This window comes from Acetatifactor aquisgranensis (assembly GCF_943193215.1).
GTDB lineage: Bacteria > Bacillota > Clostridia > Lachnospirales > Lachnospiraceae > Acetatifactor > Acetatifactor aquisgranensis.
Map to the genome: position 1 here is coordinate 1 of NZ_CALPDH010000004.1, position 57455 is coordinate 57455.

General features: G+C 49.5%; 59 protein-coding genes and 2 pseudogenes (1 of these 61 running past the window's edge). 40 read left to right on the plus strand and 21 right to left on the minus strand.

Annotated elements, in window-relative coordinates:
- Window positions 1-77 precede the first annotated feature (77 nt).
- The 18 genes from NFS35_RS04385 to NFS35_RS04470 all read left to right on the plus strand — a co-directional run bounded on the left by NFS35_RS04385 (window position 78) and on the right by NFS35_RS04470 (window position 16668).
- Window positions 78-764 carry a phage tail sheath C-terminal domain-containing protein gene (locus NFS35_RS04385; RefSeq protein WP_330640033.1) on the plus strand — a complete coding sequence of 229 codons (687 nt, stop codon included), beginning with the start codon at window positions 78-80 and terminating at the stop codon, window positions 762-764.
- 18 nt (window positions 765-782) lie between these two features.
- The gene (locus tag NFS35_RS04390; RefSeq protein WP_251206153.1) at window positions 783-1265 is read left to right on the plus strand and encodes a phage tail tube protein; all 483 of its coding nucleotides are present in this window, start codon (window positions 783-785) and stop codon (window positions 1263-1265) included.
- An 89-nt stretch (window positions 1266-1354) separates the two neighbouring features.
- Window positions 1355-1786 (plus strand): phage tail assembly chaperone, encoded by a 432-nt coding sequence (locus NFS35_RS04395; protein WP_251205935.1) that lies wholly within the window; start codon window positions 1355-1357, stop codon window positions 1784-1786.
- Between the two features lie 202 nt (window positions 1787-1988).
- Window positions 1989-4745, plus strand: a complete 2757-nt coding sequence (locus NFS35_RS04400) for a tape measure protein (protein WP_251205936.1) — start codon at window positions 1989-1991, stop codon at window positions 4743-4745.
- Window positions 4746-5435 (plus strand): LysM peptidoglycan-binding domain-containing protein, encoded by a 690-nt coding sequence (locus NFS35_RS04405; RefSeq protein WP_251205937.1) that lies wholly within the window; start codon window positions 4746-4748, stop codon window positions 5433-5435.
- A 19-nt stretch (window positions 5436-5454) separates the two neighbouring features.
- The gene (locus NFS35_RS04410; RefSeq protein ID WP_251205938.1) at window positions 5455-6435 is read left to right on the plus strand and encodes an XkdQ/YqbQ family protein; all 981 of its coding nucleotides are present in this window, start codon (window positions 5455-5457) and stop codon (window positions 6433-6435) included.
- Window positions 6419-6826, plus strand: coding sequence for a DUF2577 domain-containing protein (locus tag NFS35_RS04415; RefSeq protein ID WP_251205939.1), 408 nt, complete (start codon window positions 6419-6421; stop codon window positions 6824-6826). Before NFS35_RS04410 ends, NFS35_RS04415 begins: the two co-directional genes overlap by 17 nt.
- The gene (locus NFS35_RS04420) at window positions 6823-7227 is read left to right on the plus strand and encodes a DUF2634 domain-containing protein (protein WP_251205940.1); all 405 of its coding nucleotides are present in this window, start codon (window positions 6823-6825) and stop codon (window positions 7225-7227) included. The genes NFS35_RS04415 and NFS35_RS04420 overlap by 4 nt, the downstream gene beginning before the upstream one ends.
- Window positions 7228-8430, plus strand: coding sequence for a baseplate J/gp47 family protein (locus tag NFS35_RS04425; protein WP_251205941.1), 1203 nt, complete (start codon window positions 7228-7230; stop codon window positions 8428-8430).
- Window positions 8427-9119 (plus strand): putative phage tail protein, encoded by a 693-nt coding sequence (locus tag NFS35_RS04430; RefSeq protein ID WP_251205942.1) that lies wholly within the window; start codon window positions 8427-8429, stop codon window positions 9117-9119. The genes NFS35_RS04425 and NFS35_RS04430 overlap by 4 nt, the downstream gene beginning before the upstream one ends.
- Before the next feature lie 117 nt (window positions 9120-9236).
- A complete protein-coding gene (locus NFS35_RS04435) occupies window positions 9237-11042 on the plus strand; it encodes a phage tail protein (RefSeq protein ID WP_251205943.1) in 1806 nt (601 codons plus the stop codon).
- 218 nt (window positions 11043-11260) lie between these two features.
- Window positions 11261-12208, plus strand: a complete 948-nt coding sequence (locus NFS35_RS04440) for an RNA-directed DNA polymerase (RefSeq protein ID WP_251205944.1) — start codon at window positions 11261-11263, stop codon at window positions 12206-12208.
- 355 nt (window positions 12209-12563) lie between these two features.
- Window positions 12564-12830 (plus strand): hypothetical protein, encoded by a 267-nt coding sequence (locus tag NFS35_RS04445; RefSeq protein WP_251205945.1) that lies wholly within the window; start codon window positions 12564-12566, stop codon window positions 12828-12830.
- Between the two features lie 11 nt (window positions 12831-12841).
- Entirely contained in the window at window positions 12842-12982 is a 141-nt protein-coding gene (locus tag NFS35_RS04450; RefSeq protein ID WP_251205946.1) for a CD1375 family protein, read from the plus strand.
- 50 nt (window positions 12983-13032) lie between these two features.
- Window positions 13033-13158 (plus strand): CD1375 family protein, encoded by a 126-nt coding sequence (locus NFS35_RS04455; RefSeq protein WP_330640015.1) that lies wholly within the window; start codon window positions 13033-13035, stop codon window positions 13156-13158.
- 106 nt (window positions 13159-13264) lie between these two features.
- On the plus strand, window positions 13265-13699 hold the full coding sequence (locus tag NFS35_RS04460) for a phage holin family protein (RefSeq protein WP_251205948.1): 435 nt from the start codon (window positions 13265-13267) through the stop codon (window positions 13697-13699).
- The gene (locus NFS35_RS04465; RefSeq protein WP_251205949.1) at window positions 13692-15251 is read left to right on the plus strand and encodes a glucosaminidase domain-containing protein; all 1560 of its coding nucleotides are present in this window, start codon (window positions 13692-13694) and stop codon (window positions 15249-15251) included. Before NFS35_RS04460 ends, NFS35_RS04465 begins: the two co-directional genes overlap by 8 nt.
- Window positions 15252-15456: 205 nt before the next feature.
- Window positions 15457-16668, plus strand: a complete 1212-nt coding sequence (locus NFS35_RS04470; RefSeq protein ID WP_330640016.1) for an AAA family ATPase — start codon at window positions 15457-15459, stop codon at window positions 16666-16668.
- Here the strand turns inward: NFS35_RS04470 and NFS35_RS30030 are convergent.
- The 6 genes and pseudogenes from NFS35_RS30030 to NFS35_RS04500 all read right to left on the minus strand — a co-directional run.
- Window positions 16592-17014, minus strand: a pseudogene (locus NFS35_RS30030) (ATP-binding cassette domain-containing protein); the annotation flags it as partial. The gene NFS35_RS04470 and the pseudogene NFS35_RS30030 sit on opposite strands and share 77 nt — an antisense overlap.
- Before the next feature lie 12 nt (window positions 17015-17026).
- Window positions 17027-17887 (minus strand): hypothetical protein, encoded by an 861-nt coding sequence (locus NFS35_RS04480; RefSeq protein WP_251205950.1) that lies wholly within the window; start codon window positions 17885-17887, stop codon window positions 17027-17029.
- 2 nt (window positions 17888-17889) lie between these two features.
- Window positions 17890-18669 carry a hypothetical protein gene (locus NFS35_RS04485; RefSeq protein WP_251205951.1) on the minus strand — a complete coding sequence of 260 codons (780 nt, stop codon included), beginning with the start codon at window positions 18667-18669 and terminating at the stop codon, window positions 17890-17892.
- The gene (locus NFS35_RS04490; protein WP_251205952.1) at window positions 18669-19829 is read right to left on the minus strand and encodes a hypothetical protein; all 1161 of its coding nucleotides are present in this window, start codon (window positions 19827-19829) and stop codon (window positions 18669-18671) included. The genes NFS35_RS04485 and NFS35_RS04490 overlap by 1 nt, the downstream gene beginning before the upstream one ends.
- Window positions 19830-19995: 166 nt before the next feature.
- A complete protein-coding gene (locus NFS35_RS04495; protein ID WP_251205953.1) occupies window positions 19996-21291 on the minus strand; it encodes a sensor histidine kinase in 1296 nt (431 codons plus the stop codon).
- The gene (locus NFS35_RS04500; RefSeq protein WP_251205954.1) at window positions 21288-22007 is read right to left on the minus strand and encodes a LytR/AlgR family response regulator transcription factor; all 720 of its coding nucleotides are present in this window, start codon (window positions 22005-22007) and stop codon (window positions 21288-21290) included. Before NFS35_RS04500 ends, NFS35_RS04495 begins: the two co-directional genes overlap by 4 nt.
- Window positions 22008-22309: 302 nt before the next feature.
- Here NFS35_RS04500 and NFS35_RS04505 point away from each other — a divergent pair, with 302 nt between their 5' ends.
- From NFS35_RS04505 to NFS35_RS04525, 5 genes are all read left to right on the plus strand, one after another.
- Window positions 22310-23530, plus strand: coding sequence for a GNAT family N-acetyltransferase (locus NFS35_RS04505; protein ID WP_251205955.1), 1221 nt, complete (start codon window positions 22310-22312; stop codon window positions 23528-23530).
- 162 nt (window positions 23531-23692) lie between these two features.
- A complete protein-coding gene (locus tag NFS35_RS04510) occupies window positions 23693-24412 on the plus strand; it encodes a LytR/AlgR family response regulator transcription factor (RefSeq protein WP_251205956.1) in 720 nt (239 codons plus the stop codon).
- Window positions 24400-25803 (plus strand): ATP-binding protein, encoded by a 1404-nt coding sequence (locus tag NFS35_RS04515; protein WP_251205957.1) that lies wholly within the window; start codon window positions 24400-24402, stop codon window positions 25801-25803. Before NFS35_RS04510 ends, NFS35_RS04515 begins: the two co-directional genes overlap by 13 nt.
- Before the next feature lie 258 nt (window positions 25804-26061).
- The gene (locus tag NFS35_RS04520; protein WP_251205958.1) at window positions 26062-26793 is read left to right on the plus strand and encodes a YhfC family intramembrane metalloprotease; all 732 of its coding nucleotides are present in this window, start codon (window positions 26062-26064) and stop codon (window positions 26791-26793) included.
- A 72-nt stretch (window positions 26794-26865) separates the two neighbouring features.
- Window positions 26866-27357 carry a DUF3887 domain-containing protein gene (locus NFS35_RS04525; protein ID WP_251205959.1) on the plus strand — a complete coding sequence of 164 codons (492 nt, stop codon included), beginning with the start codon at window positions 26866-26868 and terminating at the stop codon, window positions 27355-27357.
- A gap of 229 nt (window positions 27358-27586) precedes the next feature.
- On the opposite strand, the gene NFS35_RS04530 is transcribed toward NFS35_RS04525, so the two are convergent.
- Window positions 27587-28033 (minus strand): NUDIX hydrolase, encoded by a 447-nt coding sequence (locus tag NFS35_RS04530; protein WP_251205960.1) that lies wholly within the window; start codon window positions 28031-28033, stop codon window positions 27587-27589.
- Between the two features lie 24 nt (window positions 28034-28057).
- Entirely contained in the window at window positions 28058-28582 is a 525-nt protein-coding gene (locus NFS35_RS04535) for a hypothetical protein (protein WP_251205961.1), read from the minus strand.
- A gap of 221 nt (window positions 28583-28803) precedes the next feature.
- Here NFS35_RS04535 and NFS35_RS04540 point away from each other — a divergent pair, with 221 nt between their 5' ends.
- Entirely contained in the window at window positions 28804-29181 is a 378-nt protein-coding gene (locus NFS35_RS04540; RefSeq protein ID WP_251206163.1) for a pyridoxal phosphate-dependent aminotransferase, read from the plus strand.
- Window positions 29182-29200: 19 nt separating this feature from the next.
- Here NFS35_RS04540 and NFS35_RS29610 read toward each other — a convergent pair.
- A pseudogene (locus NFS35_RS29610) lies at window positions 29201-29356 on the minus strand (M56 family metallopeptidase); the annotation flags it as partial.
- Window positions 29349-29759 carry a BlaI/MecI/CopY family transcriptional regulator gene (locus NFS35_RS04550; protein WP_251205962.1) on the minus strand — a complete coding sequence of 137 codons (411 nt, stop codon included), beginning with the start codon at window positions 29757-29759 and terminating at the stop codon, window positions 29349-29351. The pseudogene NFS35_RS29610 and the gene NFS35_RS04550, both read right to left, overlap by 8 nt.
- A 181-nt stretch (window positions 29760-29940) precedes the next feature.
- Here NFS35_RS04550 and NFS35_RS04555 point away from each other — a divergent pair, with 181 nt between their 5' ends.
- Both NFS35_RS04555 and NFS35_RS04560 read left to right on the plus strand, forming a co-directional pair.
- The gene (locus tag NFS35_RS04555; protein WP_251205963.1) at window positions 29941-30792 is read left to right on the plus strand and encodes a DUF2971 domain-containing protein; all 852 of its coding nucleotides are present in this window, start codon (window positions 29941-29943) and stop codon (window positions 30790-30792) included.
- Between the two features lie 237 nt (window positions 30793-31029).
- Window positions 31030-32616 carry an AAA family ATPase gene (locus NFS35_RS04560; RefSeq protein ID WP_251205964.1) on the plus strand — a complete coding sequence of 529 codons (1587 nt, stop codon included), beginning with the start codon at window positions 31030-31032 and terminating at the stop codon, window positions 32614-32616.
- Here NFS35_RS04560 and NFS35_RS04565 read toward each other — a convergent pair.
- Window positions 32613-34688 carry an ABC transporter permease gene (locus NFS35_RS04565; RefSeq protein ID WP_251205965.1) on the minus strand — a complete coding sequence of 692 codons (2076 nt, stop codon included), beginning with the start codon at window positions 34686-34688 and terminating at the stop codon, window positions 32613-32615. The genes NFS35_RS04560 and NFS35_RS04565 overlap by 4 nt on opposite strands.
- Window positions 34675-35451, minus strand: coding sequence for an ABC transporter ATP-binding protein (locus NFS35_RS04570; protein WP_330640018.1), 777 nt, complete (start codon window positions 35449-35451; stop codon window positions 34675-34677). Before NFS35_RS04570 ends, NFS35_RS04565 begins: the two co-directional genes overlap by 14 nt.
- Before the next feature lie 397 nt (window positions 35452-35848).
- Here NFS35_RS04570 and NFS35_RS04575 point away from each other — a divergent pair, with 397 nt between their 5' ends.
- The 5 genes from NFS35_RS04575 to NFS35_RS04595 all read left to right on the plus strand — a co-directional run bounded on the left by NFS35_RS04575 (window position 35849) and on the right by NFS35_RS04595 (window position 39020).
- Window positions 35849-36283, plus strand: a complete 435-nt coding sequence (locus NFS35_RS04575) for a GNAT family N-acetyltransferase (protein WP_251205966.1) — start codon at window positions 35849-35851, stop codon at window positions 36281-36283.
- Between the two features lie 49 nt (window positions 36284-36332).
- Window positions 36333-36899, plus strand: a complete 567-nt coding sequence (locus NFS35_RS04580; RefSeq protein WP_251205967.1) for an RNA 2'-phosphotransferase — start codon at window positions 36333-36335, stop codon at window positions 36897-36899.
- A 132-nt stretch (window positions 36900-37031) separates the two neighbouring features.
- Window positions 37032-37487: a thioredoxin-dependent thiol peroxidase gene (bcp, locus tag NFS35_RS04585; protein ID WP_251205968.1), complete on the plus strand. Its 456-nt coding sequence runs from the start codon at window positions 37032-37034 to the stop codon at window positions 37485-37487.
- Window positions 37484-37822, plus strand: coding sequence for a hypothetical protein (locus NFS35_RS04590; RefSeq protein ID WP_251205969.1), 339 nt, complete (start codon window positions 37484-37486; stop codon window positions 37820-37822). The genes bcp and NFS35_RS04590 overlap by 4 nt, the downstream gene beginning before the upstream one ends.
- Window positions 37779-39020: a leucine-rich repeat domain-containing protein gene (locus tag NFS35_RS04595; RefSeq protein WP_251205970.1), complete on the plus strand. Its 1242-nt coding sequence runs from the start codon at window positions 37779-37781 to the stop codon at window positions 39018-39020. Before NFS35_RS04590 ends, NFS35_RS04595 begins: the two co-directional genes overlap by 44 nt.
- Here NFS35_RS04595 and NFS35_RS04600 read toward each other — a convergent pair.
- The 3 genes from NFS35_RS04600 to NFS35_RS04610 form a co-directional block, all read right to left on the minus strand.
- Entirely contained in the window at window positions 39006-40025 is a 1020-nt protein-coding gene (locus NFS35_RS04600; protein WP_251205971.1) for a sensor histidine kinase, read from the minus strand. The two genes, NFS35_RS04595 and NFS35_RS04600, sit on opposite strands and share 15 nt — an antisense overlap.
- A gap of 63 nt (window positions 40026-40088) precedes the next feature.
- Window positions 40089-40766 (minus strand): response regulator transcription factor, encoded by a 678-nt coding sequence (locus tag NFS35_RS04605; RefSeq protein ID WP_251205972.1) that lies wholly within the window; start codon window positions 40764-40766, stop codon window positions 40089-40091.
- A gap of 20 nt (window positions 40767-40786) precedes the next feature.
- Complete coding sequence (locus tag NFS35_RS04610; RefSeq protein ID WP_251205973.1) at window positions 40787-41425, minus strand: methyltransferase domain-containing protein; 639 nt, start codon at window positions 41423-41425, stop codon at window positions 40787-40789.
- Window positions 41426-41771: 346 nt separating this feature from the next.
- Between NFS35_RS04610 and NFS35_RS04615 the strand changes: the two genes are divergently transcribed.
- The 4 genes from NFS35_RS04615 to NFS35_RS04630 all read left to right on the plus strand — a co-directional run bounded on the left by NFS35_RS04615 (window position 41772) and on the right by NFS35_RS04630 (window position 45558).
- Window positions 41772-42602 carry a PHP domain-containing protein gene (locus NFS35_RS04615; RefSeq protein ID WP_251205974.1) on the plus strand — a complete coding sequence of 277 codons (831 nt, stop codon included), beginning with the start codon at window positions 41772-41774 and terminating at the stop codon, window positions 42600-42602.
- A 167-nt stretch (window positions 42603-42769) separates the two neighbouring features.
- Window positions 42770-44572 carry a helix-turn-helix transcriptional regulator gene (locus tag NFS35_RS04620; protein ID WP_251205975.1) on the plus strand — a complete coding sequence of 601 codons (1803 nt, stop codon included), beginning with the start codon at window positions 42770-42772 and terminating at the stop codon, window positions 44570-44572.
- A gap of 280 nt (window positions 44573-44852) precedes the next feature.
- Window positions 44853-45125, plus strand: coding sequence for a UDP-N-acetylenolpyruvoylglucosamine reductase (locus NFS35_RS04625; protein WP_251205976.1), 273 nt, complete (start codon window positions 44853-44855; stop codon window positions 45123-45125).
- On the plus strand, window positions 45115-45558 hold the full coding sequence (locus NFS35_RS04630) for a type II toxin-antitoxin system VapC family toxin (protein ID WP_251205977.1): 444 nt from the start codon (window positions 45115-45117) through the stop codon (window positions 45556-45558). The genes NFS35_RS04625 and NFS35_RS04630 overlap by 11 nt, the downstream gene beginning before the upstream one ends.
- A 32-nt stretch (window positions 45559-45590) precedes the next feature.
- Here NFS35_RS04630 and NFS35_RS04635 read toward each other — a convergent pair whose 3' ends face one another.
- The 4 genes from NFS35_RS04635 to NFS35_RS04650 all read right to left on the minus strand — a co-directional run bounded on the left by NFS35_RS04635 (window position 45591) and on the right by NFS35_RS04650 (window position 50736).
- Complete coding sequence (locus NFS35_RS04635) at window positions 45591-46928, minus strand: GDSL-type esterase/lipase family protein (protein WP_251205978.1); 1338 nt, start codon at window positions 46926-46928, stop codon at window positions 45591-45593.
- 53 nt (window positions 46929-46981) lie between these two features.
- Entirely contained in the window at window positions 46982-48319 is a 1338-nt protein-coding gene (locus NFS35_RS04640) for an MBOAT family O-acyltransferase (RefSeq protein WP_251205979.1), read from the minus strand.
- Between the two features lie 367 nt (window positions 48320-48686).
- Complete coding sequence (locus tag NFS35_RS04645; protein ID WP_251205980.1) at window positions 48687-49463, minus strand: HNH endonuclease family protein; 777 nt, start codon at window positions 49461-49463, stop codon at window positions 48687-48689.
- Window positions 49464-49467: 4 nt separating this feature from the next.
- Complete coding sequence (locus NFS35_RS04650) at window positions 49468-50736, minus strand: AAA family ATPase (RefSeq protein ID WP_251205981.1); 1269 nt, start codon at window positions 50734-50736, stop codon at window positions 49468-49470.
- A gap of 321 nt (window positions 50737-51057) precedes the next feature.
- On the opposite strand from NFS35_RS04650, the gene NFS35_RS04655 reads away from it, so the two are divergent.
- Genes NFS35_RS04655 through NFS35_RS04665 form a run of 3 tightly spaced genes read left to right on the plus strand, consistent with a single transcriptional unit; the run spans window position 51058 to window position 54367 of the window.
- On the plus strand, window positions 51058-52245 hold the full coding sequence (locus NFS35_RS04655) for a COG1470 family protein (protein WP_251205982.1): 1188 nt from the start codon (window positions 51058-51060) through the stop codon (window positions 52243-52245).
- 3 nt (window positions 52246-52248) lie between these two features.
- Entirely contained in the window at window positions 52249-53334 is a 1086-nt protein-coding gene (locus NFS35_RS04660; protein ID WP_251205983.1) for an ABC transporter ATP-binding protein, read from the plus strand.
- Window positions 53306-54367 carry an ABC transporter permease gene (locus NFS35_RS04665; RefSeq protein ID WP_251205984.1) on the plus strand — a complete coding sequence of 354 codons (1062 nt, stop codon included), beginning with the start codon at window positions 53306-53308 and terminating at the stop codon, window positions 54365-54367. The genes NFS35_RS04660 and NFS35_RS04665 overlap by 29 nt, the downstream gene beginning before the upstream one ends.
- 18 nt (window positions 54368-54385) lie before the next feature.
- On the opposite strand, the gene NFS35_RS29210 is transcribed toward NFS35_RS04665, so the two are convergent.
- Together NFS35_RS29210 and NFS35_RS29215 are read right to left on the minus strand one after the other, a co-directional pair.
- The gene (locus NFS35_RS29210) at window positions 54386-55429 is read right to left on the minus strand and encodes a PD-(D/E)XK nuclease domain-containing protein (RefSeq protein WP_456298424.1); all 1044 of its coding nucleotides are present in this window, start codon (window positions 55427-55429) and stop codon (window positions 54386-54388) included.
- Between the two features lie 74 nt (window positions 55430-55503).
- Window positions 55504-56151 carry an AAA family ATPase gene (locus NFS35_RS29215; RefSeq protein ID WP_330640021.1) on the minus strand — a complete coding sequence of 216 codons (648 nt, stop codon included), beginning with the start codon at window positions 56149-56151 and terminating at the stop codon, window positions 55504-55506.
- A 463-nt stretch (window positions 56152-56614) separates the two neighbouring features.
- On the opposite strand from NFS35_RS29215, the gene NFS35_RS04675 reads away from it, so the two are divergent.
- Window positions 56615-56890: a CD3324 family protein gene (locus NFS35_RS04675; RefSeq protein WP_251205985.1), complete on the plus strand. Its 276-nt coding sequence runs from the start codon at window positions 56615-56617 to the stop codon at window positions 56888-56890.
- A gap of 304 nt (window positions 56891-57194) precedes the next feature.
- Window positions 57195-57455 carry the 5' portion of an ABC transporter ATP-binding protein gene (locus NFS35_RS04680; protein ID WP_251205986.1) on the plus strand. It continues 1359 nt past the right edge of the window, so 261 of the gene's 1620 nt are visible here — the first part of the coding sequence; the start codon lies at window positions 57195-57197; its stop codon lies off the right edge, out of view.

The window sequence follows — 57455 nt, forward strand, 5'->3', positions numbered from 1 at the left end:
CAGCACTGCGCAGTCAATTGGATAAAGGTTGGAAAAATAATTCGTCATTTGCGTCTCCCTCAATTCGCCGTCCGACAGTGACGGATGAAACCACAAAGAAACTGTACACTGCTTTCAACAGGCGGTTGCGGGAAGAAATGGGTGTCAAGTTCCAGTTGGTGCTTTACCGGGCAACATCCGCTGACTTCATGGGTGTCATCAGCGTGAAGAACAAGGTCATTGATGAAGGTGTCAGTGAAGCAAGCCTTGTGTACTGGGTGACTGGTGCTGAATGTGGTTGTGAGGTCAACAAGTCCTGTCAGAACAAGAAATATGACGGGTCTTTCACGGTTGACACCGACTATAAACAGTCTGAACTGAAACAGGCGATAAAGGACGGTGAATTTGTGCTGCACCGGGTCAATGCTGACATCCGGGTACTTGAAGATATTAACAGCATGGTCACGACAACGGACACTTGCGGGGATGTTTTCAAGGACAACCAGACCATCAGGGTCATTGACCAAATCGGCAATGATATAGCGGTGCTGTTCAATACAAAGTACCTTGGTGTCGTGCCGAATGATGCGTCAGGACGGATTTCACTATGGTCTGATATTGTCAAGTATCATCAGCAGTTGCAGGAAATCCGGGCTATTGAGGATTTCACTGACAAGGATGTGACGGTATCGCAGGGCAACACGAAGAAATCCGTTGTTGTGGGAAATGCTGTTACCGTGGTGAACGCTATGGATAAACTGTATATGACCGTAACAGTGCGATAAGAAGGGGGGTGAAAAATGATGGGAAACAATGTGACCATGCACGCAAAAGACACGATTTCCGCAGCCTTGGCAGAGTGCTTTGTTACAATCGGGTCACGCCGATACAACTTCATGCAGGCGATTGACCTTGAAGCGAAGTTTGAAAAGGTCAAGACGGAAGTCCCGATTCTTGGCAAGCCCGGAAGGGGCAACAAGGCAGCGGGTTGGAAGGGGACGGGTTCAGCAACCTTCCATTACAACACTTCCATATTCCGGCAGATGATGTTGGACTACAAGAACACTGGTGAGGACACCTACTTTGAGATTCAGATTACCAATGAAGACCCCACAAGCAGGGTAGGCAGACAGACCATGATTCTGATTGACTGCAACATTGACGGCGGTATCTTGGCAAAGTTTGATGCCGATGCTGATTATTTGGATGAAGAAATGGACTTCACCTTTGAAGATTTCTCCATGCCTGAATCCTTTGCGAACCTTGACGGGTTCCTGACCAACTAAGCAACGGAAAACCCCTTGTGTGGCTTCATATAAAGCCCATATGAGGGGTTTTTTCAATTCAGTGATAAACAGAAAGGGGACAGATAAAAATGTCAAAATTTAGCCGATTCATGAAAGCGAACAAAATCGCAAAACCCAATGAGAAATACGCACCCACTGCAACCTTGCAGGATGAAAACGGTGAACCGCTGAACTGGGAGTTCAGACCGCTGACATCCAAGGAGAATGAAGCCTTGCGGGATTCCTGCACCATCGAAGTTCAGGTCAAGGGGAAACCCAACCTTTACAGACCGAAGGTGAAAACCGCTGAATACCTTGCAAAGATGATTGTTGCATCTACTGTGTACCCTGACCTGTATGATAAGGAATTGCAGGATTCCTATGGGGTCATGACCCCGGAAGATTTGCTTTATGCACTGGTTGACAATGCCGGGGAATATCAGGACTTCACGGTTTGGATGCAGAAATATCAGGGGTTCAGCAAAAGTCTTGATGACAAGGTGGAAGAAGCAAAAAACTAATTGAGGAAGGGGATGGTGAAGCGAACTATGCTTACTATGCCCTTCACAAGCTGCATATTTTACCTTCTGTATTCCTTGAAATGGAAGAACAGGAAAAAGCCTTTGTCATAGCTGCAATCAAAATCAAGGTGGAGAATGACAAGAAGGAAAAGAAGAAAGCGGAAAGCAAAGCAAAGAAACATTAGAAAGGCGGGTGATAAGGATGTCAGGTATTCAGACCGGGATTGAACTGAATGACCAGTTTAGCGGGATATTGAGCAACATCATCAATTCAGTGAACCTTGCGGTGTCTGCTATGTACGATATGCAGGAGAGCATGAACGCCGATATTGACACAAGCAGCATCGAAGGGGCAAGGGAAGAAATAAACCGTGCAACCGCTGCAATCAATGAAATGAGTGAAGCAATGAACGCAGCACTGAACAATCAGGCTGCACCTGATGCTGCACCCCCGGTTGTGGATGAAAGCGGTGAACCTATCCCTGTACCGCTTGACCCAATACCCCCTGACCCGCTTGTTGAAAACCCTGACCCTGTACCCTTGCCGATTCAGCCAAACGCACCCCCTGAACCCGTTGAAGTCCCTGTCCACTGGGAAACTGACGGTTTGGAAGTGTTCACAAGTACGGGTGTTGACCGTTTCCGGCAGGAAGTGCAGAGTGCAAACAGTATGTTGGAGCAGTTGAGCAGTACACAGGATGCTATTGCAAGACAGGCATACAACACAAACCTGTTCCCGCCTGAATCATTTCAGGATTTGAACAGGTTGGCGGTCAGGGTTGACCATATGCGGGAACGGATTCAGCAGATTGAAAACAACCCCGTGAACCTTGGCACAGACACCGCAAATGCAGAGTTGGAACAGTTGCGGGCACAGTTGAACAGGATGGTTCAGGAACAAAATGAACTGAATGAAGCGATGCAGAACATGGATGTTTCCGCTGCAAATGATGCTTACTTGCGTTTATCCCAGTTGGTCAGCGGAACAGAACGGTACATCAGGGACAATGTTGACGAACAGGGGCGGTTCAATCGGGAGATTGAGGAAGGGACACATCAGGCAAGCGAACTGACCGACACGATAAAGAACGCTGTCTTAGCATATGTCAGTATTCAGAGTATCGGGAACGCCCTGAACATATCTGATGAACTTATGCAGACCATTTCCCGCCTGAACATGATGAACGATGGTGTTCAGAGTACACAGGAACTTGTGAACATGGTCTATGCAGCAGCACAGGATGCCCGTGGTTCATTTTCTGAAATGGCAGATGTGGTTGCCCGGTTCGGAAACAATGCAAAGGATGCGTTTAGCAGTTCGGAAGAAGTTGTTGCCTTTGCTGACTTGGTTCAAAAGCAGATGACTATTGCCGGGGCAAGCACACAAGAAGCATCCAATGCTATGTTGCAGTTGTCACAGGCACTTGGTTCAGGAGTGTTGCGGGGGGATGAACTGAACAGTATCTTTGAACAAGCCCCGAACCTGATTCAGTCCATTGCTGACTATTTGGATGTTCCTATTGGTCAGATTCGTGAAATGGCATCAGAAGGGGAACTTTCAGCGGATGTTGTAAAGGCTGCAATCTTTGCAAGTGCCGATGAAATCAATGCAAAGTTTGAACAGATGCCTATGACTTGGGGGCAGATTTGGCAGTCGATGCAGAATACAGCCCTGATTGCATTTCAGCCTGTACTTCAAAGGCTGAACGACATTGCAAACAGTCAAGCGTTTCAGACTTTCGTGAATGGTGCGATTGAAGCAATGGCAACCCTTGCAAATATCCTATTGAACATTTTTGATTTGGTTGCAACAGTAGGCGGTTTCATAGCTGATAACTGGTCAATCATCAGCCCTATTATTTATGGGGTTATCGGTGCATTGATGACATATGCAGCCTATCTTGGGATTGTAAAGGGTATTGAGTTGGCAACCGCAGCAGCAAGTGCAGTGATGGCAGTTGGGAAAGGATTGGTTGCAGCAGCTACAATGATAGCAACTGGTGCTACTTGGGCACAAACAACCGCACAAATGGGGTTGAACGGTGCAATGTATGCCTGTCCTATAGTGTGGATAATCATGCTTATTATCGCACTGATTGCAATTATTTTTGCAGTATGTAATGCGATTGCAAAACTGACAGGTATCGCAAATTCAGGGTTCGGTGTCATTACTGGCGGGGTCAATGTGGTCATTCAATTTTTCAAGAATTTGGGCTTGACCGTGGCGAACATTGCACTGGGTATTGGTAACGCAATAGCAGCCTTGGCAAGTAACATGATGACCGCTTTCCACAATGCAATATGTTCAGTGCAGTCATGGTTTTACAACCTTCTTTCAACTGCACTGTCAGTCATAGCCGGGATTTGTGAAGCCCTGAACAAGCTGCCTTTTGTCGAATTTGATTATTCCGGCATCACATCGGCAGCAGATGACTATGCAGCCAAGGCAGCAGAAGCAGCCGGGAACAAGGAAGATTACAAGTCAATTTCCGATGCGTTCAATGACGGGTTCAACACGTTTGATGCGTTTCAGGATGGTTGGGCTTCTGATGCGTTCAATGCGGGTGCTGCTTGGGGTGACGGTGTTGCGGATGCAGTCAGCAATTTCAGCCTGTCAGACCTGTTTGGCAGTACGGACATACCAAATGTAGATGACTACACATCAGGGTTCAGCGATGCAATAGCAAGTTCAGGTATGGGTGACAACATCGGCAGCATTGCCGGGGACACTGGTGCAATCAAGGATGCAATGGACATCACGCAGGAAGAATTGAAGTATATGCGGGACATTGCAGAGCAAGAAGCAATCAACAGGTACACAACAGCGGAAATCAAGGTTGATATGTCAGGGATGCAGAACACGGTCAACAGCGGTGACGATATTGACGGGTTTATGACAAAACTGACTGATTCCGTGAATGAAGCGGTTGACAACATGACGGAAGGGGTGCATGAGTAAATGGCAAAAAGCGGATATGATGTATATTTGAAGAACTGCCTGTTGCCCGTCACCCCTGAAAAGATTCAGATAAAAATAAACAACAGCAACAAGACGGTAACACTTATCAATGAAGGTGAAATCAACATCCTGAAAAAAGCGAAGTTGACGGACATCGAATTTGAAGCGGAAATACCCCAAGTAAAACAGCCCTATGCAGTCTACAAGTCAGGCTTCAAAGGGGCGGGGTATTTCTTTGATATTTTTGAGGAACTGAAAACAATCAAGAAACCGTTCCAGTTCATTGTGTGCAGGAGAACCCCCGCAGGGAAGAAGCTGCTGAACACGAACATAAAGGTGTCACTGGAAGATTACAAAATCACAGAGGATGCCAAGAATGGTTTTGACTTCAAAGTGAAGTTCAGTCTGAAACAGTGGCGTGATTATGGCACTAAGACAATAAACATTCAGATTGCAGCATCCAAGCCAAAAGCAAGTGCTGAACCGCAGCGGGAAACGAACAATTCACCCGCCCCGGCTGCTTCACAGACCTATACCGTTGTAAAAGGTGACTGCCTTTGGAACATTGCCAAGAAGTTCTATGGCAACGGTTCAAAATACACGGTCATATATGATGCAAACAGGGGTGTCATCGGTGGCAACCCTAACCTGATATATCCGGGACAGGTGTTGACCATCCCGGCAGCATAAAAGAAAGGGGTGTGTTCAGGTGAATGTTGAACTGCTGATTGGAAATGAGGAAGGAACAAAGGTGTATCAGCCCGCAGTTCAGGAAGGGATTGACTGGTCAACAGAGCGGAAGAACACCCCCGGCAAACTGGTTTTCAAAGTCCTGAAGGATGACATACTGGATTTTTCAGAAGGCAGCCCGGTCAGGATGAAGGTTGACGGTGACAATGTATTCTTTGGTTTCGTGTTCAAGCAGAACCGTTCAAAAGACCAAATAATCACAGTCACCGCCTATGACCAGTTGCGGTATCTGAAAAACAAAGATACCAAGGTGTATGAAGGAAAGACCGCTGCACAGTTCGTTAAAATGATAGCGGATGACTTTTCACTGAATGTCGGGACACTGGAAGATACGGGGTTCGTGATTGAATCAAGGGTTGAAGAAAACACTTCCCTTTTTGAAATGATTGCAAACGCCCTTGACCTGACCCTGACCAACACCGGGGAAATGTATGTCTTATTTGACGATTTTGGGAAACTGACCCTGAAAAGCCTGTCATCAATGTATGTGGGTGTTCCGGGGGCATACCTGATGATTGACGAAGAAACAGGTGAAAACTTTGACTATACTTCATCAATAGATGATTCAACATATAACAAAATCAAACTGACCTATGACAATGAAGATACTGGTTACAGGGAAGTTTACATTGCACAGGATTCATCCAACATCAACAAGTGGGGAATCCTGCAATACTTTGACACGTTACAGAAGGGCGAGAACGGACAGGCAAAAGCGGATGCACTGTTGAAACTGTACAACAAAAAGACCCGCAACCTGAAAATCACGAACGCCCTTGGTGACAACAGGGTCAGGGCGGGTTCAATGGTGGTAATCAACCTTGACCTTGGGGACATAAAACTGAAAAACTGGATGCTTGTGGAAAAATGCAAGCATACCTACAAGGAAGGTGAGCATTGGATGGATTTGACACTTAGAGGGGGTGATTTTGTTGGCTGATGCAAATGAACTTGTTGAAACACTGAAAAGGGCAGCAGTAGAAGCTATGGAAGCGAAAAAGCCCGTCAATGTGTACTTTGGGGAAGTGGTGAGTGCTGCACCCCTGAAAATCAATGTTGAACAGAAGATGGAGCTTGGTGAGAAGCAGTTGATTCTTTCAAGGAATGTGACGAACTTCAAGACATCCATCAGTGCGGGAAACATCAAGAATTATTACTACACGGGTTCAACAGAGGATTCAGGGACAGCCCCCGTTTCCCCTTCACACGTTCACGCTGTCGGAAAGATAGAAGTCACCGTTCACAATGGCTTGGTTGTCGGTGATGAAGTCATCCTGATAAGGCAGCAGGGAGGGCAGAAATTCATTGTACTGGACAGGATTGGGTCATGATACCATCAACAGTCGGATTCTTAGCACAGGATTTTGAAATTGAGGAACAACCAAGCCTGACTCACAAAATGGATTTGAACGGTGATTCTGTCCGGGGGTTTGTCGATGAACAAGAAGCGATGAAGCAAGCCATATTCAGGATTCTGAACACTGAACGGTATCAGTATATCATTTATCCTTGGTGGTATGGGATTGAAACCATTGACCTGTACGGTGAACCAGTCACCTATGTGTGCCCGGAACTGGAACGCAGAATCACAGAAGCCCTGCTGATTGATACAAGAATCAACAGCGTTACTGATTTTGAATTTGACCTTGAAGTGAAAGGCGTGGTTCATGCCATATTCACGGTAAACACCATATACGGTGAAATAAAAGCGGATAAGGGGGTGAATATCTAAATGTATGAGAATGAAACCTATGAAGTCATCCTTGAACGGATGCTGAACCGGGTATCTGACAAACTGGACAAAAGACCCAGTTCAGTCATCTATGACACGCACAGTTCAACAGCCATTGAACTTCAAATACTGTACATTGAACTGGAATACCTGATAAAAAATTCATACGGTGACACCGCTGCAAGGGAATTTCTGATAATGCTTGCAAAAGACCGGGGGCTTTCACCTGATACTGCATCAAAGGCAGTCTTACAGGGTGAGTTCACCCCGGCAAATATTGATGTCACTGGCAAGCGTTTCAACATCGGTGATATTAACTATGTGGTGTTGAAGCAGATTCAGCCGGGACAGTATGAAGTCCAGTGTGAAACAGCCGGAGTGATTGGCAACCAGTACCTTGGTGATATGATACCGATGGACTACATTGATGGGTTGCAGACTGCACAGCTTACAAAGATACTGATACCGGGTGAGGATGACGAAGATACAGAAGTGTTCCGGCAGCGGTATTTTGACAGCTTCAATGAACAGTCCTTTGCCGGAAACCGGGCAGCGTACCTTGAAACGGTCAGGAAGATTGACGGTGTGGGTGATTTGAAGGTCACAAGGGTATGGAATGGGGACATACGCCCCGCCGAAATGATACCCAGTGCAAAAGTCACCGCATGGTTCAATTCAGTGGTTGGCGGGTTGGATGCAGAGGTTGCAGCATGGCTTTCTGCTGTTTATATGGCTTCATATGAGAAGAAATTGACGGTTGGCGGTACTGTACTGATAACGGTTGTAAATTCCTTGGATTTTGGAGAAGCAACGGATGTATTGCTGAACAAGATTCAGACCGAACTTGACCCCGTGGAAAATGCAGGGGAAGGTGCAGGGCTTGCCCCAATCGGTCATGTGGTCAACGTGAAAAGTGCTGACCCGGTTCAGGCATTTATAACAACAAGCGTGACCTTCAATGAAGGTTATAATTGGACGAACACCAACACACTGATAAGAGAAGCGATTGATTCCTACCTGTTGGAGTTAAGGAAGGAATGGGCTGACAATTCAAATATTGTGGTCAGGGTCAGTCAGATTGAAACAAGGATTCTTGGGGTGAATGGGGTACTTGATGTGACCAATACGAAAATCAACGGTTCAGTCAACAACCTGACCTTGACCAAGTATCAGATTCCAGTGTTAGGGGGTGTTTCTGCATGATTAGGGAAGTTGACCTTGTTTCATATCTACCGCCATTCATGCAGACCTACAAAGAACCCGTTGCAGCCCTTGAAGCGGAAAACCCTGAATTTCAGATTGTTTGGAAAGCAACGGACAAGGTGCTGAAAAACCGCTTCATTTCAACTGCTGATGAATACGGTATATCAAGGTTTGAAAAGCTGCTTGGAATCCATCCGACTGATGATGACACCCTTGAAAGTAGGCGTTCAAGGGTTCAAAGCAAGTGGTTCAACAAACTTCCCTATACCTTGCGGGTCTTGCTCCAAAAGCTGACGGTCTTGTGTGGTGACACGGATTTCACGCTGAACCACAATTTCACTGTTGGGTACACCCTGACACTGGAAACTGACCTTGAACTGTATGGACAGGTGGAAGAACTGGAATTTATCATCAACACAATGATTCCTGAAAATATTGTTGTAGATTCAAAGAACAGCATCCCTTGCAATATAAAGGGTGCTGTTCTTTTTGGTGGCGGTATCTGCTTTATAAACAGCTTTGCCATTACCAATGATTTCAGGGAAGTGTTCGGAATTGACGGTGAAGCAGCGTTTGGCGGTGGGATTGTTCAAACCGATTTGCTGACCATCACGAATGACAGCCGGGAAACCGTTGCCATTCAGGGAAATGCAACCTTGGTGGTAATGTCACAGAAACCGCAATGGTGACTGTTTCACAGGATTTTAGTGAAGTTGTCAGGATAGGCGGTGATGCAAATGCTGCATCCGGGATTGTCCATGTGGATTTCATTGAAATAAAAACAACTTAGAAAGGAATGGAAAGAAATGGCACAATATTCAAGATTGGTCATCACTAATGACGGTCAGGCACTTATGGCAAAGATGATTGCCGGGTCAGGGAACATTGATTTCACAAAAATGTGTTCTTCCAGTACCCAGTATCAGGAAAATCAGTTACAGGACTTGACCGCAATCAGCGACATCAAACAGACAACCCTTGTTTCGAAGGTGTCCCGCACAAACAATGTCGCAATCAAGGTTGAAGCAGCATTTTCCAATGCTGATATCACAACCGGGTACTATATGCGAACACTGGGATTATATGCGGTTGACCCGGACAAGGGGGAAATACTCTATGCAGCGTGTATTGAAACCACAAATAACTGCTATATGCCCCCATATAATGGTGTTACCGTGTCGGCAGCATACATTCAGGTGTATACCACAGTAGGCAATGCTGAAAGCGTGTCCTTGGAAGTCAATCCGGGGGCATATGCAACCATCGGTGACATTCAGGCATTAGAAGCAGAGATTGCAGACCTGAAAGCCTTTGTTGGTTACACTGACGGGGATATTTATGGCGTGGAAGTGGATTTTGACAATAAGAAGTTCACCCGCCTTGCCGGGGCTGCAAACAGGACACCGGGGGAAGGGGTTGACAACATCCTTTGTTTCGGTGGGCGTAAACGCTGCAACTTGACGAATGATGGAAGGGTTGCAGCCTATTATGGTGAAGCAGGGTTTTCCACAACCGGGAAACTGACACAGGCAATAGACCGCAACCCGGCAGGGACAACAACCCCTGACCCCAACTTGCAGTTCACAGCCGGGACTATTGTTCAGGTCATGGTTGAACAGCCGAAGTTCTATTACAAGGTTGTTCCCTTGAAGATTGAAAAGAAGCGTAAAGGCGGTATCACAAGGAAGGTCAGGTATTATGTATCTGACACGCCAAAGGCAGGGTTCAAGCTGCATCCGGCTTTCATCGAGAATGGCAGGGAAAATGAAAAGATTTACCTTGCAGCCTTTGAGGGGTCACTGTATGACAGCAGTGCCGGGGCGTATATCTTGGATGATTCACAGGTTGCTGACTTTGCCAATGACATCCTTTGCAGCATCGCAAACGCAAAGCCGATGTCAGGCTTGACCCAAAACGCAACAAGGGCAAATGTCAGGAAACTGGCAGAAAAGCGTGGTTCAGGTTGGGAACAGTCCTATGCTGCAACTGTTTGTGCTTCACAGATGCTTATGCTGATTGAATACGCAAGTTTCAATATGCAGTCCTGCATTGGTGACGGTGCAACCCACAAGACGGATGACGGTAGTTCAAACATGGCTGAACCTACTGGCGTGACGGTGAACCTTGGCAACGCATCCGGGACAGCTTCAAATGCCAACGGTATTCAGTTCGTTACATACCGGGGTGAGGAAAACTTTTGGGGCAACATTTGGACTTGGGTTGATGGTCTGAATGAAAATATGGATGCCACAACCCATGAAGGGACAATCTACATCGCAGACCATGCCTTTACTGATGACACTGGTTCAGGGGCATATGAAGATGCAGGAATCATTGCAGTGTTCGGGAACGGTTATGTGTCGGCTTTCTGCTATTCAGAAAAATATGATTGGTTGTTCATACCGGGTGAACTGCTTGGCAACACCGCCCTTCCTGTTGGTGACTATCATTGGAATGGAAACACAGGTTGGAGAGTCGCTTTATTGGGTGCTGGTTGGGATGGTGGCTGGTATGCCGGTGCTCTCTGTTGGAGTCTGGATGGTGCTTCTTCTCATCGTGGTCGGTCTGTCGGCGGGCGGTTGGTGTATGTACCGAGTAAGAAAGCAGCGTAACCAGTAAACAACAACTTTTTAGGTAATCAGGATGCTATACAGATGACGATTTCAGCCAAAACAGAAAAGCATAAAACCAAGTCACTAAATTAGGTGCTAATTGGAATAATGGCTTGAATACCAGTGCTTTCTATTGGAATCTGAATAATGCTTCTTCTAATCGTAATCGGAATATCAGCAGGCAGTTAGTAAATGCACTAAAAACACCCGCCTGAAATATGGCGGGTGTTCTTATAAATCACAATGTACTGAAACCTGATTACCGTGCCACTTGGCAAAACACCAAAATTTATCTGACCGTATTAGTAGACCGTACCCAGTGCGGATTGAAAGTTCGGTTTAGTGCATACAAAGAAGGAAAACTTGTGAAACGCTATGGGTATCTTTATGAAAAAATATGTTCAATGGATAACCTTTACCTTGCATTTCAAAACGCCAAGAAGGGAAAAGGATGGTATGCAGAAGTAAAGCTGATTGAGAAAAGACCATATTACTACTTAGCAGCGTTACAATGGAAACTGGAAAACCATTTATACAAAACTTCTGAATATGCCATGTTCACCAAGAAAGACGGGAAGAAGGAAAGGGAAATATACAAACTTCCATTCTTTCCTGACAGGATTGCACAGTGGGCGGTGTTGCAGGTCATTGAACCGCAGTTATTGGCGTACTTCACGGATGACACCTATTCAGCAATACCGAACAAAGGGATTCATGCAGCGTTCAAAAAGTTAAGGAAAGCAGTGGACACAGTGCCGGAAGAAATGACCTACTGCCTGAAAATAGACTGCAAGAAATTTTACCCTTCCATTGACCATGAAACGCTGAAACAGAAGTTCAGACGGAAATACAAAGACCCTGAACTGCTTGAACTGATAGATGAAATCATTGACAGCATCAGCACTTGTCCGGCAACAGAAGAAAACATTGCATTTTATGAATCCTTTGGGAAGAAAGTCAACATCATTGAAACGAATGGGAAAAAGTTCATTGAAGGTGTCGGCATCCCAATAGGGAACTACTTTTCACAGTATGACGGTAATTTCTTCCTGACAGAGTTTGACCACTGGATAAAAGAGGTAAAGCACATAAAGCATTATTACCGTTACATGGATGACATTTGTATTTTTGCAAAGACCAAAGGGGAACTGCACCAGTTATTGTAGGAGATAAACGAGTATTTCAGGATAAATTTGAAATTAAGGGTGAAAGGCAACTATCAAATATTCCCTTCCTTTGTCCGGGGAATTGATTTTGTCGGTTACAGGGTTTTTCTGAATTATACACTGCTTAGAAAATCCACTTGCCGGGAATTTGAACGGAAGATGACCGCAATCAGGAAGAAGGTTGAAAGCGGGAATGAAATGAACTATTCAGAATGGTGTTCAATCAATTCATACAAAGGTTGGCTGAAACATTGTGACAGTTACCGATTAGCTGAAAAATATATTGTACCTATTCAGCCATATGCTGATAGATATTATAAAGACCACATCAAAAAGAAAGGCGGTAAAAAGAAGAATGAAACAGTATCAGAAAGTAAGAAGTGTTCAGCAGCCTGAACCAAAGGTTATTGATGACTTTTCGGTTTGGGTTGCGGAAAACATCAGCCCGGTATCTGAACCGGGGACGGATGAACAGCCGGGGTTTGAAGGTTATGAATATGACCTGACCCAGTACACCAAGGATGAATACATTCAGTCGATTGACGAAAAGAACGCATCCTTAGAAGCTGAAATCACAAGTACCCAGTTGGCGTTGTGTGATGTGTATGAAATGTTAGGTTAAGGAAGGGGTGAATGAAAATGGCAGAAGTATATGCAAACCTGATTATTAAGGGAAAAAAGACCATTAGCGAAGTTCCTGAAAAACTGGTGGACGATGTGAAAGCGGTCTTGTCAGAAAAAGGTTTCCCGGAACTTGCGGAAGGTGATGACTGATGCTGCATCAGCTTATCATAAAAATTCTATTCAGAAAGGATGTGAAGGAAATGGCAGTAATCTATGCAACGCTGATTGTGAAGGGCAAGAAGTCCTTTGCAGATGTGCCGGAAAAAATCAGGGAACAGGTCAAGGGAATCCTGATTGACCTTGATTGCCCGGAACTGGCAGAGTAGACAGGGAAATGTTCACGCAACTGAAAAAACACGCTATATGACCGTTATATGAAGTCATGTGGCGTGTTTTTTCTATCCAAAACAACACAGAAGGAAGGTAAACAGAATGAAGCAGAAAATTTGTGTAGGAATGGGTGCTGTTGGTTCAGCAGTGGCAACTTTACTTGGCGGGTGGGATGCAGGACTTGCAACCCTTCTGATTTTCATGAGTCTTGACTATGTTTCAGGCTTGGTTGTGGCGGGCGTGTTCCACACAAGCACCAAGACGGACACCGGGGCACTTGAAAGCAAAGCAGGATGGAAAGGGTTATGCAGAAAGGTCATGACCCTGTTCTTTGTACTGGTGGCACACCGCCTTGATTTGGTCATCGGCACAAGTTACATCCGGGATGCAGTAATCATTGCATTTATTGCCAATGAAACAATTTCCCTTGTGGAAAATGCGGGTCTGATGGGCGTACCACTCCCGGCAGTAATTATCAAGGCGGTTGACATTTTGCAGAAAAAGACAGGAAGTGAAGGTGAAGATAAAAATGAGTAATTCCAGTTTAGTGACCTATACCAACATATCCGGCAACAAGACCAGTCCAAGAAACCATGTGATTGACACCATCACAATTCACTGCATTGTTGGTCAGTGGACTGCAAAACAGGGATGTGACTATTTTGCCACAACGGACAGGAAATGTTCGGCAAACTATGTTGTGGGGAAGGATGGTTCAATCGGTCTTTCGGTGGATGAAGCTGACAGAAGTTGGTGCAGTTCCAACGCTGACAATGACAACAGGGCGGTGACAATCGAAGTCGCAAGTGATACAACAGACCCTTATGCGGTGACGGATGTTGCATACAATGCACTGGTTCAGTTGGTTGCTGACATTTGCAAGCGTAACGGAATCAAGGAATTGAAGTGGAAAGCTGATAAATCCTTGATTGGTCAGGTTGACAAGCAGAACATGACAGTTCATAGGTGGTTTGCTGCAAAGGCTTGTCCGGGTGAATACCTGTATAGCAGACATGGGGACATTGCTGCAAAGGTCAATGCAATCCTTGGGGCATCCGCTGAACCTGTTGCATCAGGATTTCAGGCAACCGCCCTGAAAGGCATGGGTGAAGCTGACATCATTGCAAAGGTTGGTGCATTGTTCACTGCCGACCAAAGGGAAAACGGCGTTCTTGCATCGGTTTCCCTTGCACAGTTCATTTTGGAATCTGCCTATGGCAAGTCTGAACTGGCACAGAACGCCAACAACTGCTTTGGTATGAAGTGCAGCCTGTCCGGGAACACATGGGGCGGTTCAGCGTGGGACGGTGCAAGCAAATACGCCAAGAATACACAGGAATATGTCAATGGTCAGTATGTGACTGTTACCGCAGAGTTCAGGAAGTATCAGAATGTGGAACAGTCCATTGCTGACCATTCTGCATATCTGCTTGGTGCTATGAATGGCAGCAAGAAACGCTATGACGGTTTGCAGGGCTGCACCGATTACAGGAAAGCGGTGCAAATCATCAAAGATGGCGGTTATGCAACCGCACCTGACTATGTTGGGAATATCTGCAACATCATTGAAAAGTGGAATCTGACCCAGTATGATGTGGATGCTGCGGTTGACTGTACCACTGGAAACAGCATAGGTTTCCCGTCTTGTCCTTTTACGGTTCAGGTCATTGTGGATGACCTGAATTATAGGGCAAATCCTGAAATGGGTGATAACATCAAGGGACAGACCGGGAAAGGCGTGTTCACAATCGTTGAAGTCAGGAACGGTTGGGGCAAGTTGAAAAGTGGTGTTGGTTGGATTTACCTTGAAAACCCTGACTACTGCATCATTCAGGGGAACGCACAGGCAACCGCACCCGCAGCCTTTGAACCCTATACCATCCGGGTGAAGGTTGCTGACCTGAACATCAGGACGGATGCAACCATTGATGCACAGTCTGTTGGGTACGCTGGAAAGGGGACTTTCACCATCGTGGAAGAAAAGACCGGGAAGGTGAACAAGAATGGTGCTGTTGGTCTTTGGGGCAAGCTGAAATCGGGTGCAGGGTATGTCTGCCTTGCGTTTGATGCCTACACCGAAAAGGTGTAACGGTGTGTTTCTAATTTGTTACTAATTGACAGCGTTTTGCACCATCTGACACAATCTTGAATCCTGAACTTTTCAGCAGATTCGAGGGTTTAGCGGGTTGTATTTACTCATAAATTTATGGTACAATGAAGCAAAGGAAATGGATATCATACCCATTGCTGATATGACTGCGTTTTACAGGAAATAATTTAGGAGGAGACAGGATATGAAAATCGAATCACTGAAAATACGCAATTATAAGGTGTTTCGAAATGTTGAAATCAGAGATATTCCTAATCTGGCTGTATTTTTAGGCAAAAACGGAACAGGCAAGAGCACCTTTTTTGATATATTCGGATTTCTTCATGATTGCTTAAACAGTAATGTAAGAACTGCCCTAATGAAAAGAGGTGGATATAAGGAAGTAGTATCCCGGGAACAGACAGGAGATATTGAATTTGCCGTTCAATTTCGTCCGGCTGATGGTGAACCGTTGATTACATACGAGATTTCTATCGGCTTAGACGAAACGGGCAGAGCTGTTGTGAAAAAAGAAACCCTGCGCCTGAGAAGGGGACAGAAAGGATCCCCCTGGAAAGTATTGGATTTCCCAATGGGTGAGGGTATTGCGGCCAAAGGAAAACTAAGCAGCTACGAAGATGTAAGCCTGGCCACAAGGGAACGGCAAAAACTTGATTCTCCAGATATTCTGGCCATCAAGGGGTTAGGGCAGTTTAAGGAATTCGAGGCAGTGGCCACATTCAGAAAATTAATTGAAGACTGGTATGTGTCCGATTTCAGGATAGATGCGGCAAGAGACCGCCAGGAAATCGAGTATAGTGAACATCTGACGAAGAGCGGAGATAATCTGTCCTCAGTAACGAAATTTCTTTATGACAATCATCCTGATGTTTTTAGTGATATCATAGAAAAGATGAAACAAAGAGTACCTGGAGTGGAATACGTGGAGGCCCAGGAGACCCAGGACGGTTACATTGTGCTTCGTTTTCAGGATGGCACATTTAAGAATCCTTTTTCTTCAAAGTATGTGTCAGATGGTACCATAAAAATGTTCACATACCTTGTGCTTTTGCATGATCCGACACAACATGCGCTTTTATGTGTGGAGGAGCCGGAAAACCAGAATACATCGCCAAGATACCATGATTCATCTCATATACTTCATCACAAAGCAGTTCGATGTCATCTTTATTATGGCTGGCCAAAAGTATCAATTTGCCCCTCTCTTTTTGCTCTAAGAAAAATTTTCTCATTTCCGCAACCCCTTCCCTGTCGAGGCCATTCATCGGTTCATCTAAAATCAGAATCGCCTGGTCTTCCATTGTGGCCTGGGCGATCGCCAGCCGCTGGCGCATTCCCAGCGAATAATGGCACACTTTTTTCCTGGACTGCGGGTCAAGCCCGACTTTCAGCATGATGGAATGAATCACCGCCGGATCTTTTTTATGGGTGATGCGGTATAGATATTCCAGATTACGGTATCCTGACAGATTGCGGATATAGCCGGGCTCTTCAATGATGATTCCCGCATGTTCAAGCATATCCATCTCCTTTCCCATCACTCTTCCATTTACGGATATTTCCCCTGAATCCACATGAAGAAAACCGCAGATACATTTGAACAAAACGGTTTTTCCGGAGCCGTTATAGCCAATGATTCCATATATCTTTCCGCTTCTGCAGGTGATATTTATGTCATTCAGTACAGGAATACCCTTAAATGACTTGCTTACATTTTTCACCTCAATCACAAACTGTTCCACTCAGGCACCTCCCTACTCTTCTTTGTACCATTGAAATTCCATCTTCTTTATCTTTATCAATATCAGGACAGCACATACTGCAATCCCGGCCGCCAACACCATCAGCATATAAAGAACCGGCGGCTGGATAAAACTGTCATGTAATTTCACGCCGATTTGTGTTACCCTCATCCAGTTTACCGGGACAAACATCGCCATCTTCTCTCTTAACAGCGGATGGATATTCTCGACCAGGTAGATCATGAGTACCATGACAAATGCCGCCGTAACCGCTACACTCCTGTTGATATAGATGCTGACAGCAAACATAAAAAGGCCAATAAAACCGATTCCCAAAGTACCGGTGATAACCGTCAAAGCAATCAGTTCCAACGGCGAAAACATCTGCATGGTTTCATAGGAAAAGGCAAACAGAAACCGGTATTCTTCCGGACTGCCTGTCAATGCCAGTGTATGATACAGTTTCCCCCAATCCAGGGTAAGCTCACATGACCCGCTTAATAAGACCATGCTGAAAAATACATTTGCAGCCATTATCAAAAACGACTGCGCAAGGATCGCGCTGACCTGGCATGCCGCCCATCTGCGCCTGCCGGTACGGATGACCTGATACATATTTTTATACTGCATAAATGGGACATCTGAAAAACAGTAAATTATCCCGATCATAAATAATAGCAGATAGAAAATATTTGACAGGATAAATGGGAATGCCCACGGTGCAGCCGCGTATCCCATATCTCTTGAAAACGCCGCCACGGGCCTCATATACAGATGCAGCATAAAACCCTGCAAAACTGCCACTACATAAGTCCTGGAGCTGAACACCCTTTCTGTAAACATCTGATGGAAAGACCGAAAATACCCCGTCATGCTCATATCCTCCTTTTTGACTGCAACATGCCTGCAAAGCCAAGGAGCAGCCATGCCGCTGCCCCCAGCAGAAACGCCCATGCGAGCATTTTCCAATCGCTGTTCCAAATATTATGCCTTGCGTCAAAGACCACGCGCGGGTCAAGCGCTGCTATTTTCCGAAAGCTGTCTGCGCCGAATTCGATCAATATCTGGTAAAGCAAAACAGGTACGGAAAATACCAGCAGTTTATTCGGCCAGAAAAGTGAAAAAAACGCTGCCGCCATTGAGAGGATCCCCGCAAAAATCCCCCACTGCATCCCATAGAACCAAAACCACAGCAAATACTGCCCATGGTCTAAAAAAGAACGGTATCCTCCAAACATCGATATGTATTCCGCCATACCCTCATCCACCCACGGCAGCCCCAGGGAACACAGCATGGAAAAACAGGTTATGCCGATTCCCATTGTCAGCATGGAAGAAATGAAAATGACGAGCATTTTGGAAAAAACGTACTTTCCCAGGCTCCCGCGAACCACCAGATACTTTGCGTAGTTATATTCCAGATCATCCGTAAACGCAGCCGCATATGGAATTGACGCCAGGGAAAAAGCGACCAGAAACCCCGCATCGTAAGATGACAGCAACACAGATGACAAAACGGAGCCGCCCATATTTCCCATTCCGTCATTTGCCGATAAAAATAGAATCAATACGATTCCCATAACAGAAAAGTATAGCTCCTTTTTATGGAACAGGCGGCTGATTTCTGTCTGGAAATATCTCTTCCGCTTCTTCACTAAAAAAACACCTCCGTACCATCTGCCGCATCGACAAACATGTACTGCGTATATTCATATTCTTTGCCGGTATCGCTGTCCACCCCTGATTCCGTGACTTCAAACAGCCATACAATCTTTATGTCATAAGTGCTGTCTGTCTGTTTTACCGGCATTTTGTACAGTTCTGCCCGCTTGGCTGTATATGAGGCCCCTATGACATCCCCGTATTTTTTCGATACGGTTTCAGCGATTGTGCCAAAATCCAATAAGCTTACAGTCTCTCCCGGTTCGGAAAAGGAATACAGCCGTGAAACTTCCAGCCTTTCTATCCCATCCGCAGAATATAACACCTGAATCGGCCTGTTGCTTTCCCCGTCTTCCGGAAAGTCCTGGCTCCCAAAGTATACAGGAAGCCCTTCATGCTGCTGAACTGCCGTAAAGAAATAGCAGTCATTTTCCGCTCCCCATGAAAGAGTATCCGCGCCTAATTCCTGGCCTGACTTATCAAATGCCCTGTATTCCTTTTCCATGGTCTCATGATCCAATGCATAATAGTCATAGGCAGTCTCTTCCAGCTGATATCCTGCCCCATTGATGTTTTTGAGGACAGTATCAAATATCGTCCGGGGATCCCCTATTTCCATTACGGCATCTTTTGAATACTTGTCTGCATTGTAATCATTATCCAGACGGAAGGCCCCATATACTTTCTCGAATACCGGGGTACTGTAGACCAGAACCGTACTCGCACGCAAAAAGGCGCCATCCTCATAGTTGGCAGTATAGCTGGGATATTCAATCCCATCCTCGCCTGAGCCGGTTTCATTCTTCTCCTCCGTGACAGTCTTCCCTTCGGAGAAGATTGCTTTTGCTTTTCCGATATCCGGCTGTTGGAGCGTTGCCGTTACTTGATGCAGATTCCCAAGTTCTGCCTCTTCTGATATCTGAATCACCGTATCGAAAGTGACTCCATTTACAGTCTCCTGAAATTTTTCCGGAAAATCCTGTTTGCCTGCAGCGCTTCCTGTATTTCCTGGTTCTGTTCCGTTCTCGGTATTCCGGGTATCCTCCGATTTGCTCTCATTCCCGGCATCGGTTTTTGGCTGTTCCTTTGCGCATCCCATACATCCCACACACGCCAGGAGCATAATAGCAATCATGTTTTTCCTTACTTTCATAATACTGAAATCTCCTTTTTTATTTTATTTTTCTTGAAGATTATATAATAATGCGGCACAGATTTGCCCGTCTTGTCCGTGAACCTTTCGTTTTATGTCCGCGAACAAAAAAGCCGCCCGGACAAGGCGGCTCCTCTCATTCGATTCTGGCGTTATGTAGTATGCATCAGAAGAACAGTATTGCTGTTATTCTTAATTCTGTTCCGCTGAAGTTATACTGCATTGTTCCGTTATACTTTTCCACAATGCTTTTTACGCTCTGCATCCCCCATCCATGCCTTGTCCGGTCAGCCTTGTCGGTAATCCATCTGCCGGTTTTGGGGTCGATTTGGGGCTGTCGGGAAGTCGTATTGGAAACCTGGATCAAGATGAACTGATGCACACAGTGTATTTTCAGACAGATTACTGCATTGTCCGTATTTCTGCTTCCCTCTATTGCATTGTCCAGCAGATTCCCCAAAACCGTACATACATCACTGGGCTGTATGCCTGTATTTACCGGGAATTCCGCATCGATATCTGTTTTCATTCCCAGCTGCTCTGCCTTTTGCTTTTTGCAGCTGATGATTACATCAATAATATCATTTCCCGTAAATCTTTTTTGGACCATTTCTTTCATGGGTTCGCCGATCTGGCTGATATACTCTTTTGCCTCGTCCAGACGTTTTGAGACAAGCAGCTGATACAGGATATCTAAATGATTATTCAGGTCATGGTACAGCCTTGCGTTGCTCTCATATAAATGACTTACAGCCTGATAGTTTTCCTGCAATAATTCGTTCTGTATCTTCGCTATCCTGCTCTGCATTTTCTCGTTCTGGCTTTCCAGATATTTGTAACCCACATATATTCCCAGACTGCAGAGGAGCACCAACAGCCCGAATATAATGGATATCTCCACAGAAAAACTGCTCTGCGCCGGTTTCCTGTAATATAAAAAGAGCAGAAACGCAATCAGGGATATCAGCAATACCCTCTTTTCATGCTCACTCCGGATAAGCGGAATGATCAGTTTTCTCAAAGAAACCACAAAAACAATCATTACGGACTTTGCCCAAACCACCAGTCCTATTCTCTGTAAGGAGAATGTCATGATCGTATCGCCGTTTATATTGAAGTGGTTTCCGACAGACAAATACAGATTTGATGCCAGCATATCTGTGGAGCAGAAACACAAGGTATAAAGCACTGTAAGTGACAAAAGCTTTATGTAGCTGACGCGATAAAGCGCCATTGCTGACACACTGCCAAAAAGCATCCAGAAAAAGAGCGTGAATGAGGAATAAAGGACGATATTGTTTAGTCCCAATATCACAACAGCCAGGATGACGGATAAGATGTAGTCCCAGTATATCCTTACGTTTTTCCGCTCCTCCCTGAAAGTTTTGCCTGCCAGCCAGTAAAAAAGCCCGACTTCTGTCAGACAGGCGATCCATTCAATGAACTCAGATAAGAATATCATATGTGCTCGCTCCAATATATTGCCATCCGTACTTTTAGTTCTTCCAGCCTGGGGCGGCTGGCATGAATGCGCACCCCATTGCTCAGCAAAACCTCTTCTTTCTGAATGCTTTTAATCTGAGCGATATTCACGATGCTGCCCCGTTCCACGAAAACGAAATCCTTTGAATTAAGTTCTTTATGTACATCAGAAAGGCTCTTTCTCACGCTTTTCACACTGCTGTCCGTACAGATGATCATGGCGTTTTTGCCGTCTTTCTGGATATACACAATCTGCTTCAGCAGAATCTTCTCAATCCTTGCCGCAGTCTGTATCAGATAACTCTTATCCGCCTGGGACTGTACCCTTTTTATAGCGATCTCCAAAGCGCCCGGCAGCTTTTCATCCAGACAGCTTTTGGGAATGTACCTGAACACTTCCAGTTCATATGCATCGATTGCATATTTTAAGTAGGCAGTCACAAAAATCAGAATGGCATCCGGCAGACAGCCCCTTATTTCTTTCGCAAGTTTCATGCCGTCTGTATCGGGCATCTCAATATCGCTCAATATGATGTCAAAATACTTTCCCTCCTGAAGATCGTATTTTAACAAGTCGCTACGGCCATATGCTTCCAGCTCCGCTAAAATATTATTTTCTTTTAAGTATATCTGCACCTTATCCCTTATGGCTGCAAGCTGAGAAGCCTCATCTTCGCATATCGCTATATAGAGCATTTTTATCCACCTCTACTCTATTTTTTATCTATAATACACCATTCTGTAACTTTTATCATCTCTTTCGGAAAAATTTACAGACTTAGGTATCTGTTGTATTTTCGGCAGGGAAAAGGGATTCTAAGGAACACCAGGTTTTTTTAAAAAAAAGGCGAATACTTCTATGATACAACGGCTTTGCAAAAAACATTCCCAAAAGCTGATATAAATATGATATAATGCGAAAAGCGAAAGATGCGGGGCGAAGTGTGACGAAAGTCATGATGCCGCAGGCAAAAGGAACCACTACAAGGAGGAAAAGCATGTTTGCAAGAAAATTACAGCCTAGTGAATACTGGCGGGCGGGCCTCAACATGGCCGTGGCCTTTGAGGGCCCTTTCGAGTACGGAAAGGAACTGGAAAAATCAAAAACCGCAGAGGCGGATCCCCTGGAGGATTACTACGGGGCGTTCTCCGGCGAGGAGGAGCCGCCGGTGGCCTCTGTCATCATGAATAAGAAGCAGGTGCGCTTCGACGGCCATATCGTCAAAATGGGCGGCGTAGGCGGCGTGGCCACGCTCCCGGCCCATCGCCGGGGCGGAGCAGTCCGGGCCTGCATGGAACTGTCCCTGCGGGATCTGTATCAGGAGGGGTATGCCCTGTCCCATCTGTATCCTTTCAGCACCGCCTATTACAGGCAATATGGCTTTGCGCCTGCGGGCAAGACCCTGCGCTGGAGGGTGAAGCTCCAGGATCTGAAGCGCCTGCCGAATGCGGGCGGCACGGTGCGCCAGCTGCTGCCCGGCGATGATTTGAGCGTGTTGACAGAGCTTTACGGCAAAGCCTGCGGGGACATCAATTTTTCCTGCCTGCGGGAAACTTTCGACAAGAATCTTGAGGGGGACAAGCCTCTTGGCGAAAAGCGCTGGATGTTCCTCTGGTCGGATGACGATGGCGTTCCGGGAGGATTCCTCGTCGGCAGCAGAGTAAAGGATACGCTCCACTGCGTGACAGAGTTTTCCTGCAGGGACGGCCTCATTTTCACGGATGCGAAAGCCCTGATCGGTCTGCTGAACTTTGTCCATGCGGCGTTCATCGCCAACTTTGCGGACATTGAGTTCGGGATACCGGATCACATCGAGCTGGCGGGCCTGCTGCCGGAAATCAGCGCGATAGACTACAGGCCGGTCTTAAACGGAATGGCCCGGGCAGTCAACGCGGAGATGCTTTTGAGGCTTTGCCGCTGCAAGGGGGAGGGGAAGCTGGCGATTGGGATTTCGGACAAAATCATCCCGGAGAACAACGATACGTTCCTGCTGGACTTCGCTCCCGGCAGGGAGAATCTGGTGGAGCGGGTAAAGGTTCCTGCGGACATCGAGCTGGATGCGGGCAATCTGGCCGTGCTGCTGGGCGGCTGTCGGGGGACGGACAGCATAGCCATGACGCCGGATATCAGGGTGGCGCTCCCGCATATGAATGCCGGCGGGACAGAACTGGCTCAGGTGTTCTACCGCAAGCCCTGCCATGTGTTGGATTTGTTCTGAGGGATGGATTTTTGGAAACTGTTGACAAGTGGTTTCAGGAGATGTCATGAAGATTATATTGTCACCGGCCAAGAAGATGAAAGTGGATACGGACAGCCCGGAGCCGGGGGCTGATGGATGAATCGAAATCCGCAGGGCTGAAGTGGGGAATCGAGGCATGATATGATGAAGATAGCAGTCTGCGATGACGATGAAAATATTCTGGGGGAGACCCTGGAACTGCTGAAACAATATGAAAAGCTCCCTCTCTCCGTGGACGCCTATTCCAGCGGGGAGGCCCTCCTGGCGTCGGGAAAGAGGTACGATATTCTGCTTTTGGACATCGATATGGAGGGGCTCAACGGCATCGAGACCGCCCGGCGCATCCGGGAGGCGGACAAGGAGGTGAAGCTGATTTATGTCACCAATTACAGCGACTATACCATCTTCGCCTTTGGGGTGCATGCTTTCGCCTATCTGCTGAAGCCCCTGAGAGCGGAGGAGCTCTTCGCCCAGCTGGACGAGGCCTTTGCCTATGGGCTGGCAGGGCCGGAGCCGGAACTGGAGTTTGTGGCGAAAGAGGGGATTGTGCGGGTGGTGCCCTCCCGGATTCTGTGTTTCGAGTACCTGGGACGGCAGGTGCTCCTGTATACCACGGAGCAGGTGTGGCATTTGAAGCGGCAGATTACGGAATTGGCCCGGGAGATGGAGGGCTACGGGTTCGCCATGCCCCACAAGAGCTTCGTGGTGAATTTATATGCGGTACAGCGCATACATGGATATGAAATCACGCTTACAGACGGGAGGACGATTCCTCTGTCCCAGAAGAAATCAGCAGGATTCCGCCGGGCATTGAACGAGTACCTGGCGGGAGAAAGGGGGCAGGCGGCATGGAAATCCTGATTTACCTGATAATTCCCTGTGTGGGAAGCGTATTTCTCCTGGGGGGCATGTTCTATGGGGCTTACCGGATGTCAGGGGATACGGACATGCCCCGGCGGAAGATTGGAATCATTGCGGCTTATATCCTGGTGTGCATAGCGTGTTCCAGTCTGGGGAATACCTGGGTGAACCTGCTCTTTCAGCTGCTGTTCCCTTTGGTGGCCTGGCGGGTCTATGGGACGCCGAAGATTTACTGCCTGTACTATCTCATCCTGTCCGTGGCGGTGTGGCTTACGGATGTGGCGGCAGTGCTGACGTTTCAGATACTGGCGGCGGAAGGGATTCTGTACCTGAATACGCCCTGGCTCCAGTATATCCTGCTGGTAGCGGTCACCAGGATGACGGAATTCATGGTGATTCTGCTGGTGTCCATGGCGGTGGGGCACAAAGCCGGGCGGCATATCACCCTGAGGCAGGTGGCGCTGTCTGTCCTGCTGCCCCTGTATTCGGTTTTCAATATATACTGCATGCTGTATCTGATACAGATTTTTCCGACGAAGGAAATGCTGGTTCTGCTGGGAATAAATCTGGCGCTGCTGATTGGCTTGAACATTTACTTTTGTGTGCTGGTGGACATAATGAGCGAGAACCACAGGCTGGAGAACGAGCGGAACCTCTATCGGGCCCAGGCCCGGATGCAGCATCAGTATTATGAGCAGGAGGAGGAGAAGTACGAAGCCTCCCGGAAGCTGATCCACGATATCCGCAACCATATCCAGGCCATGGAGGCGCTGTACGCGAGGGGGACATGCCCGGAGGGGTGCCAGGGGAAAGGCCGGGAAGGTGTTCAGAGAGAAGGCCGGGAAGGTGCCTGGGAAAGTGTTCAGGGAAATGTTGGGGAAAGTGCCCGGGGGGACATCCGGAGGGCAGAAAAGTATGCCGGGGACATCCACAGGATGCTGAACAGTCTCCAGCAGAAATACTATACTTCGGAAAAGCTGCTGAATATCATTCTGAATGATAAAGCGAGAACAATGAAACGCCTGGGCGTGAAAGAAGATATGAAGGTAGGGGAACTGTCCCTGGATTTCATGAAGGAGACGGATGTGACGGCGCTTTTCGCCAACCTTCTGGACAACGCGGTGGCTGCTGCGGCGGAGAGCAGGGACGGCTATGTGCGGCTGCGGGTGAACCGGGTGCGGCAGTTCCTGTCCGTAACGGTGGAGAACAGCTGTGACATGGCTCCGGTAAAGTCCGGGAGCGCTTTCCGTTCCCATAAGGCCGGCCATGAGGGGCTGGGCCTGAAAATTATCCGGCAGACTGTGGAGCAGTACGGAGGGGACGTGCAGATGGACTGGAAGGAGGGCGTGTTCACGGTTCGGGTGATGCTGGCGGCGGAGGGTTCGGGGTGACTTCCGGCTCCGGCCCCGGCTTTCTGCTTCGACGATTGCGCCGCTGCGGGGGCAGGCGTCCCTTTGGGAGAGGGAACGCTGTCTTTCAGGAGCGATATGCCATACCTTAGGTAAGGCATATTGCTTTTTTGTTGTGGGGATCCTAAAATAAAGGACACAAGCCCTGCAGGACAGCAGACAACAGAGAACCGCAGGCAGGGATAAGCCGCCGGAGACGGGGTGTCCAGGCGCTCCCAAGGCGGGAAAGGGGGTGGTAAGATGTTATTGGCAAGCTTGGGCATAGGAATTGCCATATGTTACGGACTGCCGGCTGCAGGCCTGATATTGCTGACGCGAAAGCGGAAAGCGGCCGGGAAAGCCTTTGCCTGGGGAGCCGCGGCGTTTGTGGTGAGCCAGCTGCTGATTCGCATCCCGCTTCTTCAGCTGGTGCTGCCGAACTTCAGCTGGTTTGCAGTGATGCAGCTGTACCCCTGGAGATACGGCCTGTTCCTGGGGCTGACGGCGGGACTGGCGGAGGAGACGGCCCGGTGGATAGCCTTTCGCTGCTTCCTGAAAGGGAGAGATGCCATGGAACACGGTCTGGCGTTCGGGCTGGGCCACGGCGGCATAGAGGCCATGCTGCTGGTGGGGCCCAATATGATTGCCGGGGCGGTGATGGCGCTGACGGGCCAGGCGGCGCTGTTTCCGGCGGATTGGGGGAGTGTGCTGGTGTCAGGGGCGGAGCGGCTCTTTGCCATGGCTTTCCATGTGGGCGCGTCATTGCTTGTGATGCACGGCGTGAGGACGGGCAAGGGGGCACGGTACTGGGCCCTGGCGGTGGCATTGCATGGGGCGCTGGACGCAGCCGTGGTCATCCTGCCTGCGGCATTCGGAGCGGGCGTCCTGGGAATCGAGTTATGGGCGGCTGCGCTGGGCGGCCTGACGCTGGCACTGGGGATTTGGCTTTGTCGAAAAAATCAGGGGGGCAGCGGTATGCTGACGGAGACGTAAGGTTCTGTGGCGGCGGGAAACCGGAAAAAGCCAAAAACAGACGGAAAATGCGTTTAGATAAGGAGGATACAAATGAAGACAAATATGAAGTCGGAAACGAAATCAGAAAGGAAGACAGAGACAATGGCAAAAAACAAAGCGAACAGAATGGGGCTCCTGAGGAAAGGCATTATCATGATTCTGGTCATGGCGGCAGCGCTTTCCCTGATTGGCTGCAGCGGCACGAAGCTTTCCGGGGACTTCGATGAGGAGAAGGTGAAAGCTGCGGCCCAGGAGGCCATCGACTACCTGGTGGCCGGAGAGTATGAAGCGTGCGTGAGCCTCATGGGCGAAGAGATGCAGGCCGCCATATCGGCAGAGGTTCTGGCCGGCAATATGGAGACCATGACCGGGCAGAAAGGCGCCTTTCAGGAGTACAAGAGCTGCTCTGTGGTGGGGCAGAAGGACAAGGAGGGCACAGAGTCCGCGGTAGCCGTGGTGGTAGCTGCTTTTGAAAAGGGGAACCTGACCTTTACCGTAAGCTTCGATAAAGAGATGAAGATGATCGGGTTCTGGATGAAATGACCGAACGCATCCCGGTGTGACGACACCATGATTATCTGACGGTTATGTCGGTACAAAGGCTGGCAAGTCACACGCTGGAGTGAATGCCCTGGATAAAGTAAAGAAGCCGAGGTTATGCGGTTAGCATAGGATGGAGCGGTTGATGGGGAGTGGGGTGGCAGTTTTTGAACAGGTGATTTCTGTCGGAGATTGCTATTCTTCGAGGAAGTATCTGGGGGCCCCGGGGAGTTTACCCCAGATAGCCCCTCCGCGTCGCCTCCGCCAGGAGCTTTGGCTGGATGTCGGGATATGTCCAGTTGGATGGCAGATTTTCGGAAAGGACGATTTTCTCGATTTCGCTGTGCAGCTCTTTTTCAAAGGAGAAGATATCCGCCACGAACAGCATGCCGAAGCTTTCGTCCTCATCGCCCTTGTTTACAGCGGTTTTCCCCTTGACGGAGTAGGCGCACACCGGCTTCAGGCGGAAATCAATGGCTCCCGTCTCCTCCCGCAGCTCCCGCCTGGCCGTTTCCAGGATGGACTCTCCTTTCTCCCGATGCCCGCCCGGCACCTCGTAGGTATCCCTTTCCCGGTGCTTGCAAAAGACCCATTTGCCCTCTGTCCTTGCGAGGATGACTGCAAAGGCGAGGAGGCTGTCTTCTATTTTTTCCTGTTCACAAAAACGGACTTCCACCATCTCCGCGTACCTCCATAAACTGTGTCACATCACATGCAGCTCGCGAAAAAGTAACGTAACATCAGTTTCATTCACTTTTAGAATCCAAAACAACGCTGTCAAATCGCTTCGCTCTCCGTTAAGAGGCACACCGTCAAAAAGGACATCGCCAATGATATTTTTGTAATCTAATCCTGTGATCACCCATGTCCTGGCCATCTCGTCTGATATGTCATAGTCGAAGAAATCTATGGAGGATGCAATATCTTCCAACAACCTGTCCCTGTCCGGGGCATCCAGAATAGAAGTCACCTTGTAGTCGACTGGACAATCATCCCCATACTCCCGTTTTATGTCCTCTTTTGTGAACCACGGCAGCCCATAGGTGAAAACAGCCGCTTCCAACCGCTCCGGTGTCCATACCCATCGTTCTCCGTCCACTGTCTGGGTATTATCATACATAATCAAATCCAGCGCTTCTGAATATTTTTCCTGTGCCAAAAGTTCGAGCCATTCGACAATCAGATTTTTGATTCCCTCTTTGCCGGTGGTTATGGATATGGTTTTCAATTTTTTCAGACCTCCATCAAATTCCAGGATATTCCACGATTCATAACGAATATTTTACCACAAAACCAACTGGATGTCATTCATTTATCCTACCTGCCCCGGTGCTTTTCCTTTCTTTTCTGCTGTTTCAGTTCAAACTATTATATATTTGACTATAGTATAATCATTCTGTATGATAATGTAAAGGATGAAGCTTACACGGAGCAGAGCAGGAGGGAAAGATGGAACGGATTAAATGCGCAGACAGAATGCGGAACGTGCATTCGGATATCAGGGGGCCTCTGTTTGAGGAGGCCATGGAAATGCAGAGCAGAGGAATCGAGATTTTGAAGCTGAATACGGGGAACCCGGCGACTTTCGGATTCGGACTGCCCAAGAGCATCGGGGACGCTTTGGCGGGCCAGGTAGACAAGGGCGTAGGGTATTGCGACTTCAGGGGCATGCCCCAGGCCAGGGAAGCCATCTGCGCGTATGAGAAAGGCGCAAGAGATGTCCCGGCAGTGGCTGACTGCGTGATGCGGGGATTGGACGAAGCCGTTTGCTGTGCCGGATTCGCCGGGTTCGCACCGTCTCTATCCTGTCAAACAGATAGCTGCTGAAAGTGAAGCCCGGCGCAAAGGGCAGCAGAAACCGCAAAACTACCACGAGCCAGATATAATACTGCCAGCGCCGACTGAACCGTTCCCGGCACAGACGGTTCAGGAAAAGTACGAACAGGAACAGCAATGTGCCGGACAGGGTAAGCGACAGCAGCGTCTTGGTAAACTCATTCATCCGCAGCCTCCTGTTCTCCGTCCTGAAAGGACCTGCCCACTTCCTCCCAATAGCGTTCCACTTCCGCCATGTCCTCTGCCGGGAGGATGTCCTGCCGCAGCAACGTGGACACCAGGCCCCGCACGTTCCCGCCGTATACCTTGTTCAGGAAACTGTGGGTCTGCAGGGTCTGGTATTCCGGCTCCGCCACCAGCGCGATATATTCGTTGCGCCTGCCGATTTTTCGGATTTTCAGGTATTTCTTTTCGATTAGGCGGGAAAGCAGGGTGAGCACTGTGTTCTTCTTCCACTGGCGGCTGTCCTTTTCCAGCGCGTCTAGTATCTGGGAGTACAGGGCCCTCCCGCCGCCTTTCCAGATGATTTTCATGAGGACTGACTCCGATTCTGATATCTGCTGCAGCATGGTTGCTCTCCTTTTTATCTTAACAATATGTAGGCATAAATATATTAACATGATGTAGGCTTGGATGTCAAGCCTGGAATGATTCGGACCAGAAAAATTCGGATTGACGGAGCAGTTAAGAAAAAACAGGAGAGGATTGGGTTATAATGTGTTAAAATAAAGTCTACGGGAGGAACCGCAAATGGCAAGGGAATACGAGAACGACATTCTATATCACTACACGGACTATCAGGCCCTGGACGGCATCCTCCGCCAGGCCCAGCTGCGGGTGAACAATGTGCTGAACATGAACGATGCGGCGGAAATGCGCTATTTCATGGAGGGGCTGTGCGATGCGGTGGCCGGACGGCTGGAGGGCGATGGGGATCATGAGCGGGCGGAATGGGTGCGGGAGCTTTTTCGGGAGGAACTGAAGAAAGAATTCTTCTATTCCGCCTATGCGGCCTGTTTTTCCCTTTTCCGGGATGACGCTGCCCAGTGGGAGCGCTACGGGAACCGGGGCCGGGGCGTGTGCATCGCCTTTCAGGGGAAATATCTCCAGAGAATGGCCAAAGGTGTCCTGTCCCTCCAGACGGTCTTCTATCAGGACGATATGGCGGCCCACAATCTCACAGGCGTATTCTACCGGCTGGTCAAGAGGAAGAAGGATTTAGCAGAAGCCGAGCATGGCACGGAAATCAAGAAAGCCATGAATTATGCCTGGAGCTGTTCCGCGGCGTTCAAGCATCCCTCGTTCCTGTCGGAGCAGGAAGTGCGCCTGGTGGTCTCCCCTTTCGTGAAAGAATATTTCGAAGTGAGCCCCTGCTATCATGTGACTGTGGAGCGCATCAAGAAATATTATCCGTTGGATCTGATGGACATGTGTCAGAAAGCCGGAATCGGACTGGAGGAGCTGGTGCAGGAGATCATCATCGGGCCGGAGTCCACTCAGTCCAAGCCTATTATGCAGGATTACCTGCGGGACAATGGATTGAAAGAGCTGGCGGAGAGGGTCTCCCTGTCCCAGTGTCCGCTGCGCAGATCCCTGTCATGACCGCCGAATAGTATAAGGAATTCTAACCCTTTGGTCAATTTGTCCTGTTTATTTTTATGTAAGCAGATGACTCGTAAAATGAATCTGCAGATATACATTGCGGGCAGTGGGCAAATACTTTATAATCAAGCATAAGAACCAGGGTTTAAAGAGAGAAGCCATTGTTTTGGTTTTGCATAGGAGGAAAGGGCGACAAGCTTTGCGGACAGGAAGCGAGTGACAGGAGGGAGAAAGTCTATGGGAAATTATCTAAATCCAGGCAATGCCGGATTTGCCGGAATCAGGAATGATGTCTATGTGGATAAGTCGGGATTGATTCAGTTGATTAACCAGACCATCGATACGCCAAGGCGTCTGACATGTATCAGCAGGCCCCGCCGTTTTGGGAAATCTTTTGCGGCTCAGATGCTGTGCGCCTATTATGACAAGACCTGCGATTCGGCAGGGCTTTTTGATGATCTGGAGATTGCGGGAGACATACATTACCGGGATTACAGGAACCGGTATGATGTGATTTACCTGGATATGACAGAGGCTATAGGGGAAGCGTCTGTGGCGAATGTGGTGCCCTATATCCAGGAGAGCGTCATGGAGGAACTTGCAGAGAGCTATCCGGAGTCAAAGGCTGCCAAAGGGTTTGCGGCAACGCTGGCCAATGCGGTGGAAACGGCGGGAAATAAATTCGTCATGATTATAGATGAATGGGACGCGCCTATACGGGAATCTGTGGGGCACCCTGACTTGCAGAGAAGATATCTGGAATTTCTGCGCTCCCTGTTCAAAAACAGCGGAATGACGAGTAAAATCTTCGCGGCGGCGTACATGACAGGCATCCTCCCCATTAAAAAGGACGGCTCCCAGTCGGCCATATCGGACTTTCTGGAATATACCATGGTCAAGCCCAGACAGTTCGGAAAATATGTGGGATTTACGGAGGATGAGGTCAGGGAGCTCTGCCGGACTTACGGCAGCGATTTTGGGAAGATGAAACAGTGGTATGACGGCTATTCTTTCCGGGATTTGACATCCGTCTATAATCCCAATTCCGTTATGAAAGCAATACGCAATGATGACTTTGATTCATACTGGACGCAGACATCCGCCGCGGACAGCCTGATGGGGTATATCAGCCTTGATTTTGACGGCTTGGGCAGAACGGTCGCGGAGCTGATTGGCGGCGTGGAGACTAAGGTGGACACGAAAGGCTTTGCGAACGATCTGGTGACTTTCCGGGACAGGGACGATGTGCTGACGTTGCTGATTCATCTGGGATACCTGACCTATGATGAAGAGACGCAGAGGGCGCATATTCCCAACGAAGAGATTCGGCTGGAATTCACCAGAGCCATCCGTCATGTAAAACGCGATGACACCATTCGGAGAGTGTGGGAGAGCGCACGGCTTATCGAGGATACCGTCCGGGGAGATGAAGAGGCCGTCGCAAGGCAGATTGAGAAGATTCATGAGGAGGAGTCGCCACTGCGCTATAACAATGAGCAGGCGCTGAGGAGTGTTATTAAGCGGGCTTATTTCAGCTATGGGGACGAATATGTGATGTTCGAGGAACTGCCGGCGGGAGCCGGTTACGCGGATGTAGTATATCTGCCGAAAAAGGATTCTATGCTGCCGGCCCTGGTGGTAGAGCTGAAGTGGAACCAGTCGGCGGATGGTGCCATCGAACAGATTCTGGACAGACGCTACCCGCAGGCTGTGAAAGAGTATGGCGGCGACATCCTTCTGGTAGGAATCAGCTATGCGAAGGATGCGCCGTCGGGGAAAAGAAAGCATCGGTGCAGAATAGAGAAATATTTGGAAAAACGTTAATGCAGCACACTGCGCTTCAGGCTGCTGTAAGCCATCAGGATATACAGGAAATAAATCAGGAAGAACAGCCCCAAGGCAGTTCCCAGGATTCCGGCCAGATGTGCAATCCCTGTTATGGTGCCGGGTTCAAAAGCATAGGACATGGCACAGAGGATCGGGATGCCGATCAACAGGGGCGGCAGAGCGGGCATGGCGTAGTAGATGGCGAACTGCTTTAGCAAAGTTTGGGACATGTCCCGTCTGTCCATGCCCAGTTTTCGGAGCAGGGTGAACTGCCTCCGATACCTGGTGCTTTCGTCAAGCTGCTGCACTGTGAGGATGGTGGCGGAAGCCATGGTGAGAACCAGCGCCAGATAGTACAGCGGGAAAATGGTGCAGGCCGACATGGAGGCGTATTCCCTTGCCAGGGAAGTCCTGGTCATCAGGGTAAAAAAGCCGGCGGAGAAATAGGTCAGTCCGGCGTTTCCGCCCATATGGTTCTCGTGGATTTCCCGCAGCTCATCGTCCTGTTCCTGTGTCAGAGGTACGCTGGTCATGACGCCGTATACGCTGTGGCTCACAGGGCAGGAAACCAGGCATTCGTCCGGCACCACCAGGAGAAATCCCCGTCCGTTTCCGTCCCACAGCTTCTGGGTGAAGTGCTCTGTATATACGCCGCCCGGGGAAAGCCGGTTTCCGTCAATATTGACTATATCATTGTAGTCAGACATCAGATTGCCCAGATATTCCATGCAGTGGATGATATAGTGTCCGGGCTCCAGGGTGGCCTCGCTGTATCCGAGCATTTTCCGCAGGGCCGCGTAATCGCTGTAGGCCATCAGGGGGTCGTAGTCGTAATAGGCATAATACGAGGCGTTTTCGTCAATATAGTTCGTCACCTGGAGATTTTCTCCCCGGTAGATATGATACTGCATGGAGGCCCGCAGAGGAACCTGGTCCCGGACATATTCCAGATAAGGCTGGAACTCCGGGAATGCGGACTCCGTATGGGATTCCGGGTTCTGTATGCTGCGGGTAGAAGCGCCCGCGGGGGGATTGTTCGCTTGGGGCGCGGCCGTTTGGGCTGTTGCGGAACTATCCGATATTGCAGCGGAGGCTTCCGTACCGACAAAGATGTCAAAACAGGTGCTCCCGTCCACTCGGCTTTCAAACAGGGCACTGAACAGCATGCCCGTTCCCTCACAAATCAAAGTGACCGTAAAAAGCAAAGAGATTGTGGCCATGGTCAGTCCCATGGTATTCAGTTTGGCGGACAGGCTGCGGTAAATCAGCAGCGTATGGGAGGCGTATTTCTTCCCGGGCCGTCTGTCGAAATAAGCGGGCACGCTGGAGGAGAAGCTCAGGAAGAATCCGTACAGGAAGACGAGGACGCACACGACGCCCAGTAACGCTAAGGGCAGGATTTTCGTCAGCAGCAGCGAGATGCCCAGGAGGCCGGACAGGACAGATGCCGTAAATAATTTCCGGCGGTTCCGGCTTTTTTTGACAGCTTCGGTCTCGTTCTTTTTTTCATAATAAATCAGGTCATGGATGTTCATGGTCCGGATGCGTTTCCGGCTTTTCCACAGCACCAGCAGATAGATGGCGGCAAAATATACAAAGGTCAGCGCCACCGCTTTTGGCGGAATAGCCAGGCTGAAGGTATAGGGGGCATGGAACAGGGACAGGGTGATGGCCCGCAGCACCTGGAAGATCAGGTTGCCAAGGAGCAGCCCCAGCCCCAGGGCCACGCCGCCTACCGCCAGGTTTTCCAGAAAGAACAGTCTGGCCACCTGGCCGGGCTCCAGGCCGATGAGAATATAGGTGCCCAGCTCTCTGCTGCGTCTTGTGAGCATGAAGGCGGTGACGTAGTGAATCAGCCACCCTGTGACGGCGATGACCAGGATGCTGGCCATAATGATGAAAACGGGCAGGCTTTCCATGAAGGAGGACAGGGTGAGCAGCTCCTGGGAGAAGACCAGTCCGTTGAAAGCGTGGATCAGGGCGGCGGACAGGATGACAGTGACGAGATAGATCAGATAATCTCCGGCCTGCCGTCTGGCGTTGCGCAGGGAAAGTTTAGATAACGTCACTGATATCACCCCCTAACAGCCCCAATACGTCCAGGATTTCATGGTAGAAGACGGCCCTTGTCCGGTCTCCGCGGATCAGCTCGTTGAACAGCCGGCCGTCCTTTAAGAACAGCACCCGGGTGGCATAGCTTGCGCTGTATGCGTCATGGGTCACCATGAGGATGGTGGCATGGCAGCTCTGGTTCATCCGGGACAGAATTTCCAGAAGATTTTTGGACGCTTTCGAGTCCAGGGCACCGGTGGGCTCATCCGCCAGAATAAGGGACTGCCCTGCCACCATGGCCCGGGCGCAGGCGGCGCGCTGCTTCTGGCCGCCGGACACCTGGTAGGGGAACTTATCCAGGATATCGTCAATCTTTAGGCGCATGGCCACATCCTGTACCATATCCCGGACCTGGTGGGGGTTTCTGTGGTTGATGGTGAGGGCCAGGCCGATGTTCTCCTCCAGAGTCAGTGTGTCCAGCAGATTGAAGTCCTGGAAGACGAAGCCCAGCTTCTCCCGCCGGAAGCTGGCCAGTTTGGCGGGGGGCAGATTGGAGATATCCTCTCCGTTCAGCAGGATATGCCCAGCGCTGACGGTATCGATGGTGGAGATGCAGTTCAGCAGCGTGGTCTTGCCGCTGCCGGACGCGCCCATGATGGCGATGAATTCCCCCTCCTTTACTTCGAAGCTGATGCGGTCGAGGGCTTTGGTGACGTTGTTTTTGCTGCCGTAATATTTTTCGATGGCTTTTACCTGTAGCATGCGTGTAGACGGTGGCATATAAACGGAATATCGTTTTTGATAATCCGGGATGCCGCGCTCTCCTTTCCTATGAAGCTGCTGCGAAAACTGGGATTCGCAGCGGGATGTTGTAAGGCAATGATACACCCGCCACAGGGAAAATGGTATCGAATTTATATTGATTTAGCTTACAAATTTGTAAGATTCTATTTTTCTTATCATTTGTACCATGGGAACTGTGCCATCGGAGATGCGGGCGATTACAGAATCTCCCTGTCATTTTATCCAGCATTTGTCATTTTGGTCTTGTCTTATGGCAGATGCTGTTTTATATTTATTATATGGGAAATGGGCCGGGGAGGCAAATGAATGTTTTGTGAACGGCGTAAAAGCTGGAAAGAAAATGCAGAAAGCATCTGAAGAAAGGAAATGGAAGATGACAATCCGCGAAATGAAACTGGAAGATATAGAGCTGATTCTGCCCATGTATCTCTCCTATTATAACGAACAGGAAGGGGGCTGCTGGACGGCTGAGACGGCGGGGAAACGAATCCGCCAGGTGCTGCACATGGACGACTCCTATGCATTGCTCATGGAAGACGACATAGATGTAATCGGATTCGCTGTCGGATATTTCAAGCAATACGATGACATCGTGGGATACACGCTGGAGGAAATCGTGATTGCCCGGGAACACCAGAACAAGGGCCTGGGCAGCAGCCTGTTGGGGGAGCTGGAGCGGCGGGTCCGGGAAAAGGGAGCGGCCTGTGTGGAGCTTCAGGCTGTGAATGATGAGATGCATGAGAGATATTACGGAAAAGCGGGCTATCACAATGCGAAAAATTTCGTGATGAAAGTGAAATGGTTCTGATAGCCATGGGTTTTCCGGGAAAGACTAATGGAGGGATTTGAGGAAAAGCATGGGGAGTTTAGACGGACTGAGCATTTTTCTCAGCCAGGTGCTGCGCCACAAGCCGGAGAAAGCGCATGTCACGCTGGACGAGCATGGCTGGGCCGATGTGGAGGAGCTGCTGGCAGGAATCTGCAGCACCGGCCGAAAGATGGACAGGGACATATTGGAAGAAATCGTGGCAACCGACAAGAAACAGCGCTACAGCTTCAGCCAGGACAAGAAGCTGATTCGGGCAAATCAAGGCCACAGCATACCTGTGGATGTGGAGCTGAAAGAACAGGAGCCGCCGGAAATCCTGTACCACGGAACCGCTGAAGCATTTCTGGACGCGATAAACGCGGAAGGCCTGAAGCCCATGAGCCGGCTGTACGTCCATCTGTCAAAGGATGTCGAAACCGCCGTAAAGGTAGGAAAACGCCACGGCAAGCCTGTGGTGCTGCAGATTCGTAGCGGGGAAATGCACAGAGACGGCCAACCGTTCTATCTGTCGGAAAACGGCGTGTGGCTGACGAAAAAAGTTGCGTGCGGATATTTTGAAAGAATGGACATCCTCTCCGGCTTTCCGCCAGGCTGAAAAGGAGTGGAGGAAGTGCTGCGTTGTATGGCCGGATTTTTTTAGAATGGATTACAAGTTATCTATCAAGTTATGGCATACCTAATCAGAAATTGCTACAGCTCAAAATAAACGAAAAAATGGAGGAACATCATGTTAGAGACAGGAACGAAAGCACCGGATTTTGAACTGCCGGATCAGAATGGAGATATGCACAAATTGTCGGATTACGCGGGAAAGAAAGTAATCCTGTACTTCTATCCAAAGGACAATACCCCCGGGTGCACCAAGCAGGCCTGCGGCTTTTCGGAGAGGTACCCCCAGTTCATGGAAAAGGGCGCGGTGGTGCTGGGGGTCAGCAAGGACACCGTGGCATCCCACAAGAAGTTCGAGGAAAAGTACGGCCTTGCGTTCACGCTGCTGGCCGACCCGGAGCGCAAGGTCATCGAAGCCTATGACGTCTGGAAAGAGAAGAAGAACTACGGCAAGGTTTCCATGGGCGTGGTGCGCACCACATACCTGATTGACGAGAAAGGAATCATTATCCGGGCCAACGATAAGGTCAAGGCCGCGGAGGACCCGGAGAAGATGCTGGGCGAATTGGAATGAAGATTATTTGTGATGGTCAGTATATATTGTCACCGGCCAGGAAGATGCGGGCGGATTCCGACAGCCTGGCGCTCGTGGGAGAGCCCAGGTTTCTCAGCCGGGCGGCGGAGATCCTGGGGTGGCTTCGGGAACAGTCTCCGGATGAATTAAAGAATCTCTGTATAAGAAAACTGACATGTGTTTTCATAAAAGTGAGGAATTATGCGAAAGAAAATTTCTATTATATGCGTTGTATCTCTGTTTTTGGCAGTTTCGATGTTGTGCATGGCATGCGGAGCGAAAGCTACTACGATGAAATTAGCGCGGACGGAAGGCGAAGCTGTCGTCAGGAATGAAAAGGCAAGGGAGCTGGAACCCTTTGTGGATATGAATCTGTACAGCGGTTATCAGATGGAGACCAATCCGGAGAGCTATGCATGGATAAATCTGGACGACGTAAAGCTGATAAAAATGGACCAGAACAGCGATATTGAAATCCAAAAGGAGGGAAACAGTCTGGAAGTCTTTTTGAATTCCGGCAATCTGTATTTTGACATATCGGAACCCCTGGCCGATGATGAGACCATGGATATCCGCACTTCCACAATGGCTGTAGGAATCAGAGGTACCTGCGGATGGATAGAGGTGCCGGATTCAGAGCATATGCGAATCTATCTGCTGGAAGGCAAGGTGGAATGCATGATAGGTCAGGAATCAGAAGAACCGACGGCAGCAGTTATCTCCGAAGGGGAAACGGCAGCAATGTCTGTAGAGGGCGGGCAGGCAGAAATTACTGTGAAAGCGTTTGACATGTCGGATATCCCTGGCTTTGTCAAAGAGGAAGAGCCGCCTGTACCCATACAGACATTTATCCCCTGGGATGAGGCAGGGCTGGAGGATCATGTGATGGAATGGGGGGATGAAAATCTGGAGCAGGCAATGCGCCGCTATTTACGGATGGAAGAAGGAGACATCATGCTCAGCGATGTGTGGGAGTACATGGATCTGGGCAATGCATTTTTGGGCATGAATATTACAGATATATCTTCTTTGGGAGAACTGGTTAATATCCGGGTTCTTATACTGGAGGGCAACCAGATCAGCGATATTTCTGCCCTGGCAAATTTGACAAATCTGGACAATCTTATATTGGAGGGAAATCAGGTCAGCGACATCTCGGCCCTGTCTAATCTGAAGCACCTCCACCAGCTGATACTGGCGGATAATCAGATTGAAGACATTTCAGCTTTGGCGGGAATGAGAAAATTGACAAGGCTTGATCTAAGAAATAACCAGATTGAAGATATTTCGCCCCTGAGCGGCTTGACGCAGCTGTTATACTTGAACCTTGGGGGTAATCAGATCAGTGATATTTCACCTCTGGCTGGTTTGCAATCGTTAGATAATCTCTATTTGGGCAATAATCAGATACGTGATATTTCTGTTTTGGCCGATTTGCAATTGCTGACTACCCTCGACTTGAGAAATAATCAGATAGATGATTTCTCTGCCCTGGACAATTGGGATGAGGGGCATACTTTAATGCTGGATTGAGCTTGACTTTGTGCTTTTTGCCGGAAAAGTAAGCGTCACGCTGGCCCCCTGGCTTTCCACGGATTTCATATCCAGTTGGATTTCCAGGTGGTCTGCCAGTTTCCGGCACAGATACAGCCCCATCCCGGTGGAACCGCCCCGGGCGCGGCCGTTGCTGCCCGTGAAGCCCCTGTCGAAGACCCGGGGCACCTCCTGGGCGGGGATGCCGATTCCGTTGTCGCTGACCACAAGCTGCACCAGGTTCCCCAGGGATTTTGCGGAAAAAGCCACCACCGGCTCCCCGCTCCGGTACCGCACCGCGTTCTGCAGAAGCTGCCCCAGCATGAAGCAGACCCATTTCCTGTCCGTATAGACCACATGTTCCAGGTCACAGGTCTCTATGCGCACGCCGTTTGGAATCAACAGGGAGCGGTGGCGCTCGATAGCTTCCGCCACCAGGCTGTCCAATGAGGTCTGGCGGATGAGGAAATCCTGTTCCGGATGCTCCGCCCGGGCATAGAACAGAACCCGTTCCACATGGTTCTCAATCTGAGCCAGCTCTACAGTGAGCTTCCGCTGCAGATTTTTGTCCGCATTCCGGCACAGCAGACGCGCCGCCGTGATGGGAGTCTTGATTTCATGAACCCAGCTCTCGATATATTCCCGATACTCTTTTTGGGCGGCCCGGGCATCAGAGACCGTCTCAATCATGTCCTTGCCCGCCCGGCGCATCAGACTGAACAGCGCCCGCTCATAGACAGTGTCCGGTTCCGGAGCGCATTCCATAATCAACTGCTTCTGATCCAGCCCGTCCATAATACTCTCCAGCTCCCTGAGATGCCCCAGCTCCTTAAAATAATCAAAAATAAGCACCCCCGAAACCAGCAACACCCAAAAGACCCCCAAAATAACCACAATACCCGCCTGCGTCCCTGTAACCAGCAAAATGACCGCAGCAGCCAAAACAAAAACCCCCTGCATGACCACCCGCCCCATCCGTTCCCCCAAAAACTCCCCCAAATTCATGTCCCAAGCTCCTAACCTTTCCGCCTAAAATGTTGCATCACAATAGCGGCGTCCTTTGACGCCCTAGAACTTCTTCTCACACTGATAGCCAAGTCCCCGCCTGGTCCGAATATACTCCGGCAGTCCCAGCAAAGCCAGTTTCCCCCGCAGTCTCGTCATGTTCACGCTCAAGGTATTATCGTCAATATAGATATGTTCATCCCATAAAGCGTCAATTAAATTCGCCCGGGAAACGATCTCGCCGGGATGCCGCATCAGATGTACCAGAATCCGCAGCTCATTGCGGGTCAGTTCCACACTGGTGTCCCCGGCGGATGCCGTTCCCCGGGACAGATGCACGGAAAGCTCGTTCCCCTCCAGCACATCCGGCTCCTGTGCGCCCAAAGACCGGCGCAGAAGGGCATTGATATGCGCCAGCAGCAGAGGGATGCTGTAGGGCTTGGCAATATAATCGTCACCCCCTAAGTTCAGCGCCTGAAGCTCGTCCAGGGCGGAATCCCGGCTGGTGAGGATGAGGATGGGAACCTGGGATATTCGGCGGATTTCCATGCATAGAGTAAATCCGTCTTTCCCCGGCAGCCCCAAGTCCAGCAGCACAAGCTGGGGAGCGGATGCCCCGACCTGTCTGGCCACATCCGTGAACGCGGTCACGGCCTTTACCTGGAATCCCTCGTTTTCCAGCAGCAAGGTCAGCTCGTCCCGTGTCACAGGATCGTCTTCGATTATCATGATTTTATTCATATTGGATTCCTGTTGCATTCTCATAATGGTTTTGTCTGTCTGTTTTCTATTCCGCGATGAGCACGGTATTTGCGAACCACTCCCCGGCACAGGGAATCAAGTCTCCCTCCATAGGTACAGGCCATGTCGATGCTGTGATTCCGGATTGGAAGATTCGTGGCATCACAGGCAATATAATTCACCTTGATGCGGGGATTGATCTGCCGGAACTTCAGCCGGTCATGCCTTAATACGTGAAAACTCAAATCAGCCGAAATGATTTCCACATTGGGATCCGTGTTTTCCAACAGTTTGCGCAGAAGCAATCCTCTGCCGGACGCCACATCCAGTAAAAGGCCCGCTTTCAGCTTTGCAGTTTCCTCCACGATGCCGTCAAGGAAGTCATGTTCGATTTTCCGTTGATTTTCTGTCTTGCCGGCGTCAAATTTCCGGTCGAGACTGTCATCGCTTTCCGCTTTCGAATATTCGCTCCAGGAATTGAGGAGTTCCTGTTCCTGTGACTGAAAATCCAGAATGCCTTCGCGGATGGAAAAAGAATGCCCTTTTCCGCAGACGATTTTCCCCGTAACGATTTCCCCGCCATCCTTTTTGCTTTCCGTAAGTTCAAATCCTGACCCGCAATGGGGGCAGCGTAAAACTGGCAGTATACTGGCGTACATTTTTGTTTCCTCCTTTTTCTGTCTTTTTGTAAAAATGCTCCTACGAAATCTCCTAACCGAATATCACGCTGTTTTCCGGAGCTTCTCCGGGCCGATTGCCCCGCCTTTCCGGGTGCCGTCCAGCCCCAATGCCTGATTCTGCTTCCTGAAATTCCGGGAGCCTGTTTTTCTTAATATTATAACAAAGATTCTCCCGGTTTACTATCTGAAAATACACCATATATATATGGAAAGTATTACTGTCTACGGGATGGGTAAGGATGCGGGGAGTGGATGTTGTGATGTTTATTTTGGCATGTTATACTGATTGTGTCGGTACAGAGATAAGTTTCAGAGGAGGTAAGTTATGAAAGTCGATCTGCACATTCATTCAACGTATTCTGACAGTTCCCGTTCGCCTGAGGAAATCGTAGCGCTTGCTAAAAGGAGAAATGTCGGTCTGCTTTCCATATGCGATCATGCAACCATCGGCGCGTATTCCGTTTTGCCCGAAATCTGCAGGGATAACGGGATGAAATATGTGTTGGGGGTAGAGTTGGAAGTCCTGTGGAAAGGGGAAAGCCTGCATATGCTCGCATACAATTTTGATCCAAACGATGCGGAAATGAAAACGTTTATGGATAAACAGTATAGGGCAATCGAGTGTGAATATATCGTTTATAATATGATGCAGGATTATCCGCAAATGTCTTTGGAAGAATATCGTCATTTTGCATATCCAAAAGAAAAGGGCGGATGGAAGTATCTGTATTATGCGGTGGCCAAGGGTGCTGCAAAATCATATGAAGAAGCGAATCAAACCATTTACAGCAGATATGGGACGCCGAATCATTTATCGGATTTTGGCGAATGCAATATGTGGGATTTCTGCAAAATGGTCAGACAGGCGGGAGGAGTGCCTGTTTTGGCACATCCGGGATATTTGCACGAACGAAATCCGGGCGGATTTGCATCCATGCTCAGCGAAATGAGGGCGTGCGGATTAGGAGGGATTGAATGCTATTACCCATCGCACACAAGAGAAGCAACGGATACCTGTGTTCACTTTTGCAAAAATAACGATATGCGAATCACCGGCGGCTGTGACTGTCACGGAGAATTTGACAAAAGCGAGGGATTTACGGTTGGTGCCCTGGAGATATCCTTGTCCATGCTTGACCTGAAAGGAATTTTGTAAGGGGAGCACTTTTCGTCAAGAAAAGAAGGAGGTTTCGCTGTATATTGGGTTTATCGGCTGGCGGCTTCCGAAAAGCTGCCGCCGAGGGATTCTTTGAAAACAAGGTTTCTTTGAAAGCGGCAGATTGGGAATGATTTGCCGGCCAGTAGGAACCGGGAGGTGGGAAGATGTGCGAAAACAATCCGATATTTCAATCCCTGAACATGATAGAGGAGAGGATTCAGGAGAAGCTCACCGTGGGAGCCATTGCGGAGAGCATCCACTTTTCCAAATATCATTATCAGCGGATGTTCCGGGAAGCGGTGGGGGACAGCGTCATGGGATATGTGGCCAGGCGCCGGATGTCCCTTGCGGCCGGGGAGCTTGCGGGGACGGACAGCACGGTCCTGGAGATAGCTCTGAAATACGGTTACGATTCCCATGAGGGCTTCACCCGCAGCTTCAAGGCGTATATGGGGGTGACGCCGACGGAGTACAGAAAGTATCGTCTTTCCACGCATTCGCGGAAGAGCGGAAAGGAGAAAAGCATCATGATGTATTCAAAGGCTACAGACGAGATTATCCGGGAACTGAACAGTCTGGTTGCAGCGGCGATGGAGACAGCGGCGGAGACCAGGAAGTGCGCGGGAAAAATGGAGGGAAGGACTGTCGGCACCGGGAAATGCGGCTCGGAGACAGGGGAGAAAATACCTGATGGCAAGAGGCGCAATGTAGGGGCGGCAGAAGAGCTGTCTGATGGCGGGGAATGTAATGAGGGGGCAACGGAAGACTTGTCTAATGATGAGAGAAACACTGCGAAATCAACAGAAGAGCTGCCTGATGGCAGGGAATGTGCTGCGAGGTCAACAGGAGAGATGCCTGATGGTGCGGAATGCAACAAGAACGAAATGGGGACATTAGTATATGCGCAATTCTGGAAATTTTCTGCCGCCAAAGCGGAAAAGATTGCCGGGCGGATTAAGGAGATTCTGGAAAGCGTGTCCGCCATAGCTCAGCGCCCGGATGAGATATCTGCCCGATTCCTGATTATCAAAGCAGTAGAGGACGCTGCCTATGAAGCCAGTGTCACAGCGTTTCAGACAGGCCTGACCATTGCCAGGGCGCTGCCGGAGCATCGAAAAGCATTTCAGCCCCTGTGTGACAGATATGACGCTCTGGCCCGCCAGGCCCGGATTGGGGCCGGGAAGATAGCGGCATTTTTCCAGGAGCTGTCGGCGCTGATATTCCAGGATATGAGACAGAACGGCAAAAAGAAGCTGGAAAGCTGTGTGGAAGCGGGCCGGGCTGCAGCGCAGACGCTGTCGGATCCTTCGCTGCCCTATACCTATATTGCAGAGGAAATCTTGAGGATAGCTGAAGAACTTTCCGCCACGCCGCTGGAAGAGATGACTCTCTACTTGCTGGAGGATGCGTCTTTCCGCCTGGAAGCGGTTGCGTTCGCGGCAAATGTGGATATCTGGAGACAACCGTTACACAGACACTTTTTTGACGGTATTTCGAATTTTCAGGAACGGCTGGAGGAGACTCTGGAATTCTTCCGGGGCCTGTCCGAAGATACCGCCCGGGCATGGACAGAACCTGGAGAGCCTTTGACTGCCGGGCGCACTGAAGAGAAAATGTACCGCGACCTGGCGTCACAGGAGAGTCTTCTGCTGTTCTGCCTGAAAGGGGAAATCCAGAAACTGGGAGACAGCCATCTGAACGGAGACCAGAAGCTTGCCTTTGAGTCAATCTGCGGAAAAATGGAAGAAGCCATCAACCTGGCCCGCCAGGCGGCCGATGGGACAGGAACCAAAGGAAAGGCAACGGAAGAAACCGGTGACAGGACAAAAGAGACAAAGGCAGAGACCGGAAAGCTTCTACAGGAAGCCTGTGAGGAAATGCTGCTGGAGGCTGAGCGGCTGGGGATATATGGAGGAGCGATTCAATACATCGCGGAGGAAGTGAAAGGACCCCTGAAATATTTATAGGATTCATCTTTGTCGAGCTGCCGTTTATAAAAAGATTGAAAATTGCAGTAATACGTCGCACTGATGGAAAATTTCTGTCAGTGCTGATTGATAAAATAGATAATATTAAGTATAATGGAGATACCATAAGAGACATCAATAAAAATGCAGTAGGGAAATGAAAATTTAATCTATATATGTAGCGATTAAATCTTGCCCAAAACCGGATAAACGGCATGACTGGCTTTGCTATGCGACTGGCAAAAACTAAATGCCGTTTATATAATGCCGCAGATGGCATATGAAAGCAGATTCAAGGGATGGTCAGGCTTCTGGAAAGGGGTGTATTATGACAGCATTAAGGCAGAGTGCGATAAGGGAATTGGAAAAGATACCAGAAGACAAGATAGGTTTTATCCTGCAGATTATGCAAGGCGTAAATGGCCTGTACAATGACAATCAATCGGAAAGGAAAGAAGCTTTTGCCAGATTGGAGAAATTGCGCAGAAAGGGATCTATTACAGATTATGACGCGGAATTAGCTTCTTATAGGGAAGAAAAATATGGCAAGTAGGATTCTGGTTGATACAAATGTATTATTGGACTATCTTCTGACAAGAGAACCCTTTTATGAAGATGCAGAACAGATTGTCGCTGCCTGTACGGAGGGAAAGGCCCAAGGCTGTATTGCGGCACATTCTGTCTCGAATTTGTTCTATATACTAAGGAAAGATTACAGTGTGAAAGAGCGCAGGGAAGTATTGTCCGACTTGTGTTTGATTTTTGATGTGGAGGGGATAGACAAGGGGAAGATACTGGAGGGGCCTCAGAATGAGGATTTTTCGGATTTTGAGGACTGCCTGCAGATGGAGTGTGCAGTGGCATATGGAGCTGAATATATTGTGACGAGGAACATAGACGATTACAAAATGTCAGAAGTGAAAGCAATTCTCCCGAATGAATATTTGACAGTAGCCGGTTTCCAAGGGCAGCAGCAAAGAGGATAACCTTTCTTTGCTGCTGCCCGGTCATTCTATAGTCAGCCATTGTCCTTTGTGATGCCATGGCTGGAGAAATATTCCAGCCAGAGGACATCGTATTTGCCCAGCAGATGGACTTCGTCCCAGGTATAGTCCGGATTCAGATTGCCGGTCTCATCTGTGACGACTTCGTTGATGTCCAGATAGAAGATACTCTCCCCGTCCGCCAGCTGCGCGATGCGTTCGTTCCTCTCCTGGATAGCCGGGTTGTTGAAAATCGGGTCGGACTCCGACTTGCTCTGCTCGACATACATGATGCCGCAGACGTAGATGATTGCGTCCGGCTGAAGCTCCTGCAGCCGGGCGACGGCGGCCTCATAGGCCTCCATAAAAGTGTCAGCAGTGCCCGTGCCCATTTCATTGATGCCGATTTCCAGATAGATTTTGCCGAAAGAACGCTTCTGCAGCGCCTCTTCTATGGAAAGGGTCTGGCCGTCCACCTGGGCGGTCTTGGACTGGAGCATGTTATAGATGGTCATGCCGCCCTCCGCGTAATAAGTGAGGTTGTCCCAGCCGGAATAAAGGGCCACTCCCGTCACCCGGGAATCGCCGATGAACAGGGCATCGTCAAAGTAATCCTGCGTCACTTCCGTGAAAGCATACTGCACAGGATCTGTCTGAGCGGCGGAATCCGGATTCTGCGGCGCATCTGAAACGGCGGGATTTGTATTCTGCACATTGGCGGAACTATTGTTTGTGCTGTCTGCATCGGGGTTTGGCCTGCCGTTGGCATTGCTTTCGGAGCCGTTACCGGAACTGCCTGTGCCTGAACCTTGCTGTCCGCTGCCGGAGGCCGTTGTCCCTGCGGCCTGCTGTCCGTTGCCGGGAACCGTCTCCCCGGAGCCCTCCTGTCCTTTGGAGCCGTTACCCAAACTGCCCGCGCCTGAACCTTGCTGCCCATTTCCGGTAGCCTGCTGTCCGTCGGAATTGTTGCCGAAACTGTCCGTCCCCGGGCTTTGCTGTCCGGCTGAGGCTCCTCCGGAGCCGGTACCTCCCGGGTTATGCTGTCCGCCAGAGCCGCTGCCGGACACGCTTACAGAGACCGGCGATTCCGGCTGCCCGGCCAGAACCTCGGGAATCTCCCCGGTGCTCAATTGACTGGAGGCCAGCAGGGCGGGAGCGCTGTCCTTTGCGTCTCTGTCCGCGGGCTCCCAGGCAGATCCGTGGTGGGAGAGCCCCTGCATCAGCACGGAGATGATGGGCTGTCCCCAGCCGTCCGTGTCGAACTTCTGATATATACCATGGGCGCTGACAGCTGCGGCAATGTTCGCGCACAGCATGCTGGCCGCAATGGCGGATAATAAAGGTGTCATATACTTTCGTGTCTTCATGTCCATGCCCCTTTCCCGCCTTTGGCGGGCGTTCATCCTGACATATATGTCATTTTTCCTTAGAAACTCAGATACATGAACGGATTATGCAATCCATTCACAAGCCGGTATACGCACACCCAGAACAGGGCGAACAGCAATATCTTTGCGGCCAGCGTATTCCAGTATTTTTTCCATAAATAATCTGCCGCCGGGCAGGAGACCGCAAGCGCCGCCAGGAAGAAACCCAGATACTTCTTCCCGTGGAGGATCCAATCCCTTGCGTTCACGGCGATGCCGCCGCCCCGGAAAGGGAACAGCCGCGTGAAATAGATTCCAAGGCTCTCCAGATTCGTGACGGCGAAAATCACCCAGGTCAGCGGAATCAGGAACCACACATACAGGCGGGACAGCAGCCTGTGGGAGTCCAGAATCTTTCCCAGCCAGAGCTTTTCCGTCACGATGAAGAAACCCAGCGTCAGCCCCCAGAGGAGGAAATTCAGGGTCACTCCATGCCAGATGCCTGTCACCAGCCACACCGCCAGCAGATTCAGCGCCGTCCGCACCGTGCCCTTCCTGCTCCCGCCCAATGGTATGTACAGATAATCCCTGAACCACCGCCCCAGCGAGATATGCCATCTGCGGTAATATTCGCTGATGCTTCGGGAGCGGTAGGGATGGTCGAAATTCTGCGGCAGCCGGAAACCCAGCATGCTGCTCAATCCTATGGCCATGAGGCTGTACCCCTGGAAATCGAACAGAAGCTGCACGGAGTATGCGGCGGCGCCCATCCAGGCAAGGGGCGTGGAAATGCTCTCAAAGCCCACGGTCTGTATGTCATGCCAGAGGATGCCCACTGTGTCCGCAATGAGGATTTTGAAAGCCAGCCCCGCGATCATCAGGGACAGGCCGTATTCGATGCCTTTGGCGCTTACTTTCCGCCGCCGCACCTGTTCGATGGTATCATGGTATTCCGTAATGGGCCCGGACAGCAGCTTGGGGAACATGACGGCAAAGGTTCCGTGCTCCAGAAAACTTCCGGGAGGCCGCTGGGCCCGCCGGTAGACGTCGATGTCTGCGGACAGCATGGTAAAGGTATAGAAGCTGATGCCGGGCGGCAGGGCCGGAGCTATGTATTTGTAATATCCCAGAAGTCCCCCATGGAACAGGACTGCCCCGGCCAGCCAGGCTTTCCGCCAGGAGGGGGAGTTCTGCCTGTATTCCATGGCGCGCAGCAATATATAGTTCACGGTGACGGAGGCTGTCAGCACCACCGCCCCGGAGGGGCTGCTCAGCGCGCAGAAAAGAAGGCTGGCCAAAAAGAGCGCCAGGTTCCGGAATCTTACAGGGCACAGGAAGTAAACCAGCAAAAATATGGGAAGAAAGCGGAATATAAAGTTCAGATCTGACAATCCCATGCGGGCCGTTACCTCCTTGCGCTCTTCCGGCCGAAATCTCTCTGGCGCAAGGCCGGGAGAGCACAGCCGTTTCCTGTGTGTAAAATCCTGTTTCCAGCATACGAAAGAGCTTCATCAAAAGGTCATCATTTTTGCATCAAAGTTGCATATAATGGAGTCTAATTTATTAGACTGCCGGGAGGCCGGTTTTGTTGCATGAAATGAAAATAAATGTATTGCGTAAGCAGCAGCTTGGAGAAGAATTGCGACAGGGCATTGTGCTTTTCCGGCAAATGAGGTGAAATAATCGAACAGCTGGCTATTGGAAAGCGGAAATGAATCAGTGGCTCGCTCCCAACCTGAAAAAAGGGAGGCCCAGCATCCCCTCCTATTTCAGCCTATTATATTTTTGTCTATAAAAATATAATCTCACTCCTATGTACGGCTCTGCCAGTTCATCACCTTGAAGTTGCTTTTCCAAATACTCAATTTTTCCTTTCAGAAAATCTTTATTCAGGCATTTTTTCTTATCCCAACGCTCGAACTGGCTGCATACGCTATCGTATATCCCTCTTCGAACCGCAATCAACTTGGAAGCTGTATCCGAAATTACCTTTCCCTCTGCATTTTTCATTCCATTCAGAACAAGCACCTTATCCAAGTCCGTTTGCATGTCCATCACCAGCTGAGCATCCAGCCCTTTATCGCTGCGTATAAATATTTCTCCATTTCTTTTATATCCTATCGCTTCCATCTGTCTTTTGTTCCAAGGATTGATAGTAAGGGCATGTTCTTTCCTTGCTGCATCACAGCACAGAACATATACCTTTCCTCTTTCATCTCTTTCCCCGCCATAGCAGACCCCCAAATAATTCTGATAATCCAGGGCTTTCTGTTTGCTTTCTGACAACGCCATATAATGCTCTATCTTTGTCGAGTCATATCGAGGTTCTATTCTTCTCATGCAATATGCACATAGTCCATGCTGTTCTTTACACAGCGCTCTTCTAATCTCATCTTTAGGCATTTTATCAAATAAATCCCGAAGCTGCTTTGTGTCTTCGGGCAGGCTGATTGATGCATAGCCGCTGTCTGGAGTGTTTATGATTTCCGCGGCTTTGCTCTTTACCACATCCGGCGTCCGGCGTTTTTGGATATAAATCACTCCACTATTCCTCCGCATCTGTTTCATATTCAGACTTCAATGCTATCGCCTTGGGATGTTCTTCTCCTAAAATTGCGATAAGTTCCATCAAAATATCTTTGGCCTCAGGATATTCCTCTTTATCCATATGCTCTTCAAACTTCTCGATTCGTTTTTCCACCTTTTCCGGCCGCATATAATAGCCTAGCATATCTTTCAATATCTCATTGACGGAAAAAGCATAGCTCGCTGCCAAATACTGAATATTCTGCGTTTCATCGATACTGATGATGTTTACCTCCTTGCAGGACGACACAATAATAGGCGAATGTGTCGCAACGATGAACTGTATATAGGGAAACGTCTCCATAAGCGCTTCCACTATCCGCCACTGCCATTTAGGGTGCAGGTTAGAATCAATTTCATCAATCAGCACAACGCCTTCCGCATTCTGAATATCCTCTCCTGCATCCGGATTCAAAATGGACATACGGTATGCCAGGTCGATTACAAGATTCAGAACAGACTGATATCCTGCACTGAGATCCTCTATCTCTTTCAATTCATTGTTTTCCCTATATAGCAGCTTTTCGATATTCGGATGGAAAAACACCTCACTGACTCTGCCGTCATTCATAATACTCATAAATTTTGATATAATATCCCCAAAAACCCTATAATTCTCGGGAAGATGACGGTTTTTTACACTGCTCCATTCCATCTGTTTACACCAATCATAAATGGATTGCATATTCACCGCCTTGTCCATACAGCCGAGGTATCCACAGCGCCTGTCATGAAGCTGTTTCCTTTTCTTTTCATATGCATCGCTTCTTGCCAGAATCCAATGTCTGGATGCGCTTTGATAGCTGATCAGAGGCCATGTTTTCCCCTCTATGTCATTTACCAGCTTCTGCGACACAGGAACGATGTCTTTGGGATAGATTGTAGTTTTGCTTCCCCCTGTTGCATCTTTTTTTGTTCTGCTCCATGGGTAATCTGCTCCGGCATATCCCAATACGCCGGACACTTCTGTAGGATTGCAGTATATTTTGTTAGGATTGCCGTTGCCGTCTTTGACAATCTGATACCTGACATCATCTTTATAAATGTTACGCGCTGGGACATCCTCCATCCCTGTTAAAAAGCCAGACAAAAAGACCGCAGCAGCTTCAAGTATGGTGGTCTTTCCAACGCCATTATCTCCCAGAATCAAATTGAACCCCGGCTCAAAAATCAACTCTAAGCGTTCAAACATCTTAAAATTAGAAATAGCCAATTTCTCCAACACCATATCATTTTTCTCCTTTTACAGCGAAATGCCGGTTCGCAATCATACAGTCATCTGCGATGTCTCAACTGCTTTTTTACATTTACCAGTATAATAGATTATTATTGACATTACAATGGAGAATTTACACTACTCTTGATTCTAAATCTTTATGCGGATGCCCTTTCAGGCTTGTAATGTCATTATAATGTCTGAGTCGGAAAAGTCAATGGAACACAGAATTTTCACACTTCAAACATACTTTTTTCACCGAATCCCCATAAACTTTTCACGCATGGCTGGTATCGTTATCCATATAAAACAACAACAGGGAGGTTCTCTATTATGAAACGAAAAATTCTTTCCAGACCCCATGATTCCATTATCGCCATGGCCATGGCGGCCGTGGCGGTTCTCTGGCTGTGCCTTGCCGCGCTGCCTGCGCGCGCGGCGGAGGGCTTTGATTTCTACACGGACAATCCCGGCATCCATGTGACCGCAGGGGATTCCTTAAGCTTCAATCTGCACCTGTCCGGCGGTAACGCGGCAGGTTCGGACGTGGACTTGTCCGTGGCCTCTATGCCGGATGGCTTTACCGGCTTTTTCAAAAGCGGCAGCTATGAGGTGACCAGAGTGCATGCCAGCGGAGAGGGAGAGGACACCATCGCCACTTTCCAGACCACGGTCCCCTCTGACACGGCGGACGGAGTCTATGAAATCGTGCTGCATGCGGCATCCGACGGGGGCTTTGAGGATGATTTGGTCATAGCGCTGACAGTCAGCAGCTTAGAGTCCGGGGAGAGTAATTTCTATGTGGAGTATCCGGATCAGGAGGGCGTATCGGGGACTTCCTTTTCTTATTCCACTACCATTGCCAACAATACCCTGAACACCCAGAACTATAATTTCTCCTCCAACGCGCCGACGGGATGGACTGTGGCGTTTAGCAGCGAGGGCACTCAGGTATCCAGCCTGGAGGTCGAATCCGGCAGCAGTAAGAGCGTGACCATTACCGTGACACCGCCGGAGAAAGTGGATGCGGGGGATTACCAGGTCGAATGCGCGGCCACATCCGCAAGGGAGCAGCTGTCCACCGCGCTGAATGTGAAGATTCTGGGCACTTACAGCCTGGAACTGTCTACTGCGGATAGCCGTCTTTCTTTTGACGCTTTCGCGAACAAGGAATCCACAGTTACCCTGAAGCTGACCAACAGCGGAAATATCACTTTGGAAAATATCAATCTGGTGGCCACTGCACCCACCGGCTGGGAAGTCTCCTTTGACAGCAGTGTCATCGATACTCTGGAGGCGGGCGCCTCAAAGGAGGTCATCGCCCAGGTGACCCCCGGCAAGGATTCCCTCACAGGCGACTACGCTACCATCATCAGCGCCTCCTGCGATAATCAGTCCGCCCAGGCCAGTTTCCGCGTCACGGTGAAGACGCAGACCGGCTGGGGCATCTTCGCCGTGGTCATCATTATCGCAGTGGCGGGAGGCCTGTACATAATCATGAAGAAATACGGCAGGAGGTAGGATATGGTATCTTCTGAGGAGAGGAGGTTTCCCGAGACAGGGGGAACCTTTGGAAAGGATAAAGATACTACAGCGGATGGAGCGGCTGTGGTAAAAGCAGAAAAGGATAAGAATAATGACAATAGAATAGTCATAAGGACGGAAAACCTGACCAAGACCTACGGAGACCTTGTGGCCGTGGACCATCTGAACCTGGAAATCCGTGGGGGCGAGGTATTCGGCCTGCTGGGGCCTAACGGTGCAGGCAAGACTACCACCACGCTGATGCTCCTGGGGCTCACCGAGCCGGATGGGGGTAGAGCCATGATTCATGAGCTGGACTGTACCCGGAGCGCTTTAGAGGTGAAAAAGGCCGTGGGCTATCTGCCGGACAACGTAGGCTTCTATGGTACCATGACGGGTCGGGAGAACCTGCGCTTCATGGGCCGGATTAACGGCCTGGACGGGAAAGAGCTGGAAGAGCGGATCGACCGGCTTTTAGAGCGGGTCAATATGACCCAGGCTGCGGACAAGAAGACAAATACCTATTCAAGAGGCATGCGCCAGAGGCTGGGCATCGCCGATGTGCTGATGAAAGACCCGGACATCATCATCATGGATGAGCCCACCCTGGGGATAGACCCGGAGGGCGTAAGGGAGCTGATGTGGCTGATTCGGGATCTGGCGGAGCGGGATGGCAGGACGATTCTCCTTTCCTCCCATCAGCTGTACCAGGTGCAGCGGGTCTGTGACCGCATGGGCATCTTCGTCAAAGGGAAGATGGTGGCCTGCGGGACCCTGGAGGAGCTGGGAGAGCAGATTAGCCACGAGGGCGTGAATACGGTTGAACTGTCGGTCTACCCGGACAATGTAGGGCTCCAGAGGGTGCTGAAAGAGGTCAAGGGAGTAATCGACATAGAGAAGAACAGCGACATGTATGTGATTCATTCCGTCTTTGACCTGCGCAGAGCCCTGTCGAAGAAGCTGGCGGAGGAGGGCTATACCATCATGCATCTGCGGCAGGCCGGAAGCGATTTGGACGAGATATATCGGAAATACTTTGAAAAGGCAGGTGAGAAGCTTGAAAAAGATAAGTCTTCAAAGGATTGAGCCGAATGGCCTCCCAGAGCAGTCCAGGGGTGCGGGCCTGGGAAAGGAAGCGGCCCGGGAAACGGACGGGAAGAGGCAGTACCATGTGCTCCGGGTACTGTTCCGGAAAGAGACGGAGGAATTCATCAACAGCAGGCGGATGATTCTATTTATCTTCCTGACGGCATTGATTACCGTGTCCGGTTTTTACGCGGCGGTGTCGGGCCTGGCGGAGTCCATCGAAAATGGGAATACCGCGGCGGATTTCCTGTTCCTGAAGCTGTTCACGGTCAGCGCCAACTCCATCCCCTCCTACAACTCCCTGATGGCGCTGATGGGGCCCTTTATCGGCATCTTCATGGGCTTTGACGCCATCAACAGCGAGCGGACGGAGGGGACCCTGAACCGCCTGGTGAGCCAGCCTCTGTATCGGGACCAGATCATCATCAGCAAGTTCCTGGCGGGGCTTTTCATCAGCGCGGTGATGGTGTTCGCCTCGGGGCTGCTGATTGCCTCTGTGGGGCTGATTGCCACCGGGCTGATTCCCTCCGGGGAGGAGATCTGCAGAGTGTTCATTTATTTATGCTTCTGCGTGGTCTATATCGGGTTCTGGCTGGCCATGGCCATCCTGTTCTCCACGGTGTGCCGGCATGCGGCCACCTCGGCGCTGGCTTGTATCGCGGTATGGCTGTTCTGCGCCATCTTCGTGAGTCTGCTGGCGGGAATCGTGGCGGACGCGCTCTACCCTGTGAGCGGCAATGACATGCAGGCCATGATAAACGAATACAAGAATTATACCTGTGAGCTGAACCTGAACCGGATTTCGCCCTATTATCTGTTCGCGGAGGCGGCGGGCACTGTCCTGAATCCCGGAGTCAGGACCATCAACGCGGTCACCGTGGCGCAGCTGAGCGGTGCCATCTCCAGCAACCTGACCTTGGGCCAGAGCCTGCTTCTGGTATGGCCCCATCTGACCGGGCTGGCTGCGCTGATGCTGGTGGTGTTCGCCATTTCCTACGTATCGTTCATGCGGCAGGAGATTCGGTCCAGATAATGGAAGTGTCCGGGTATTCTATGAAATTTTTAACATGACTCTGCATTTTTTCCTGTTACAGGCGATGCCGTATTTCAGGACGGTTTCCAGGCCGTCCTGGCGCAGCTTATCTTCGTAGCCTTTTGTATCTATCTGCTGCAGGGCTTCCCTGCAGCCTTTTTCCAGAATCTTATTTGGGGGTGCGCTGTTGTTCGTAGAGATTTTTTCACTGTTTGCGGGCTTTTTCCCGCTGTCCGGATATTTCACTTCTATCACGATGCCTATGCCCCTTTCCTCGATTTCCACGAGGATATCGCTATAGCCGTCCCCGGATTCCACATTGGAGCGGATGTACCAGTCTTCCTGGTGGCTCAGCAGCCCAAGGAGGATGCCGTGGTAAAAGTTCTCTTTTTTGCTTTTGTGCACGCCTGTGTCCCGGATGCTGATTGTCCTGGAAAGATAGGCGTTGAACTGGTTCTCCACTGCTTGCGCATCCCCGTTGGCGAATGCCTCGCAGAATGCGTCCAGCGTGGGCGTATCCTTTCGTGCCTCCTGCTGGAACCATGCCAGAATCTGGTCAATAAAGATTTTCCGTATCTCAAGGTTCGGTATGGCCAGATTATAAGTCTCCCCATCCTCGCTGCCTCGCTGTGTCAGATAGCCGGTGGTAAAGAGGATGCTCCAGAGATTGTCGATGGAGGTATAGAGATCCTGGTAGGTCAGCTCCTGGTTGATTTTCTTCGGAATCGTCTCTCCGTCAATCAGCCGTTCCAATTCTTTCCTGGTGCCCGCCTTTGCCATTTGGACGAAATTCCGTATGATGTCATTCCCGCTGGTATTGATCCAGAAAGGCTTTGGAAGCGCATCCGGCTCCGAGCGCAGCAGGTAGATATAATTGATTACATCCCAGGGACAGTAGACATCCGCATTGCCGAAACGGTATCCGTCGTACCATTCCCTGATGAGGTAAAGCTTGTCGGTACATTGGAATTTTTCCGCGATGGCCCCGATTTCGCTGTGGGTAAAGCCAAACTTATCATCGGACTGCGTATCTGTAATCGAAAATACTTTCAGATTATTCAATCCGGTAAAAATACTCTCCTTAGATACGCGCAGACAGCCTGTCAGCACCGCGAATGCCAGACTGTGGTTGCCTTTTAGCGCCTGGCTGAAAAACTGCGGATCAAACTGACCATCTCGTCATAATAACCGAAATGTTGCGCTTTGTCCAACGGTACATCGTATTCGTCAATCAGAAGAATTGCTTTCTGTCCGTAATGCTTATGAAGAACATCACAAAGGGTCAGCAGGCTGGAGGCAAGCGCTCCATTGGACATGCTGAACATTTGCCGGTTGGTGGTGTCTATGGTAATCAGCTGCTCATAGGCGGCCTTTTCCTGGGCGGTAAGCGTATCGCTGCCCAACAGGAACTGAAAGCGCATGGACTCTCTGCCAATGACGGAGCGAAGCATTTCCAGGGCAGTTTTATAGTCATTGCCGCATATGTCCTTTAGGGTGATGGAGATGACAGGATACTTTCCCATGTATTCCTGACAAAGCTGTGTCTCCGCACTGATGGCAAGCCCCTCAAAAAGCTGCGAATCGCAGCCATATTCGAAAAAGTACTTCAGCATATTCATATTGAGGGATTTGCCGAACCTCCTGGGACGTGTAAACAGGTTTATGCCTCCCCAGCTCTCCAAAAGATCTTTTATCAAGGCAGTCTTATCTACATAGTAAAAACCGTTTCTGCGGATATCCTCAAAGTCCTCAATACCGATGGGCAACTTGGCGGTTGTGTTCATGTCGGCTCCTTTCCGGCTTTCCTAGATATCATCCTGATTTATGCTGCTTAACAGTTATAATTTCCGAGTAACCCGACTGCATAACGCCAGCCATATGCGTTTAACCAGTGTAGTACGGTAAATTCTGGCGTTATGCAGTATATGTTTTTATAATACTATATTTCACGGACATTCACAATCCTGAGATATCTTTTCGTTCCTCTTTCCTTTTCGGAAAAAGTATGAGATAATATCCCTGTATATAGAAGCGATGATTTGAATTCAGGGACTGCCTTTATGACAGGGGAGGTGAATCTCATGAGCAGCGGAGGGAAACGATATGCGGGCCCATGCAAAGCCAGTAGGTAGCGACGGTTGCATGGCGTACAAGGTTGCCGGAGGATTTTAGATTTAGACAAGGGCAGCTAGTCGCTATTGATTGCTGGCTTGACGCTTGAAGACATTGTCAAGAAGGGAGCCTGCAATGAAATATATAAACGCAAAAACGCTTCTTCCCCAGGAACTGGTGGAAGAGCTCCAGCGCTACATACAGGGCGGATATCTCTATGTCCCTGCAGATGAAGCGCGGCACAGATGCTGGGGGGAACTGTCCGGCTGCCGGGAAAATCTGAGGCAGCGAAACAGGGAGATTCTGGCGGAGTACGGCAATGGTTCTACAGTGGAATATCTGGCGGGGAAATATTGCCTCTCAGAGCATACCATACGCAAGGTTATTTATCAGAATCAGCAAAACGTATGAAATAAAACGGAATATAGGTTATAAAAGAAAGGGCTGCAGTAGAGCGGCTCTTTCTTTTTTTCGCTGTTTTCTATCAAATGCTACCGAACTGTTCTTTCTATTGAACCAAAAAGGAGAAAACGCTAATATAAAAGAAAAGGCAACACTTGTATTCTGCGCATTTTAAAGTGGCGCCAATGCTGACGGCATTTGCAATCCAGTATGGTTTCATGATAGCTGCGGCAGCCGAAATGAGCTGCCATGTGAAGCGTCAAGGCAATATTGCCCATCAGCAGAAAAAAACAGGATAGGAAGTTGAGACAAAATGTTCAGGGGGAAAAGAAAAACATACATTTACCAGGAAAAGCTGCAAGGGGTGGAAAGATTCTCCCTATGGGTGAACCTCACCCATATCCCTTACGGCATCCTGATGCCCGTCCTCATTGCCCGGGTGGTCACCAGGGCGGTGGCGGGGGAAGTAAAGGCGGTGGCGGGCTTTGCCGCGGCGCTTCTGGCGTTGCTGGCGGCCTTCCTGCTGCTCCAGGTCAGGCTCCAGACCGCGCAGAAGCAAAAGGTACTGGAGGCC

Coding starts and splice junctions, on each gene's coding strand:
- NFS35_RS04390 (WP_251206153.1), top strand. CDS start 783: ATGGGAAACAATGTGACCATGCACGCAAAAGACACGATTTCCGCAGCC.
- NFS35_RS04395 (WP_251205935.1), top strand. CDS start 1,355: ATGTCAAAATTTAGCCGATTCATGAAAGCGAACAAAATCGCAAAACCC.
- NFS35_RS04400 (WP_251205936.1), top strand. CDS start 1,989: ATGTCAGGTATTCAGACCGGGATTGAACTGAATGACCAGTTTAGCGGG.
- NFS35_RS04405 (WP_251205937.1), top strand. CDS start 4,746: ATGGCAAAAAGCGGATATGATGTATATTTGAAGAACTGCCTGTTGCCC.
- NFS35_RS04420 (WP_251205940.1), top strand. CDS start 6,823: ATGATACCATCAACAGTCGGATTCTTAGCACAGGATTTTGAAATTGAG.
- NFS35_RS04425 (WP_251205941.1), top strand. CDS start 7,228: ATGTATGAGAATGAAACCTATGAAGTCATCCTTGAACGGATGCTGAAC.
- NFS35_RS04430 (WP_251205942.1), top strand. CDS start 8,427: ATGATTAGGGAAGTTGACCTTGTTTCATATCTACCGCCATTCATGCAG.
- NFS35_RS04435 (WP_251205943.1), top strand. CDS start 9,237: ATGGCACAATATTCAAGATTGGTCATCACTAATGACGGTCAGGCACTT.
- NFS35_RS04440 (WP_251205944.1), top strand. CDS start 11,261: ATGGCGGGTGTTCTTATAAATCACAATGTACTGAAACCTGATTACCGT.
- NFS35_RS04445 (WP_251205945.1), top strand. CDS start 12,564: ATGAAACAGTATCAGAAAGTAAGAAGTGTTCAGCAGCCTGAACCAAAG.
- NFS35_RS04450 (WP_251205946.1), top strand. CDS start 12,842: ATGAAAATGGCAGAAGTATATGCAAACCTGATTATTAAGGGAAAAAAG.
- NFS35_RS04455 (WP_330640015.1), top strand. CDS start 13,033: ATGGCAGTAATCTATGCAACGCTGATTGTGAAGGGCAAGAAGTCCTTT.
- NFS35_RS04460 (WP_251205948.1), top strand. CDS start 13,265: ATGAAGCAGAAAATTTGTGTAGGAATGGGTGCTGTTGGTTCAGCAGTG.
- NFS35_RS04465 (WP_251205949.1), top strand. CDS start 13,692: ATGAGTAATTCCAGTTTAGTGACCTATACCAACATATCCGGCAACAAG.
- NFS35_RS04470 (WP_330640016.1), top strand. CDS start 15,457: ATGAAAATCGAATCACTGAAAATACGCAATTATAAGGTGTTTCGAAAT.
- NFS35_RS04480 (WP_251205950.1), bottom strand. CDS start 17,887: ATGACGGGGTATTTTCGGTCTTTCCATCAGATGTTTACAGAAAGGGTG.
- NFS35_RS04490 (WP_251205952.1), bottom strand. CDS start 19,829: ATGAAAGTAAGGAAAAACATGATTGCTATTATGCTCCTGGCGTGTGTG.
- NFS35_RS04495 (WP_251205953.1), bottom strand. CDS start 21,291: ATGATATTCTTATCTGAGTTCATTGAATGGATCGCCTGTCTGACAGAA.
- NFS35_RS04500 (WP_251205954.1), bottom strand. CDS start 22,007: ATGCTCTATATAGCGATATGCGAAGATGAGGCTTCTCAGCTTGCAGCC.
- NFS35_RS04505 (WP_251205955.1), top strand. CDS start 22,310: ATGTTTGCAAGAAAATTACAGCCTAGTGAATACTGGCGGGCGGGCCTC.
- NFS35_RS04510 (WP_251205956.1), top strand. CDS start 23,693: ATGATGAAGATAGCAGTCTGCGATGACGATGAAAATATTCTGGGGGAG.
- NFS35_RS04515 (WP_251205957.1), top strand. CDS start 24,400: ATGGAAATCCTGATTTACCTGATAATTCCCTGTGTGGGAAGCGTATTT.
- NFS35_RS04520 (WP_251205958.1), top strand. CDS start 26,062: ATGTTATTGGCAAGCTTGGGCATAGGAATTGCCATATGTTACGGACTG.
- NFS35_RS04525 (WP_251205959.1), top strand. CDS start 26,866: ATGAAGACAAATATGAAGTCGGAAACGAAATCAGAAAGGAAGACAGAG.
- NFS35_RS04530 (WP_251205960.1), bottom strand. CDS start 28,033: ATGGTGGAAGTCCGTTTTTGTGAACAGGAAAAAATAGAAGACAGCCTC.
- NFS35_RS04540 (WP_251206163.1), top strand. CDS start 28,804: ATGGAACGGATTAAATGCGCAGACAGAATGCGGAACGTGCATTCGGAT.
- NFS35_RS04550 (WP_251205962.1), bottom strand. CDS start 29,759: ATGCTGCAGCAGATATCAGAATCGGAGTCAGTCCTCATGAAAATCATC.
- NFS35_RS04555 (WP_251205963.1), top strand. CDS start 29,941: ATGGCAAGGGAATACGAGAACGACATTCTATATCACTACACGGACTAT.
- NFS35_RS04560 (WP_251205964.1), top strand. CDS start 31,030: ATGGGAAATTATCTAAATCCAGGCAATGCCGGATTTGCCGGAATCAGG.
- NFS35_RS04570 (WP_330640018.1), bottom strand. CDS start 35,451: ATGCCACCGTCTACACGCATGCTACAGGTAAAAGCCATCGAAAAATAT.
- NFS35_RS04575 (WP_251205966.1), top strand. CDS start 35,849: ATGACAATCCGCGAAATGAAACTGGAAGATATAGAGCTGATTCTGCCC.
- NFS35_RS04580 (WP_251205967.1), top strand. CDS start 36,333: ATGGGGAGTTTAGACGGACTGAGCATTTTTCTCAGCCAGGTGCTGCGC.
- bcp (WP_251205968.1), top strand. CDS start 37,032: ATGTTAGAGACAGGAACGAAAGCACCGGATTTTGAACTGCCGGATCAG.
- NFS35_RS04590 (WP_251205969.1), top strand. CDS start 37,484: ATGAAGATTATTTGTGATGGTCAGTATATATTGTCACCGGCCAGGAAG.
- NFS35_RS04595 (WP_251205970.1), top strand. CDS start 37,779: ATGAAATTAGCGCGGACGGAAGGCGAAGCTGTCGTCAGGAATGAAAAG.
- NFS35_RS04600 (WP_251205971.1), bottom strand. CDS start 40,025: ATGAATTTGGGGGAGTTTTTGGGGGAACGGATGGGGCGGGTGGTCATG.
- NFS35_RS04605 (WP_251205972.1), bottom strand. CDS start 40,766: ATGAATAAAATCATGATAATCGAAGACGATCCTGTGACACGGGACGAG.
- NFS35_RS04610 (WP_251205973.1), bottom strand. CDS start 41,425: ATGTACGCCAGTATACTGCCAGTTTTACGCTGCCCCCATTGCGGGTCA.
- NFS35_RS04615 (WP_251205974.1), top strand. CDS start 41,772: ATGAAAGTCGATCTGCACATTCATTCAACGTATTCTGACAGTTCCCGT.
- NFS35_RS04620 (WP_251205975.1), top strand. CDS start 42,770: ATGTGCGAAAACAATCCGATATTTCAATCCCTGAACATGATAGAGGAG.
- NFS35_RS04625 (WP_251205976.1), top strand. CDS start 44,853: ATGAAAGCAGATTCAAGGGATGGTCAGGCTTCTGGAAAGGGGTGTATT.
- NFS35_RS04630 (WP_251205977.1), top strand. CDS start 45,115: ATGGCAAGTAGGATTCTGGTTGATACAAATGTATTATTGGACTATCTT.
- NFS35_RS04635 (WP_251205978.1), bottom strand. CDS start 46,928: ATGGACATGAAGACACGAAAGTATATGACACCTTTATTATCCGCCATT.
- NFS35_RS04640 (WP_251205979.1), bottom strand. CDS start 48,319: ATGGGATTGTCAGATCTGAACTTTATATTCCGCTTTCTTCCCATATTT.
- NFS35_RS04650 (WP_251205981.1), bottom strand. CDS start 50,736: ATGGTGTTGGAGAAATTGGCTATTTCTAATTTTAAGATGTTTGAACGC.
- NFS35_RS04655 (WP_251205982.1), top strand. CDS start 51,058: ATGAAACGAAAAATTCTTTCCAGACCCCATGATTCCATTATCGCCATG.
- NFS35_RS04660 (WP_251205983.1), top strand. CDS start 52,249: ATGGTATCTTCTGAGGAGAGGAGGTTTCCCGAGACAGGGGGAACCTTT.
- NFS35_RS29215 (WP_330640021.1), bottom strand. CDS start 56,151: ATGAACACAACCGCCAAGTTGCCCATCGGTATTGAGGACTTTGAGGAT.
- NFS35_RS04675 (WP_251205985.1), top strand. CDS start 56,615: ATGAAATATATAAACGCAAAAACGCTTCTTCCCCAGGAACTGGTGGAA.